The organism is Niabella sp. CPT15-335-S11 (assembly GCF_058792415.1).
On sequence record NZ_JBYTEI010000004.1, the window covers coordinates 115,343 to 168,026 of the forward strand.

The 52,684-nt window shown below is 43.7% G+C and carries 48 protein-coding genes (1 of these 48 only partly in view); 13 read left to right on the plus strand and 35 right to left on the minus strand.

Features of this window, described 5'->3' with window-relative positions; all coding sequences use genetic code 11:
- A protein-coding gene (dnaJ, locus tag AC3WS5_RS13240) for a molecular chaperone DnaJ (protein WP_492467872.1) crosses the window boundary here: on the plus strand, positions 1-462 show its 3' portion. 696 nt of this gene lie to the left of the window's left edge; only the last 462 of its 1,158 coding nucleotides appear in the window; the start codon falls outside the window, past its left edge; its stop codon occupies positions 460-462.
- A gap of 56 nt (positions 463-518) precedes the next feature.
- On the opposite strand, the gene AC3WS5_RS13245 is transcribed toward dnaJ, so the two are convergent.
- The 5 genes from AC3WS5_RS13245 to AC3WS5_RS13265 all read right to left on the minus strand — a co-directional run bounded on the left by AC3WS5_RS13245 (position 519) and on the right by AC3WS5_RS13265 (position 3,874).
- Positions 519-995, minus strand: coding sequence for an acyl-CoA thioesterase (locus AC3WS5_RS13245; RefSeq protein ID WP_492467873.1), 477 nt, complete (start codon positions 993-995; stop codon positions 519-521).
- Positions 996-1,188: 193 nt separating this feature from the next.
- Positions 1,189-2,034 carry a hypothetical protein gene (locus tag AC3WS5_RS13250; RefSeq protein ID WP_492467874.1) on the minus strand — a complete coding sequence of 282 codons (846 nt, stop codon included), beginning with the start codon at positions 2,032-2,034 and terminating at the stop codon, positions 1,189-1,191.
- A complete protein-coding gene (locus AC3WS5_RS13255; protein WP_492467875.1) occupies positions 2,018-2,611 on the minus strand; it encodes an RNA polymerase sigma factor in 594 nt (197 codons plus the stop codon). Before AC3WS5_RS13255 ends, AC3WS5_RS13250 begins: the two co-directional genes overlap by 17 nt.
- Before the next feature lie 103 nt (positions 2,612-2,714).
- The gene (gene rdgB / locus AC3WS5_RS13260; RefSeq protein WP_492467876.1) at positions 2,715-3,302 is read right to left on the minus strand and encodes an RdgB/HAM1 family non-canonical purine NTP pyrophosphatase; all 588 of its coding nucleotides are present in this window, start codon (positions 3,300-3,302) and stop codon (positions 2,715-2,717) included.
- Between the two features lie 38 nt (positions 3,303-3,340).
- A complete protein-coding gene (locus AC3WS5_RS13265; RefSeq protein ID WP_492467877.1) occupies positions 3,341-3,874 on the minus strand; it encodes a hypothetical protein in 534 nt (177 codons plus the stop codon).
- A gap of 127 nt (positions 3,875-4,001) precedes the next feature.
- Between AC3WS5_RS13265 and AC3WS5_RS13270 the strand changes: the two genes are divergently transcribed.
- The 4 genes from AC3WS5_RS13270 (at position 4,002) to AC3WS5_RS13285 (ending at position 6,929) form a co-directional block, all read left to right on the plus strand.
- Positions 4,002-5,066, plus strand: a complete 1,065-nt coding sequence (locus AC3WS5_RS13270) for a branched-chain amino acid aminotransferase (RefSeq protein WP_492467878.1) — start codon at positions 4,002-4,004, stop codon at positions 5,064-5,066.
- Positions 5,067-5,221: 155 nt separating this feature from the next.
- The gene (gene rpsL / locus AC3WS5_RS13275) at positions 5,222-5,596 is read left to right on the plus strand and encodes a 30S ribosomal protein S12 (protein ID WP_492467879.1); all 375 of its coding nucleotides are present in this window, start codon (positions 5,222-5,224) and stop codon (positions 5,594-5,596) included.
- Positions 5,597-5,636: 40 nt separating this feature from the next.
- Positions 5,637-6,104, plus strand: a complete 468-nt coding sequence (rpsG, locus tag AC3WS5_RS13280) for a 30S ribosomal protein S7 (protein WP_492467880.1) — start codon at positions 5,637-5,639, stop codon at positions 6,102-6,104.
- Between the two features lie 297 nt (positions 6,105-6,401).
- Complete coding sequence (locus AC3WS5_RS13285; protein WP_492467881.1) at positions 6,402-6,929, plus strand: DinB family protein; 528 nt, start codon at positions 6,402-6,404, stop codon at positions 6,927-6,929.
- A 29-nt stretch (positions 6,930-6,958) separates the two neighbouring features.
- On the opposite strand, the gene AC3WS5_RS13290 is transcribed toward AC3WS5_RS13285, so the two are convergent.
- Together AC3WS5_RS13290 and pafA are read right to left on the minus strand one after the other, a co-directional pair.
- Complete coding sequence (locus AC3WS5_RS13290) at positions 6,959-9,199, minus strand: GH92 family glycosyl hydrolase (RefSeq protein WP_492467882.1); 2,241 nt, start codon at positions 9,197-9,199, stop codon at positions 6,959-6,961.
- A 23-nt stretch (positions 9,200-9,222) separates the two neighbouring features.
- Positions 9,223-10,857 (minus strand): alkaline phosphatase PafA, encoded by a 1,635-nt coding sequence (pafA, locus tag AC3WS5_RS13295; RefSeq protein WP_492467883.1) that lies wholly within the window; start codon positions 10,855-10,857, stop codon positions 9,223-9,225.
- 224 nt (positions 10,858-11,081) lie between these two features.
- Between pafA and AC3WS5_RS13300 the strand changes: the two genes are divergently transcribed.
- From AC3WS5_RS13300 to rsmG, 3 genes are all read left to right on the plus strand, one after another.
- Positions 11,082-11,801, plus strand: a complete 720-nt coding sequence (locus AC3WS5_RS13300) for a pyridoxine 5'-phosphate synthase (protein WP_492467884.1) — start codon at positions 11,082-11,084, stop codon at positions 11,799-11,801.
- Positions 11,802-11,894: 93 nt separating this feature from the next.
- Positions 11,895-12,290 carry a hypothetical protein gene (locus AC3WS5_RS13305; protein ID WP_492467885.1) on the plus strand — a complete coding sequence of 132 codons (396 nt, stop codon included), beginning with the start codon at positions 11,895-11,897 and terminating at the stop codon, positions 12,288-12,290.
- A gap of 28 nt (positions 12,291-12,318) precedes the next feature.
- Positions 12,319-12,981, plus strand: coding sequence for a 16S rRNA (guanine(527)-N(7))-methyltransferase RsmG (rsmG, locus tag AC3WS5_RS13310; RefSeq protein ID WP_492467886.1), 663 nt, complete (start codon positions 12,319-12,321; stop codon positions 12,979-12,981).
- 288 nt (positions 12,982-13,269) lie between these two features.
- On the opposite strand, the gene AC3WS5_RS13315 is transcribed toward rsmG, so the two are convergent.
- The 15 genes from AC3WS5_RS13315 to AC3WS5_RS13385 form a co-directional block, all read right to left on the minus strand.
- Positions 13,270-14,001 (minus strand): hypothetical protein, encoded by a 732-nt coding sequence (locus tag AC3WS5_RS13315; protein WP_492467887.1) that lies wholly within the window; start codon positions 13,999-14,001, stop codon positions 13,270-13,272.
- Positions 14,002-14,256: 255 nt separating this feature from the next.
- A complete protein-coding gene (locus AC3WS5_RS13320; protein WP_492467888.1) occupies positions 14,257-15,783 on the minus strand; it encodes an Ig-like domain-containing protein in 1,527 nt (508 codons plus the stop codon).
- 24 nt (positions 15,784-15,807) lie between these two features.
- On the minus strand, positions 15,808-16,302 hold the full coding sequence (locus tag AC3WS5_RS13325; RefSeq protein ID WP_492467889.1) for a hypothetical protein: 495 nt from the start codon (positions 16,300-16,302) through the stop codon (positions 15,808-15,810).
- Positions 16,303-16,313: 11 nt separating this feature from the next.
- Positions 16,314-17,951, minus strand: coding sequence for a LamG-like jellyroll fold domain-containing protein (locus AC3WS5_RS13330; RefSeq protein ID WP_492467890.1), 1,638 nt, complete (start codon positions 17,949-17,951; stop codon positions 16,314-16,316).
- Positions 17,952-17,957: 6 nt separating this feature from the next.
- The gene (locus AC3WS5_RS13335) at positions 17,958-18,803 is read right to left on the minus strand and encodes a hypothetical protein (protein WP_492467891.1); all 846 of its coding nucleotides are present in this window, start codon (positions 18,801-18,803) and stop codon (positions 17,958-17,960) included.
- 19 nt (positions 18,804-18,822) lie between these two features.
- The gene (locus AC3WS5_RS13340) at positions 18,823-19,455 is read right to left on the minus strand and encodes a fasciclin domain-containing protein (RefSeq protein WP_492467892.1); all 633 of its coding nucleotides are present in this window, start codon (positions 19,453-19,455) and stop codon (positions 18,823-18,825) included.
- Positions 19,456-19,458: 3 nt separating this feature from the next.
- Positions 19,459-20,988, minus strand: a complete 1,530-nt coding sequence (locus AC3WS5_RS13345) for a RagB/SusD family nutrient uptake outer membrane protein (protein WP_492467893.1) — start codon at positions 20,986-20,988, stop codon at positions 19,459-19,461.
- A 57-nt stretch (positions 20,989-21,045) separates the two neighbouring features.
- The gene (locus AC3WS5_RS13350; RefSeq protein ID WP_492467894.1) at positions 21,046-24,117 is read right to left on the minus strand and encodes a SusC/RagA family TonB-linked outer membrane protein; all 3,072 of its coding nucleotides are present in this window, start codon (positions 24,115-24,117) and stop codon (positions 21,046-21,048) included.
- A 22-nt stretch (positions 24,118-24,139) separates the two neighbouring features.
- Positions 24,140-25,432, minus strand: a complete 1,293-nt coding sequence (locus AC3WS5_RS13355) for a RagB/SusD family nutrient uptake outer membrane protein (RefSeq protein ID WP_492467895.1) — start codon at positions 25,430-25,432, stop codon at positions 24,140-24,142.
- A gap of 25 nt (positions 25,433-25,457) precedes the next feature.
- Positions 25,458-27,812, minus strand: coding sequence for a TonB-dependent receptor plug domain-containing protein (locus tag AC3WS5_RS13360; RefSeq protein WP_492467896.1), 2,355 nt, complete (start codon positions 27,810-27,812; stop codon positions 25,458-25,460).
- 236 nt (positions 27,813-28,048) lie between these two features.
- Entirely contained in the window at positions 28,049-29,251 is a 1,203-nt protein-coding gene (locus AC3WS5_RS13365; RefSeq protein WP_492467897.1) for a TIGR03364 family FAD-dependent oxidoreductase, read from the minus strand.
- 269 nt (positions 29,252-29,520) lie between these two features.
- Positions 29,521-30,846: an aspartate aminotransferase family protein gene (locus AC3WS5_RS13370; RefSeq protein ID WP_492467898.1), complete on the minus strand. Its 1,326-nt coding sequence runs from the start codon at positions 30,844-30,846 to the stop codon at positions 29,521-29,523.
- Positions 30,836-31,933 carry a 2-aminoethylphosphonate--pyruvate transaminase gene (phnW, locus tag AC3WS5_RS13375; protein ID WP_492467899.1) on the minus strand — a complete coding sequence of 366 codons (1,098 nt, stop codon included), beginning with the start codon at positions 31,931-31,933 and terminating at the stop codon, positions 30,836-30,838. Before phnW ends, AC3WS5_RS13370 begins: the two co-directional genes overlap by 11 nt.
- A gap of 5 nt (positions 31,934-31,938) precedes the next feature.
- Positions 31,939-32,721, minus strand: a complete 783-nt coding sequence (phnX, locus tag AC3WS5_RS13380; protein WP_492467900.1) for a phosphonoacetaldehyde hydrolase — start codon at positions 32,719-32,721, stop codon at positions 31,939-31,941.
- Positions 32,700-34,013 carry a DUF5690 family protein gene (locus AC3WS5_RS13385; protein WP_492467901.1) on the minus strand — a complete coding sequence of 438 codons (1,314 nt, stop codon included), beginning with the start codon at positions 34,011-34,013 and terminating at the stop codon, positions 32,700-32,702. The genes phnX and AC3WS5_RS13385 overlap by 22 nt, the downstream gene beginning before the upstream one ends.
- 185 nt (positions 34,014-34,198) lie before the next feature.
- On the opposite strand from AC3WS5_RS13385, the gene AC3WS5_RS13390 reads away from it, so the two are divergent.
- From AC3WS5_RS13390 to AC3WS5_RS13400, 3 genes are all read left to right on the plus strand, one after another.
- A complete protein-coding gene (locus tag AC3WS5_RS13390; protein WP_492467902.1) occupies positions 34,199-35,077 on the plus strand; it encodes a hypothetical protein in 879 nt (292 codons plus the stop codon).
- Between the two features lie 91 nt (positions 35,078-35,168).
- Entirely contained in the window at positions 35,169-37,877 is a 2,709-nt protein-coding gene (locus tag AC3WS5_RS13395; RefSeq protein WP_492467903.1) for a bifunctional YncE family protein/alkaline phosphatase family protein, read from the plus strand.
- Positions 37,878-38,146: 269 nt separating this feature from the next.
- The gene (locus tag AC3WS5_RS13400; RefSeq protein ID WP_492467904.1) at positions 38,147-38,821 is read left to right on the plus strand and encodes a 16S rRNA (guanine(527)-N(7))-methyltransferase RsmG; all 675 of its coding nucleotides are present in this window, start codon (positions 38,147-38,149) and stop codon (positions 38,819-38,821) included.
- Between the two features lie 123 nt (positions 38,822-38,944).
- Here the strand turns inward: AC3WS5_RS13400 and AC3WS5_RS13405 are convergent, their stop codons facing one another.
- Positions 38,945-40,285, minus strand: a complete 1,341-nt coding sequence (locus AC3WS5_RS13405) for a dihydrolipoyl dehydrogenase family protein (protein ID WP_492467905.1) — start codon at positions 40,283-40,285, stop codon at positions 38,945-38,947.
- Positions 40,286-40,645: 360 nt separating this feature from the next.
- On the opposite strand from AC3WS5_RS13405, the gene AC3WS5_RS13410 reads away from it, so the two are divergent.
- Both AC3WS5_RS13410 and AC3WS5_RS13415 read left to right on the plus strand, forming a co-directional pair.
- Positions 40,646-40,957, plus strand: a complete 312-nt coding sequence (locus tag AC3WS5_RS13410) for a helix-turn-helix transcriptional regulator (protein WP_492467906.1) — start codon at positions 40,646-40,648, stop codon at positions 40,955-40,957.
- Between the two features lie 8 nt (positions 40,958-40,965).
- Positions 40,966-42,225 carry a type II toxin-antitoxin system HipA family toxin gene (locus AC3WS5_RS13415; protein ID WP_492467907.1) on the plus strand — a complete coding sequence of 420 codons (1,260 nt, stop codon included), beginning with the start codon at positions 40,966-40,968 and terminating at the stop codon, positions 42,223-42,225.
- Positions 42,226-42,621: 396 nt separating this feature from the next.
- On the opposite strand, the gene AC3WS5_RS13420 is transcribed toward AC3WS5_RS13415, so the two are convergent.
- The 12 genes from AC3WS5_RS13420 to AC3WS5_RS13475 form a co-directional block, all read right to left on the minus strand.
- Positions 42,622-43,137, minus strand: a complete 516-nt coding sequence (locus AC3WS5_RS13420; RefSeq protein ID WP_492467908.1) for a hypothetical protein — start codon at positions 43,135-43,137, stop codon at positions 42,622-42,624.
- Positions 43,134-43,631 carry a helix-turn-helix domain-containing protein gene (locus AC3WS5_RS13425; RefSeq protein ID WP_492467909.1) on the minus strand — a complete coding sequence of 166 codons (498 nt, stop codon included), beginning with the start codon at positions 43,629-43,631 and terminating at the stop codon, positions 43,134-43,136. Before AC3WS5_RS13425 ends, AC3WS5_RS13420 begins: the two co-directional genes overlap by 4 nt.
- Before the next feature lie 11 nt (positions 43,632-43,642).
- Positions 43,643-44,131 (minus strand): hypothetical protein, encoded by a 489-nt coding sequence (locus AC3WS5_RS13430; RefSeq protein WP_492467910.1) that lies wholly within the window; start codon positions 44,129-44,131, stop codon positions 43,643-43,645.
- A gap of 922 nt (positions 44,132-45,053) precedes the next feature.
- Positions 45,054-45,827, minus strand: a complete 774-nt coding sequence (locus tag AC3WS5_RS13435; RefSeq protein WP_492467911.1) for a nucleotidyl transferase AbiEii/AbiGii toxin family protein — start codon at positions 45,825-45,827, stop codon at positions 45,054-45,056.
- A 30-nt stretch (positions 45,828-45,857) separates the two neighbouring features.
- Complete coding sequence (locus AC3WS5_RS13440; RefSeq protein ID WP_492467912.1) at positions 45,858-46,685, minus strand: type IV toxin-antitoxin system AbiEi family antitoxin domain-containing protein; 828 nt, start codon at positions 46,683-46,685, stop codon at positions 45,858-45,860.
- A gap of 513 nt (positions 46,686-47,198) precedes the next feature.
- Complete coding sequence (locus AC3WS5_RS13445) at positions 47,199-47,447, minus strand: pPIWI-associating nuclease domain-containing protein (RefSeq protein ID WP_492467913.1); 249 nt, start codon at positions 47,445-47,447, stop codon at positions 47,199-47,201.
- A 7-nt stretch (positions 47,448-47,454) separates the two neighbouring features.
- Positions 47,455-47,916: a hypothetical protein gene (locus AC3WS5_RS13450; RefSeq protein WP_492467914.1), complete on the minus strand. Its 462-nt coding sequence runs from the start codon at positions 47,914-47,916 to the stop codon at positions 47,455-47,457.
- Positions 47,909-48,379 (minus strand): helix-turn-helix transcriptional regulator, encoded by a 471-nt coding sequence (locus AC3WS5_RS13455; RefSeq protein ID WP_492467915.1) that lies wholly within the window; start codon positions 48,377-48,379, stop codon positions 47,909-47,911. Before AC3WS5_RS13455 ends, AC3WS5_RS13450 begins: the two co-directional genes overlap by 8 nt.
- A gap of 1 nt (position 48,380) precedes the next feature.
- A complete protein-coding gene (locus AC3WS5_RS13460) occupies positions 48,381-48,935 on the minus strand; it encodes a hypothetical protein (protein WP_492467916.1) in 555 nt (184 codons plus the stop codon).
- A gap of 362 nt (positions 48,936-49,297) precedes the next feature.
- Complete coding sequence (locus AC3WS5_RS13465) at positions 49,298-50,548, minus strand: hypothetical protein (RefSeq protein WP_492467917.1); 1,251 nt, start codon at positions 50,546-50,548, stop codon at positions 49,298-49,300.
- Positions 50,549-50,644: 96 nt separating this feature from the next.
- Entirely contained in the window at positions 50,645-51,664 is a 1,020-nt protein-coding gene (locus AC3WS5_RS13470; protein WP_492467918.1) for a ComEC/Rec2 family competence protein, read from the minus strand.
- A 9-nt stretch (positions 51,665-51,673) separates the two neighbouring features.
- Positions 51,674-52,387 (minus strand): hypothetical protein, encoded by a 714-nt coding sequence (locus AC3WS5_RS13475; protein WP_492467919.1) that lies wholly within the window; start codon positions 52,385-52,387, stop codon positions 51,674-51,676.
- Positions 52,388-52,684 lie beyond the last annotated feature (297 nt).

Sequence of the window (52,684 nt, forward strand, 5' to 3'; positions counted from 1 at the left end):
GGCGTACAGGCCGGTATGCAGTTGAACGTAACCGGAAAAGGAAATGCCGGCGAGCGGGGCGGTATGCCTGGTGACCTGATCGTGTTGATTGAAGAAGAACAGCACAAAGACCTCCAACGCGAAGGACTGAATGTAGCCTACGACTTATATATTTCCTTTACTGATGCTGTATTTGGAACCAGTGTAGAGGTTCCCACGATTGATGGGCGGGCCAAGATCAAGATTCCACCGGGAACGCAAAGCGGAAAGATATTCAGATTGAAAGGTAAAGGATTCCCCAATGTGCATTCGCATTACGAAAAAGGCGATCAGCTCATACAGATCAATGTCTGGACACCGCAAACCGTCTCTGACGAGGAAAAAGACCTTCTCGAAAAATTATCCGACTCACCTAATATTAAACCAAGTCCCGAAAAAACCGAAAAAGGTTTCTTCGACAAGATCAGGGATATGTTTAATTAAGTCTTAAGTTTAGGCTGAGGTTAAGACATTTGATAAGCATGATGTGTTAAGTAAATCTAACGTCCCCGCCCGAACGTACCGTTCGGTACGGGCGGGTAATATCTAGCGTCTAAAGTCTCCACCACCTTTTCAGGCACGGCAACTACTTTTCGGAGGTTATAATCAAAGCAAACCAAACCCGTTTTGGCAAGTGCAACCAGGATTCTTTTTCCATCGGATTCTTTTTCCAGCCGGTAAAAAATATCAAAACTTACCTTTTGAAAATCGCCGGCGCCGGCAGCAGCAATGACGGTATCTCCGTAAAACAATTCATTTTTAAATTCGATGGCAACATCAGCCATGATCAGCCCCACTCCTTCCAGATCCATTTCGGTATAACCATGCTGTTTCAGGAACTGAACCCTGACCTCATGAATCAGGCTCAGCAGGGCATCATTGCCTACATGTCTTCCGTAATTAAGATCCGTGATCCGGACGGGAATCCGCGTCGTAAATTTCAAGTCCGGCGGAACAGGAATTTTCAATCTTGCCATCCTTCAAAGTTACGTGCAATCCGCTAACGCCGTGAAGGGAACCGGACTAAATCCGCTGAGGAATTGAATAAAATGAGGAAAATGGTGGTGGGGTAACTTGCTCGCCGATCCCGTAGTCGATGTTATTCATGGACAGTCGCACGGCGGCTGTCCCATCATTAAATTTTACAGAAATATTTAAACAGAAATCCTCTTAAAGCCCTTGTTCCCTGTTGGCCAGATCCAGGATGTCCAACAAGTTATCAGGCGTTGAACTGACCGGCGCACTGGCCAGTTCTTCCTGCCATTTGGCAATCTGATTGCTGCAATCAGCTCCCGGGTTTTCACCGGCTATGCAGTCGGCCATCGTTCCGAATTTTCTTGACATGCGAACCACGTCGCCGCCTTCTGTCATCAGCACAATATATCTGCCCTGTGTTTCGCGGTTCTTCTCAAAAGAGGGAGCATACACATTCCGATGACCCGTTTTCAGATTTTCCAGCCCGCTAATACCTCCGGTCTTCGCAATATTTTCACCAGATGGTGATTTCTGAGTAGCGCTTTGAGATTTAGTTTCCGGGATCCTGGCAGGTGGCGTTGATTGAAGCTCCTGAATGTTTTCTTTTTCCCAGTTAGCAATGATCACATCAGCATCTTTTGAAGTGCTTATAGAAAGATAATAAAAGAGAATCCCCACCAGACCGATCACCGCCGCTGCCACTGCATATTTAATATTCCGCCGCCTGATGGAATAAACAGGTGCAGGCCGCGTAGCGCGGTCTGTGGGGTTGATAGCTTTTTCGATTTCATTCCAGGCTCCCGCCGGCGGATCCATCTCCAGAGCCCGCAGTTTATTTGCGACAATATCAAAAGATTTATCTTCATGTAACTCCTGGCTTATTTTATCCCAGATCCCCGGGGGCGGATCCATTTCCGCGTTGGCAAGCTTTTTTGAGATTTCATGATAGGTATTGATACCCTCCAGTTCCGCGGCAATCCGATCCCATGCCTCAGCCGGAGGCGTAACCTCAAAATCATATAGTTTATGATGGCTGTTCATGGTCTGTTCTTATAGTTTTTTCTCTGTTTTCAATGTATTTTTTTACCAGATCCTGCAGGATAGCTTTTGCCCTCGATAATTGTGATTTACTGGTCCCCTCACTGATACCCAGCATATCCCCGATCTCTTTGTGCGAATAACCTTCTACCACATACATATTGAACACCGTTCTGTAACCGGGTGACAACTGCGTCACCAATTGAAGGATATCCTTTTCTGCGAGTTCGTCCAAAACCGAAATGTATTTACCCTCAATGGTATTTTCTTCTCTCTCGGTCACCGGCTGCATATATTTTTTCCGCCGGAAATGTTCAATGGCTGTATTTACAAATATCCGGCGTATCCAACCCTCAAACGAACCCTCGCCCCGGAAGCTCTCCAGTTTCTTGAACACTTTAATGAAGCCGTCCTGTAAAATATCCTGGGCTTCGTCAGCATTGGAGGCATATCTAAGGCAAACTGCATACATTTTTGGAGAAAATCGCCTGTACAATTCTTCCTGCATCCTGCGGTCTCCATCAATGCATCCTCTGATTAAGTCGCTTTCCGACACGGTATGGTTGCTTTCTAGATCCAAGTTTTTTAATTTTTGTTTGAAAGAAAATCCTTTCCGCAGGTATTTTCCCGTTTCCCCGCGATTGCTCCGATTCTGTGAACAAATTTAAAATCAATCTTCGGAATTATCTTCTAACTATTTGATTATTCAAATATAAGACCAGTTTTTGAACAGCCCGCGCCCGGTGGCTGTACCTGTTTTTTTCTTCGAGCGACATTTCCGCAAAAGTCCGGTCGGCTCCCTCCGGCATGAAAACCGGATCGTATCCAAAACCATCGGTTCCGCTGGGAGAATCCGTGATCGTGCCATCGCAAATGCCTTCAAACCTGGATTCCACACCATTGATGATCAATGATATAACTGTCCTGAACCGCGCCTTCCGGTTTGCCTGTCCCTTCATCTCCTTCAGTAATTTTTCCACATTATCAGCATAACTGGCATTCTCCCCAGCATACCTTGCACTTAATACTCCCGGCATTCCCTGCAACGCTTCGACTTCCAGCCCGGTATCCTCGCTGAAACAATTCAGACCCGTTAACGCATATATTGTTTCTGATTTCTCAGAGGCGTTGGCCTCAAGCGTGTCATGGGGCTCGGGAATTTCCTTGTCAATACCCGCTTCCTTGAGACTAATGATTTCAAAAGCGCCGCCAAGAGCCTCGCGGATCTCCCGCACCTTGTGTGGGTTATTCGTAGCAAATATCAATTTCATCTGTATATTTATTTATTAATTCAGGACGGCTAAACGGATCAAACCGAGAAGATAGTCCGCAACCCCGCCCAAAGTTTTGCCCTGGCATCATGGTCGGCAGGCAGTTCCGACAAAGCAGGACCATGGATCAACTGAACATCCGCGAACTGTTGTGGCTGGAAATGGGGAATCTCAAATGGGAAGCCAAACTGCCCCGGCGTGATCCCAAACAACAGAACTACCCGCGTTTTAAAATGCTCCATGATCTGGTTTCCGGATATGCCATCATAGTGTACGAGATTCACGATCGCCACATCTTCCAGTCCCAGCCGGCAGGCCTTCAGCATCTTTGTCAACAGTTCAAACTGGTCATCAGGCAAATGGGTTACTCCCGGAACCCGCACGGCCACGGTAACTAATTTTTTATTGGCTCCCAGGCAAATCCATGCAGGAACTTCAGATCTACCCTCATCAATACCCGTCAGACGCAGGCTACCATCCGAGGAATCCTGGTTTTCCGGTGACGAAACCAACACATCCGGGTACAACCGGCTGAGCAGAAAAGGGGTCAATTTTACTTCATTCAAATCCATAACTGATCTTGTACCGGAACAAAACAACGAGGGGGTCTTCAAAAATCCTGTCAATAAAATGACAGGACACCCCGGTTTTTTGCGCCTGTCTCCGTACCTTTATGCCCATTGACAGAAATAAGCACTTATGATAGAGACGACAGAAATACCGGTAGAAAAAGCAAAGATGAGTAAAATTACCCAGACAAATTTTGACAACCTGGGCTTTGGAAAGTATTTTACGGACCACATGCTGGAGGCCGATTGGTTCAATGGCGAATGGACAAATATCAGGATCAGACCTTACCAGGAACTGGGGTTCCTACCTGCACTTTCCGTTTTGCATTACTCGCAGACAATTTTTGAAGGCCTGAAGGCTCAAAAAGATCCGCAGGGGAATATCCATATATTCAGACCTGATGAAAACTTTAAACGGTTCAATAATTCCGCGGTCCGTTTGGCTATGCCCACAGTCCCCGAAGAACTTTTTATTGACGGGATGAAGCAATTAATCGCGCTCGACAGGGCCTGGGTGCCTTCGGGCTACGATGAATCGCTTTACATCCGGCCCTTTATGTTCGCCAGCGAAGAAACCCTGGGTGTAAAGGAAGCTAATCGCTATAAATTCCTGATCATTCTTGGGCCCGTAGGCTCCTATTTCGCTGCGCCTGCCAGGATCTATGTGGAAGAAAAATTCACGCGGGCAGCTCCGGGTGGCACCGGAATGGCTAAAACAGGTGGAAATTACGCTGCTTCGCTGGCTTCCTCGGCTGAGGCCCGGAAATCCGGCTACGATCAGGTCCTGTGGATGGATGCTTTTGAACACAAATATGTACAGGAAGTAGGCGCCATGAATATCTTTTTCATGATTGGCGATACCATATTGACCCCCGATCTGAATGACGGTACCATTTTAGGTGGAATTACCCGCTTAAGCCTGATCAGGTTGTTCAAAGACCAGGGCTACACCGTAGAGGAAAGACGGATATCCATCGATGAAATTATCAGTGCATACCATGATGGCAGCCTGAAAGAAGTATTTGGTGCTGGTACCGCGGCTACCATCTCCCATGTCCGGGAGCTGAAGTACCGGGACCAGGTAATGACCTTAGATGTGGATAAAATGACCGTTTCTGCAAAAATGAAAAAATACCTGCTGGATTACAAAGAAGGTAAAGTGGAAGACAAATACGACTGGCTGGTTCGCGTTTAGCAGCTCCAAATGCTCCCAGACCTTATCGTTTCCCCCTTCAGGAAGCCGGGGCAGTATGGCATTCCCGTAAAAAAATTTTTATAATTTGTTTAGTTGCGGCGTAAATCTTACCTTTGCCTCCCAAATTTTAAGGGGATAAAATTTAAAGCAAAAGAATGCCTACTATCAATCAATTAGTTCGTAAAGGGAGACAAATAATCCGGGCAAAGAGCAAATCAAGGGCACTAGATCAGTCGCCTCAGCGCAGGGGTGTTTGCACCCGTGTGTACACCACAACACCTAAAAAACCGAACTCTGCACTTCGTAAGGTTGCAAAAGTTCGTCTGACCAACAAGATCGAGGTTATCGCTTATATTCCGGGTGAAGGGCACAATCTGCAGGAACACTCCATCGTACTGATCCGCGGCGGAAGGGTGAAAGACCTGCCGGGTGTACGTTATCACATCGTACGTGGGAGCCTGGATACAGCAGGTGTAAAAGACCGCAAACAAAGCCGGTCCAAATATGGAACTAAAAAAGTAAAGAAATAAGGCTTCTTTAGAACTCTGATAATTAAAAAATTTTACTATAATGCGTAAAGCACAAGCCAAAAAATTACCTCTCGCTCCCGATCCAAGATATAATGACAAAATGGTTACCCGTTTTGTCAATAACCTCATGTGGGAAGGAAAGAAGAGCGGGGCCTATACTATATTTTACACAGCTTTGGAAAGAGTGAGCAAGCAGACTGGTGAAGATGGATACGAAGTGTGGAAAAAAGCGCTGGCAAACGTTACGCCTTCTGTAGAAGTACGCAGCCGCCGTATTGGAGGCGCCACGTTCCAGATACCTGCAGAAGTTCGGGCAGACAGGAAGGTCTCCCTCAGCATCAAATGGCTGATCCGCTACAGCCGCGACCGCAACGGGCGCAGCATGGCAGATAAACTGGCCAACGAGATCGTTGCAGCCAGCAAAGGCGAAGGTTCCGCCTACAAAAAGAAAGAAGATACACACCGGATGGCCGAAGCAAACAAGGCGTTTGCCCATTTCAGGATCTAGTATAAACTTGCTTTAAATCAGAGTCCCTGTTCAGCAATGAACAGGGATTTTGTTTTAATATCCTCCCCCGATTTGCGCCTAAGCTCTGAACATCGCACGATCAGAGTCTCTGTCCAGCAATGAACAGGGATTTTGTTTTTATATCCTCCCCGATTTGCCATTAAGCTCCAACCGACTCGTGATCAGAAAATCTCGTGATCAGACACAATTCGAGTACACGGTCCGAATCCGTTAATTTATTTTAATCGGATATTTTTATCTGATTAAAAGTCTTAACTTGCAATAAAGCAATGATCCATGGAAAAGAAAGAAGTCTGGCTTAGAGGCGAAACCACCAAAAACATCACTCCTTTACTCCAACCACCTGTAAACACCCTCCTGGAAGCCCGGGAAGAAATTGAGGGCCTCCTCAGCGATTTTAGCGACGACCTGTTATGGGAAAGGCCCGGAGGTGTGGCTTCAGTAGGCTTTCACCTGCTGCATATCCCCGGAGTGCTGGACCGGCTGTTGACTTATGCGGAAGGCAGGCAACTGAATGAGCAACAACTGGAATACCTCAGGCAGGAAAAGCTGACCAGCAGTGCATCCACCCACGTACTACGCCTTCGGGTGGAACAGGCCGTTGGAACAGCTATTGAACGGATGAAAAATTTTTCTGCAGAAAGCCTTCTTGAACACAGGGGAGTTGGCCGCATGGAACTGCCCTCAACCGTCATTGGCCTCTGTTTTCATGCAGCTGAACATACTATGCGACATACCGGACAGCTTCTGGTGACCTCAAGGGTGTTGAAGGCAAAGGCATCAGAACAAAACCTAAAAGCCTGAAGCCAACCTTTACATTCGTTTATAAATGATCATTCTCTACCCCAGTTTTTATTCGGCAGCGGACCCATCGACAATGACAAGGTCCCGCCCTGCGTCAGTTCCGTGTGCGTAAACCAGGGCCTGTTCAGGGTTTTGCCATTTAATGTGGCGTGCTGGATATATTTATTAACCGGCGAACTGTTTTTAGCGATGATGGTAAATGATTTTCCGTTGGGTAATCTAATCGCCGATTTTTCAAAAACCGGACTTCCGATCGTATACACAGGCAACCCGGGTGTTACCGGATAAAATCCAAGCGAAGAGAACACGACAAATGCCGACATCCCGCCGCCGTCTTCATCTCCGGGGATACCGAAAATATTATCCTTGAACCAGGTATCTAACAGGAATCTGATCCACTTTTGTGTTTTCCACGAAGCGCCCGCGTAATTGAACAGGTAGGGAATATGAAAACTGGGCTCATTCCCCATGGAGAACTGCCCAACCATCCCCGTCCCATCGGGAAATTTATTCCACCATTCGCATTTGCTCCTGCCCAGAGGTTCGCGGAACAACTGATCCAGCTTCTGCTCAAAGCCGGTCTTCCCGCCCATTAATCCGATCAGCCCATCGATATCCTGCTGGACCTGCCACATATAGGTCCAGCCGTTATTTTCATCGTAATAATCCCTTCCGCCCGGGCCACCATCAAACTTGGGATCGATCCTGATCCAGGCGCCCTCCTCATCTTTGGGTATAAACATCCCATACTCTTTATTCCATAAGTTTTTATAGTTATATCTTCTGTTAAACAAAGCCTTGTAATCACTTTGCAATCCAAGTTCCTTCGCCAATTCACCCACTGCCCAATCGTCGTAGCTGCCTCCCAGGGTGACAGCAACAGCCTGTCTCTTTTCGAACGGATCAACGGTTTTATTTGTCTCAGGCTGCCCGGGTCTGAGCGCCGGGAAATATCCTTTGGTCAGATATACATCGTCCAGCGGCGTTTTCGGTCCGTTTCTCCAGGGTATCATTGTGGCCTGAGTAGCGTTCTTATACATGCCCTCGTAGGCTGTTTTAAAGTCAATATTTCTCAGTCCTTTGCGATAGGCGTCCAGGAAGACAACCGAAGAGTGAAAGCCGTTCATACAGGCATGATCGCCGTAAAGCACCGGGAACGTAGGCATCCAGCCGCTTTGCTGATACATAGCCACGTAGGAATTCAGCATATCTGTTTCGGCGGCGGGGTTCAGGATCATCCGCAACGGGTGATGGGCGAGGTAGGTGTCCCAGGCCCAGTCATCCACATAAAATGGTTTGCCGGACTGATGGATTTGCTTATCAAAACCGCTGTAATACTTACCGTCTTCACTGATGTTCACCATGCGCTCATAGCATCTGTAAAGCGCGGTGTAGAAAGATCTTTTTTGTTGCAGCGTCCCGCCATCAACCGTTATTTGCCCGATCACTTTTCTCCATGCTGCTCCTGCACTGGCTTTGAAGTCATTGAAATCAGCGTTTTCAAATTCTTTATTATAGCTCAGCCTGGCCTGCTCCGGGCTCACATAGGAAATGGCATACCTGAATTCGATCGATTTATTCTTGCCTTCCGGAAATTCCAGGTATGCCATGAAGTTGTTACCCTTCGTTTCATTTCCCCTCACGATCGTTCCATCTTCCAAAAAACCTGTCACGGCCTTTTCGCTGGTTCTTGCATACAGGTACACGTTTATATCGCCATGATATGTTTCTGTTGCTTCGATTTCGTTGGGGGAGATTGAACGAAACGATGATGCACCCCTGTTCATATTATTCAGTAGCAAATAGTTTTTATTCGCAGCATTCAAAAAATCAAACCTGAAGATGCCTGTCTTTTTCCCCGGGACAAACTCCGCCTTCATACCATTTTCAATAAAGCTGGATGTGTGATACCAGGGTCTGTTTACCTCCAGATCGTGGTCGTAGGTGAGTCGTTTAGACCAGCTTTCTTTGGTCAGCGGGCCGTTCCAGGGCTTGATCCTGAAAGCCCCGCCCTGTCTGTGCGAGACAACAATCAGCGGATAGCCTGAAATCTGGTCGTCGAGGTAATCAGCTCTTAACGGATAAACCCGGATCATTTGATTGGGCAATTGAACGGTAGGCCTGGTAGGTTCAAGCAGGCGACCTACATTGCCAATGGTCGGGTCTACAAATGATAAGACATCATTATTGGTCGCATTCTTTTGCTGGGCAGATAAAACGCCAGGAGCAACAAACAAAAGAAGTATCAGCAGATAATTACGGCTAGGCATTGTCGTTATTTTATGATTTTATGTTATTTAACCATGACTTCACCGATCACTTTTCCTACATTACCGTTTGGTTCCTGAATCTTCAGCAACGCTGCAATGGTAGGAGCGATATCGGTCATATACACCTCCCTATAAGTACGGCCGGGTTTGATGCCCCACCCGTAAAACAGCAAAGGTATATGACTATCGTAAGGATTCCATAATCCATGTGTGGTTCCTTTCGATCCCCCATGAAACCACTGCGGCTTGAAAATGTACTGCAGGTCTCCGCTTAGTGCCGCGTTATATCCATTCGTCAACCGTTCTTTGAGGGTGGCTTGCAGGTTCGACTCACCCAGTTCCTCCAGATCCACGGTGGAGGCGATCGCAGGATTTTTCATCAGTTGCTCCTGAAGAAAAGCGATCACTTTTTCCCGGTCCAGTTCTTTTTCTTTGAGCAATGCCAGGTTCAAATACACCTGGTAGTTGATGATGGTTGTGACCAGATCCTTTGCCCCAAACTTTTTCTCAGCCTGACCATTCAATTCGGCCTTTAGTCCTGATTCACTTACCGTGCCGCCAGGAATCTTATGTTCTTTCAGAAACCCCGGGACATGCGCCACACCGTGGTCCGCAGAAAGGAAAACCAGGTATTCGCCTTTGCCGATCTTCGTATCCAGATAAGTCAGAAAGGAAGCCAGGTCGCGGTCCAGTCTCAGGTAGCAGTCTTCCGCTTCAATGGAATTGGGACCAAATGCGTGCCCGATATAATCCGGCGACGAAAAACTCAACGCCAGAAAATCTGTGCTTGCGCATTGTCCCAGCTTCTCCCCTTCTATGGCAGCCTTTGCCATATCAAACGTGTAAGTGTTGGCGAACGGTGTTGTACGGAAGGCCTCATATTTATTGTCGCGCCCGATTGTTGAAGTTTGGTGAGGAAAACTGTTTGATCCTCCCAATTCATTTTCATAATCCTTTTGATCGGCCGTACTCTGAGTATAAGTATTTATTGGATAAAGGGTGTTCCAGTTTGCCGCCATGTATTTGTCGGGCAGACTCTTGTCATTCAGTTCCTTCACCCATCGCGGGAGCTCTTTCATGTAGTGGGTGCTGGTAATCCAGCTACCGGATGCGTTATCAAACCAGTAGGCTGCATCGGCTGCATGACCTGCAGGCAGGATGGCTCCGCGGTCTTTAAGCGCAATGCCTACGACTTTACTTTTGAAATTGGTGGCCAGCCGGAGTTCATCAGTAACGGTTGAGGTCCAGAGATTCTTTGGAGACATCAATCCGGCTTTAGAGTTGCTACCGACGGTTTGCACGCCATCGTCATCTGTACAATAAACGGATTTATTATTTTGGCGGCTGTACCAGTTGTTGCCGACGATCCCGTTGATAGCGGGCACCGAACCGGTATAGATGCTGGCATGTCCTGCGGCTGTATAGGTGGGTGTATAGGGGATATACGTGTTCTCGCAACTGAATCCTTTTTCCAGCAACCGGTTAAATCCGCCTGTGCCATAGCGATCGGCGTAACGATACAGGAAATCCCATCGCATCTGATCCACTACCAGGCCGATGACCAATTTTGGCCTCTTCGGTTTTTCGGGCGACTGGGACTGGGCAAAAGCGGGTAGTAATAACATCAAAGGGGCTAGCAGCAAATACAACTTCTTCATCAGTATGTTTTCGCCAAAAATAAGGAATACCTGATGATAAAAGGGAGACAATGAGCCAGCGAAACTACATGTTCCTATTAAGAAACTGTTACCAATGAGCGAAGAGGCTATATCAGGTCAGCATCCCGCGGAAAATGGCTCCTGATCCACATTTCCTGTGTGATTCCACGGGATCAATACCTTTGTAGTTTTCCTGATGTAAATTATATTCAAACTATTTAACTATGACCAGACTGTCGGTAAATATCAACAAAATAGCGACGCTCAGAAACTCGCGCGGCGGGAACGTTCCCGACCTCATTCAAATGGCTATCGATGCACAGCGCTTTGGCGCCGATGGAATTACCGTGCATCCTCGCCCCGATGAAAGACATATCCGTTACGCGGACGTCAGAGAGCTGAAAAAAATTATTACTACAGAATTTAATATTGAAGGGAATTGTACGGAAGATAAATTTGTACAACTGGTGCTGGAGACCAAACCCGACCAGGTGACACTGGTACCTGATGCCCTGGGACAACTCACCTCGGACCATGGCTGGGATACCATCAAAAACCAAAAATATTTGCAGGAGATCATCCGGGTATTTAAAGAAGCCGGGATCCGGGTTTCTATTTTTGTCGATCCCGAAATACGGATGGTTGAAGGCGCTGGGGAAACCGGCACCGATCGGATTGAGCTGTACACCGAAGGTTATGCGCGCCATTTCCACGAGGGAAAAGAAGCTGCTATCGCGCCTTACCGGCGAGCGGCCGAAAAAGCGAGAGAATTGGGCCTGGGGCTGAATGCGGGTCACGATCTTGATTTGAAGAACCTCCAGTTCTTCAGCCAAAATATCCCCTGGCTGGATGAGGTCAGTATCGGCCACGCGCTGATCAGCGACGCCCTCTACCTCGGTTTTGAAAATACAATCCAGCTCTACAAACGGCAGTTAATGGGCTGAGAACTATAACGCAATAGCCCGGCTATACTGAACAGTAGCGGGCGACCAACTTTTTAATTGGGCGGATCGTCTATGAATTGACAATCCACCATGATGATGAAGTTCATATTGACGACTTTAATATGTTGCGCCGCATTTAGCGCCGGCGCGCAATCGATTGAGAGTATTCATATCAATCTTTACACCGACAGCCTGAAAAAAGGCACGTACAATTATATCAATGTTGATGGGAAGCTGAGCAACGGGCGCTGGAAACCGCTTACTGATAAAGAGCTTGTTTTCTCAACCGATTACGGACGTTTTGAAGGCAATAGCCTGGTGCTGCCGGCAGAACCAGCCGTTAGTAAAGTGACTGTTTCGGTTTCTTTAAAAGATAATCCCAAGACTACTCGCCAGACCACCATCTGGATCAAACAAAAACCTGATCCGCCGCTGCCCACCAGCGACCCCGACTCCGACAGGTACCAGCGCCGGAGAGGGAGGAGGTGATTCAGTGGCGAAGGCTATCTTTGCCCTGATGGAAATTATCGAAAAATATTTCACCGATCTTAACGATACGCAAATTAGTCGGTTCCGGGCGTTAGAGGGCCTGTACCGTGACTGGAATGAGAAGATCAATGTTGTGAGTCGCAAGGATATCGACAGCCTATATGAACGGCACGTCCTGCACTCATTGGCTATTGCCGCAGTTATTCCCTTCAGTCCCGGTGAACAAATCCTGGACCTCGGGACGGGAGGCGGATTCCCCGGAATACCACTAGCCATTTTTTCGCCCGAAGTGCAGTTCACCCTCGTCGACAGCATCGGCAAGAAAATAAAAGTAGCCGAAGCCGTTGCAAAGGAAATCGGACTGACCAATGTCCGTACCCTGCACAGCCGGGTGGAAGATATCCATCATCAAAAATTTGATTATGTGGTCTCCAGGGCGGTAGCGCCACTGAAAGATCTGATGTCCTGGAGCAAACCGCTTCTCCGTATTGGAAAGGCGAAAATCAACATAAAAAACACCGCCTTAACTCCGGGCGCTCAATTCCCGCCAGGCCTTATATGCCTCAAAGGCGGCGACCTGAAGCAGGAGATCGGGGAAAGCAATGCCGATCCGTTCGTCCTGCCTTTAAACGTACTTTATGACGAGCCTTTTTTCAATGAAAAATACCTGCTTTATGTCCAGCGCCGATGATTTGCTTTTTAAATTACACAACAAATCACATATTACAATACACTACTATCCGTTATAATACACTATCATGCGATCATTACATTTATTTTCTTATGGCTGCTTATAGGTTCTGATCAGGGATCTGGCATCCTTGCCTGCTTACCTTCGGCAAGCCTGCCCGCCGGAGGAGGGCAAACCGATAGGCGGGTAACATTTAGCGTTCCCGCCCCCGTCGGCCGCGGCGAACCTATCGTCCGGGCGGGCGTCCTGAAAGATACGTTCAGGCGGCGGGTAAAGTCAAGCGCCTCCCTACTTCGGAATATTCAAAGCATTGCAAAGCTCGCTATAACTCAGGCTGCTGAGCGGTCCGTTGGTCACCGCCACTCTCACTGAGCCCGGAATAATTACATACCGGAAAGAATGGCTGTGATTGATGGCTCCATCATTTGAATACGCATTGGTACTGCTAACTAAATTTATTTTAATATTTCCGAGTGTTGCATCCGCCGACCAGGTGTCAATATTTGTGGAAGTACCACTCATGTAATAGACGTGGATGGGAAGCACCGCCGTCTGGTCTGTCGGCCACAGGGTAGCATTGTAACCGTTCAGCTTCCCATATACCAGAACAGTTCCCTTATCCAGGATTTCCTGAGTGATCGCAGACGCTGCTTTGTTATAGTCAAAATTAATCACACCAAACTTTGTGGACACCGTAAGGGCGGCGGGTGTAAACCAATCAGAATACTGGACATTGGCCGTACCAGCGGGACCAGCAGGTCCCTGTGCTCCTGTAGCGCCTGCGGGTCCTGTAGCGCCTGTTGCTCCCGGCGTCCCCGCGGTTCCCTGCGGACCGGTTGCACCCGGAGTTCCTGCCGGACCCTGGGTTCCGGTCGCACCGGGAGTTCCGGCGGGACCCTGCGTTCCAGTAGCGCCTTGCGGACCAGTCGCCCCCGGAGGACCCTGATCACCTTTCTTACAACTAATAAATAGACCAAATACTGCTATAAAAAGCAAGAGGCTTAGTTTAGTGAGTTTCATAATGTATGTTTAGACTTTAATAATCGAACAAAATTAAAGCCCGACCTACAGGTTGGCAATACCTAATTCAGGCTATCCTGGTCGGCTGACTAAAGAAAAGAAAAGCCATCTTATTGAATAAGCTGCTCAATGGTCTTGATGGAAAGAATCATTTTTCCAGATGTGGGAAGCAGGATGAAGCCATATTTTTTATAAAAATGTACGCATTTTCACCGTACAATCAAAATGGATACTTTATCCCCTATTGACTATCCGTTATTTCTGGTCAGCTATGTATAGACTACTCACTTCATCCGGCCGTAAAACTTTTGTGTAGATCCTGAAGTCATCCATGAGCCCACTGAGCGCTTTTCTTGTGGCATCACTAGCATTATAAGCACCTGTTCCATCTTCCCAAATCGTGAAAGGATAATCATTTACGCTATCCCAAAGTGGCCCTTTCAACAAATTAAGGTCATAGGGCGTTGCTTTCGAATATTCTATACCATCAATGTACACGTGCAGAAGTTTTGCCGTCTGATCAATAACGGTGGTTACCATGTGCCATTGATTATTTGCCAACGCGGGGGCTTGCGGGGTCATTTCACGAGCCCTCCAATCCATACGATTACTATTGCCGGGTGAATAGCCAGCCAGTTTAAACAACCAGCCTCTGCCGGGTGATCCGGGGCCGGTATATGTAAGCGCCCCGTCTGTCGCCAATACAAATCCCGGATTACTGCCACTATCCCAATCCGAGTTGGAAAACAACACTGGATCAGATCCTACTGCCGCAAGCTTAACCCAAAAATTAAAACTATAACTTTGGCTCAGCACAGGCCTCAATAAATTGTGTTTGGGAAGTACGGCATATGAGCCCGAAACAAATGACGCAACTCTCCCCCTTACCGGGTCAGTAATAAAACTCACTTTAGCAGAAGCCTTTTCTCCCTGCATGGCATCAAACCTGTTACCACTAACGTCTGCAAAACTATTATCTAATGGGAGGTACACAAGCAGACTGTTTCCGCTACCCGCGGTTGTGGTAAAATTCCATTGCTGAGGCGTCAAAAAACCTTCAAAGGATTTACCCTGACCATCTGTTATGGAACCGGCATCAGCAAGCACATAATAGCCAGTGGCAAATTTAAGTGGAGTTCCAAGCTTAATAGTAACCTGCCTTCCTTCCACCACAACTGATTGGCTGGTCACCGCAACCTCTGCCACCTTTACACCACCGGTAGTTTCAAAAACGGAAATATTTCCCGCCCCCTTTTTTACATCAGTGGCAAAATTCAGTTCCAGTTTAAATAACGAACCATCGGCACTTCCGGGAAGCGGGTTCATTGAGCTGATGGCGAGACCGCTCTTTCCCACGGTCTTAAATTTCCACGAAAATCCGTCCGGCACTCCCATATAAGGATTCTTCAGTAAGTCCGTAACTAATCCTCTATTCAAAATGACGGTGTAGAACTCATCTGCTTTGAGATCACGAGCAGGTTTAATAGTAAGAACACGTTTGTCCTGCCCGATAACGACAGCGTCCGATTTTATATCGATGCGTTGTGTATCCGACTTACTGGCAATAATAATTTCCCCTATCCCCTTTTGAACAAACTTATCAAAAGTTAATACCAGGTTGCTGTTTACAGAAATGCCTTCCACTGCCGAAGCGGGGCTGTAGCTGACGATGGTCGGGTTTGCGGTGTCAATGGTATGGTCAAATTCCTGTTTGCATGATGAAAGGAAGACCATAACATATACTCCAATGACACCAGTTACCAATATTAATTTATTTTTCATACCTTGTTTTTAAAATACTTTAGATTATTGACGACGGCTAAGCGTTACTTTAAAATTTCCCTTTCCGGTTTCTTTTGTTTCGGTATTTTCCCATCCCATAAAAAAAGATAGCGTGAGAGTAGTGGACGTAACTTTAACATCAAAGTCGTCAACCGGACCAACACCCGTGAGATTGACCTTTGCGCTGTCCTCCGTTCCTGAAACCTTCCATGCCCCCGCACCCCCGTTACTAAATATGATCGGGCAATCCTGCGCCATAAACTGAAGCGGATTACCAGCTCCATCTGTGGTAAAGACCAGTCTCATCGTCCCAAAAATTTCCGGCGGTACATTGCCCGGTGTGACAATATTATAAGGAGCCCCCCAGGTACCATGCAACCTGCCTGCAACAAGTTGTTCCTTTACGGCCACATCCCTCTGTGGTATTTTATCTTTTTTGCAGGAACTAAATCCCATAACAATACCAAACACAGTAGATACCACAACGATGGCAATCTTAATATTTCTGCTCTTTATCATAATCCTTTGTGTTAGTTTTTCACTTTAAATAGTCTGAACGGGACATTTGATTTTAGTATGTTTCCTTCCATTCCCCAGGCAGCGTCCGGGCGTATTCCCAGGTGACTCAAAACATTTACCGCCACGTCTGTGAGACTGATAGGATAATAAGGATGCCGCTCACTTGCAGGGCCCACTATCTCGCCATTATTCCCTTTACCGCTAAAGTCCCTTACCACGTTTCCGGTAACTTCATCCATTTTCAAATAAAGCGCCAACGAGTTCCTATTGGGATGATTACCATTCTCAATATTGCGTAGGTACATATACTTTTTGATTGTTTCTCCCGATAGCACATCAGTCCATATTCTGACTTCATTAAAGGAACCTGCCCAGTTAGGTCCGCCATCTCTGTAGGTCTGCGTTCCCTCCTGCGCCAGACAGAGATAGTCATAAGGCGAAGCCATATTATCGGCATCCTTATAGGTCAGTGTGGATTGCGCCACTTGTTCCCCGTCCTGATAAACGGTACATAACCTTGTCTTATCAAATGCTACAGCCAGATGATGCCAATTCCCGTCTTCAAGCGGTCTCCCTGAACCGATATCATACCGCTCCGATTTCTGATTCGCAAAATTGATCTTCCATGAAGCCCCGCTTCTGCATATCGTAAAGCCCGAATTACCGCCTGAATTCCAGTTCTTATCCCCCATGATCGATGGGTCACTTGTATTAGCGCCGGCTTTGACCCAAAATTCGATCGTATATCTATTCATTCCCTGTAAAGCAGTTCCTTTAATTGGAATACGAACATAAGTGACGGCGCCTGTAGGCGCTTTGTTAATAGTGAGTATATTATCCGTGTTTTCCCGGGGCGCCATAGAAGTTCCCACGAGTTCTTTTTTATCTAATTCGGCTCCGGATAAAATAATTGGCACGTTAATCTCTTCAGCTGAGGTGCTTTGAGCTATCGCACTCTCTGTTCCGCCATGCGTAGAAACCAGAAAAATATTCCAATCCTCGCTACTGTAACTTGCACGTGCCTGAATGGCCGTCTGTAACCCCACTACATATTCATCAATCTTCTGAATAGATAATACATACCGGGCCTGCCGAAGCTGGTAACCCACTTCTTTACCGGCATCAGCAGGTCCGCTGAACTGAACGAACACAGCTCCCATATCAGCCTGTTTTACGAGATCTAATGACTTATTGTAAACTTCCTGATCCGTGCCGTACTGAAATTTGTAGTTAGCTGCCTGATTCAACAGGTTATTTATTTCAGCAGTTCGCACAACAGAAGCAACCGTTGTAGAAGGCGCGGCAGATTTGATATGCGTGACAACGGACGTGTATTTAGCAAAGTTGTTCCCGGTAAATGATTCAGCAACTGTTACACCATGTTTTTCGGAAGAGACACCCGTAAGTAGTGTTGCCCAGCCGGAACTTGCATAAGCCGGGACTCCGGAGAACCCGTTCATACTGAACGAACCATTGGACCTGAGCCTCCCAATACCAGGAGTGGCTGCGTAGTCAACGGCCGTACTGATAATACCGTCCACCCCAATCACCAGTATTTTTTTGCTTTTAGCCGCTTGGGCATCAGCATGCTGACAGAAAAAGAAACTAACCGCCAAAAGCAGACTATAACATTTAATAAAAACTTTCATTATCTATTATTTATATAATTTGATCACGTAGCTGCCAGGAGTTCCAATGACAAAATTGAAATTGAGTGACTGATAACTGACAACACCAGCGGCATCTACGATCCTCCAGGTACAGTAAGTATTTGATTCCTTCACCGGGAAATTTACACTCCACACTTCTCCTTCATTGGTGTCGTTCACAAACTTACCTTTGAAGCCGGCCGCGCGATTTTTAGTAAAATCAATATCCTCGCCGGAAAGCTGTTTCCCATTTAAGTATCCCATAAACCGAATCTGGTTGGGAGTATCCCCCACCTTTTCTATTTCTGGTTTTCGGGCCATTCCAGATGACCAGGATATTATATCAAACTCCTTAAATTCCACTACAAGGGCATCTTTCAGCAACCTGCTTCCGGAAGTATTGGAAACGCTTATATCAAAATGATACTCTCCGGCTGGGATCCGGTTTCCTTCCTGAAATTCCAGAACACCGGTATATTCGTTGATACCTGCAGCAGGCACCATAACGGTATCTGATTTTATTGCCAGTTCTGCAGGAGTTTCGTTGCCAACAACAGCGCTTTTATAATTTATGACCGGTACTTTATCAGTCAGCGCACTGATACTTTTACCACTGAGTTCACGAACAGATTCAATTTCGAATTTTAGCGGCAGAGAGGATTTACTGGCCTGAAATGTCCCAATATTCTGACGCAAGCCGGAAATCGCATTTTGCTTTCTGTTCTTATAGCTGATGTCGGGTGCAATGCTTCCCTCCGGTGGAATTTTAGTGCAGGAGGAAATGAGCAAGATTCCGCATCCAAGCAACACTGCTATCTTTTGAGAAATTTTTTTAGATAATATCGCGGGCATTTTTTTTATCACTTTAAGATTAATTGAATCCGAAAATATGTGAGCTTGAGATTAGCAGATGGACCACACCGTTGGTGGAATGCAGATCTGAAGTGGCAACCTGTACCGACTGGTATCTTTCTTTTTGTCCGGGCGCAGCAGTATTCAATGAAAAAACGATAAATTTTGCACCCATTTTTACATTACCTAAATAATCATCCTGAACCAGGTTAAAACGAGCCTTTTTTTCTCCATAAGTCGTGAAATAGCTGTACGTGGTCGCTAATTTATCCCGAACTACTTCCTGATTCGGAATAATGTAATTCTTCAGAATCCCGGTAATCTTATTCATTTCTTCCTGCGGGATGGCCCGCAATGATGCAGGTCTTTTTTGAGGATCCGGAAATACCAGGTTCAAATAATTGTATATAGAATAATCACTGGGAGCCAAAAATGTATTCCCTTTTGCATTAACAGCGGCTTCCAACCCACTCATCTCAATCAACGTAACCAGGGTATCAAATAATGTTCCCTGAGTTCTCAGGTAATCAGTTGTGGATACACCCAACGTTGCCGTCTTCTCTAAAGAAAGACTTCCTCCGTCCGTAAAATAATCCCGGCTGCATCCTGCAGTAAGAAGAATAAGGATCGCTCCGGTTAGAAAAATTTTCATACTTTATTGATTGAATTGCCAATAATAAGTTTGTTCCATCTTAGGATTGTTCGCGAAAGCTTCCTGACTCACGGGGCAAAATCCCGCCCCCTCTTTTTCTGCCTGTTCCGTAATATTTTTATTAAATTCATGAAGGCGCCCGAGACGTACCAGGTCATACACCCTATGATATTCTCCGATCAGTTCCCTACGGCGTTCTTCAAGTACCTCTTCAATCACTACAGGTTGATCGTCCCTTGTAAATGCCGGGATGCCGGCCCGCGAACGTACGGCGTTAAGATTTTGAAGCGCCTCAGGAATCTTTCCAAGCCTTGCATCTGCTTCTGCTTTCAAGAGCAGCACATCCGCGTATCTGAAAATAGGAACCGGGCCTTCCATGATATTATAGCTACGATCCTTTGCCTTCCTGAATTTGGCAAACATGATGTTTCTTTCTCCGTTTTGTAAAGGATCCGTAAAAATGGGGCGCAATTCGCTGGCGCTCACAGAAAAATCAATGCTCTGAAAAAACTCGGGCACCCGTTTGTCGGATTTATCTCTGGTATAGTCCGGGAAAATCTCTAATATTTTAGATTTTGGTACGGCTAATGACAAATTTCCCCTCGAGGTATAAGGGTTCGTAAGATAATAAGTAAGAATATGCCCGTAATAATCTGAGAACTCTCCCAGTTTTGTATCATAGAACATTTCAAATATTATTTCCTGGGATTCGCCCTTATCAAATAGATCGCGAAACCCTTCAATCGGCACCAGCTGAAAAGTGTTGGAGCTGATGATTTCTTTAATGGCATCTGATGCCCCCTGATAGTCTTTCAACCACATGCAAGCATGAGCTTTCAGGGCCAGGGCTGCGCCTTTTGTACCTCTGGACATTGATTGTTTTATTGAACCACTGTATTGCCAGGGTAATTCGGGTATTGCCTCTGACACTTCATCCACCACCATTTTCATTACCTTATTAAGCGGCTCCCTGCCCAATGGTTCCACGTTCCGTGCCTTCAGATTGATAGGAATATCTCCCCAAATACGAGCGGTATAGAAATGTGACATAGCCCGAAGAAAACGGGCCTCCGCCAACAACTGTTTTTTTCTTGTTTCGGTAAACCCTTCTTTGATGTCGGGGATTTTTTCCAGCACAAGATTGCACTGTTCAATCGTTCTGTAAAAAAGCCGCCAGTTCGTTAAAGGCTCCAATTCTGTCCTTCGGATCAGGTGGTTTTCAAAAGAAGCCTGCCAGTCTCCATCGTTATTAGGCGTGATCCAGTCTCCCGAGCGTCCATCGCCCCAGAAATAATAATCTCCCCAGGATCCCCAACGGGTGGTTGCAGGCGTATCTGCCTTGGTGAGTCCGGATAGCGCTCTCCGAAAAATTGCGAAGGCTGCAGCTACGGCTCCCTCAGCATCACTGCCCGTGCGCCAGGCCTGGTCTTCGGTTACCGTAGTGATCGGTAATTCATCCAGCCATTTCTTACATGATGCCACCGTAAAGACTAAAGCCACAACGTATATGATAAATATAAATTTATTTTTCATGTGTTAATTTTCATGTTTATGGACGTTTCATGGTTCAATAACCTGCAGTTTTTGAAATTATAATGCGATGGAAATTCCGAATAATAGCATCTTTCTCATCGGGTATCCGCCAGACTTGTCAAAACCATCAATGGTCGTTAATTCTGCATCCGGTCCGCTGTATTTTTGAAACGTGATTACATTATCGAGTGTACAATAGACCCTCATCCTCTCAAAAGGAAAAAACCTCGTTGCCGAACGCTTATTAATGATGTAAGAAAGTGTGGCTGATTTAATTTTAAAATATGATCCATCCTCAATATATTCCGAATCGTAATCCACAATCTGTGATGCGTCACCCCACGGGTTCAAGGTGGGATACCTGGCATTATCGCCGCTCTTTTCCCAAATTGAATAGTGGTCAAAATTGGGCAGGGAGGTAGCCCCGGCAAATTCTTTACCCATCCTGAGTCGACTCAGCAGCGCTGTATTTACAATACTTCTCCCGGAAACAAATGTTGAGACCACATTAAAGCTGAATTTTTTGTATGAGAAATCATTTGTCCAGCCACCGGACCATTTTGGATTTGGGTCGCCGGCATATACGCGATCAGCAACGTTTATACGATAATCCCCGTTCTGATCTTTGAATTTACGATCGCCGACCGCCAACGGTTTGTTCTGTAATCCAATTAATGGTTTCCCGGTCGCGGGGTTTATCGGAATTTCTTTTTCTGATTGATAAACGCCTTCCGACTGGTAGAAGAAAAATCCATTTAGCGGGGCTCCCGTGCGAACAATCGACCCGAAATCCTGCCCCGACGTACTTATTTTAATGATGTCTGCATTACCATCAGGGAGCCGTACTACCCTATTTTTATTATAGGCAAAATTCAGGTTACTGGTCCAGGAGAAATTTTTACCGCGACGAACATCTGTATTCAAAGTAAATTCCAATCCCCGGTTGAGTACATCCGCTGCGTTGCGATATACTTCGTTATACCCGGAAGTTGTTGGCAGCGAAGTGGTCAATAACAATCCGTTAGTCAACTTCTCGTAAGCATCGAAAATAAACTCCACCTTACCCTTAAAAAAAGATAAATCCATCCCAACGTTTGCCATTTTGGTTTTTACCCAGGTAAGGTTATCATTCTTGAATCCATCAAACCAGGTAGGCGTAAATCCTGATACACCACCGTAAGAAATTTCGAGCAATGAGTTATATCGATCTAATGAACCCCCGTCCATTATACCCAAGGCGAGATAGTTGTTATCCCAGGTTGTACCCGACAAGCCAAAACTTCCGCGCAATTTTCCGTTCGACAGCCATCCCAACTGAGATAGCGCTGATTCTTTATAGAAATTCCAGCCTGCAGAAATAGACGGAAATACACCCCATCGGTTATCTTTTCCAAATTTCGAAGACCCATCCGTTCTTATCGATCCTCCCAATAAATATTTTTGTTTGTATGAATAATCCACACGGCTGAAATAGGACAGCAATGTACTGGCAGTATAATTGCTGGATCCGATACTACCTCCTTTTGGCCAATGAACAGATTGAGATAAAGACGGCGCACTCGTGACACTGCTTACATTGGTTAGTTTCGATTCATTTTTTTCTAAGCTTTGCCCGCCGAGAATACTCAAACTATGCCCATTACCAAACTTCGGTGTATAAGTTAGCGTATGCTGGAAAAGTAAATTGCGGTTTTCGCCAACGCCGCTGCTATTCGACACTCGCAGGGTTCGTCTGGATTCGGAATATGAATCCCGCATAGCCCGCAAGTATTCAAGGCTAACGGTGGCCCTGTAGGTGAAATTCCGGAAGGGGTTTAGCGCAGCTTCTGTACTAAAACGTATCCGATCATTCAGATTGGAATTCTTGCCCGGCAAATACACTTCCGTACCTTTTACGATCGGATTGTTCGGAAGTGGCAGCAATGATGAGTAATTCGTGGAGAGCGCATCTGGATTTCTGCTCTGATCAGTGCGGGAAATAGCCAGCGCATTATTGATGACCAGGACATTCTTCAACGCGTTAAAACTAGTGTTGACCATCGTACTATAACGCTTAAAGCCAGTATTGAACAATATCCCCTTACTATTCATGTAGCCCATGCTAATATCATACTGACCGAAATCACCTGCACCTCTTACAGAGCCGCCATAATCCTGCGTGATTGAAGTTCTGTACAGGTAGCGCTGCCAGTCGGATGAATTATTATAGAATGGATTGGTGACATCTGTGTACATCGCAGGCATGTAAACTCCATAAGGTGCATAGAGATCATAAAGATGCTGCACCTGTTCCCGCTCTTTTAACCCACCTGCAATATCCAACAACGGCGGCACAAAATTGATCCCTGTGCGAATACTAAGATTGATTTGAGACCTACCTCTTTTTCCCTTTTTAGTGGTGATCAAAATCACGCCATTGGCAGCTCTTGAACCATAAATCGCCGCAGCAGAAGCGTCTTTCAATACGGTAATATCTTCAATATCGCTTGGATTCAGATCCGCCAGCACATTTGTACTGGTAATTGCAAACTCACTGCTTGTTCTTGAAATGATCGGTATGCCATTTACCACGTATAACGGTTCCGATATAGCGGAAGCATCACCGCGTGTGACGGCAGCCAGCCCCCGGATAATTACTGCCGGGGAGGCGCCTGGTTCTCCTGAATTCAGTTGAATATTAACGCCAGCTATTTTCCCCTGTAATAAAGAACTGAATGATTCGGCTGCTTGTACCTCCGTTACCTGATCCATCTTTAAAGTAGCCACAGAGCCGGTAATCTCCGCCTTGGCCTGCGATTTATATCCTGTAACAACGACCTGATCCAGGTTCTGATTATCCTCTGACAATTGGATCACCAGATCAGCGGCCTTATTAAACACAACGCGGCGAGGACTATAACCTATAAAAGAACAGAATAATGTATCTCCATGGTGCAGCCTTAACTGAAACCTTCCCAGCGTGTCGGTACTCGTTCCGGCGTTGCGTCCCGCAATATTAACGGAAGCTCCTACCAGGGGGACTCCGTGCGTGTCTGTCACTTTACCGTTCATCACTGACTGTGCGCTGACATTCACGGCAATGATCAATACCACACAAAGAAAACCAACTACTTTTATTAATGCCTTCATTGAATTTGCTTTTTAAATCCGCTTAACGATTTAACCAATACCTGTTTTGATCCCATGAGTTATCTTTTCTGCTTTTTTCAGCCACCGGCCAGTACGCAGCTCCGTTGCTCACATCAGCTTCGGTAAATAAAGAAATATAGTTGCTGACTTTACCAAATCTGATCAAATCAAAAACACGCTGGCCGGTACCAACAAGCATGCGTTGCCGCTCCAGCAAGAGTGCATCACCGAATGTTTGCTCAGTTAGAACATTGTAGTCTTCAACAGCACCGGTAGCAGCACTGATCAGATAATTTTTCGCTTCAGATAAGTGACCGGATCGCCATGCCGCCTCCGAAAAAAGAAGCTTGATTTCCCTTACAGGAAGTATCTCTAATTCACTTGCGTTTCTGACGATTAGCTTCGCTATATTTTCCTTTGGTAAAACAGTAAACATGGTGGTCCGACGTTTGTCTGCATTTGGATAAATCGCATTTAATCTGTTAAGCGGCATTTGTACAACGTTGCCATTCAGGGGGACAGCCGGTATGACTACCCGGTTGTCTGTGCCCATAGAAAGGTTGAAAGTTGACAGGCTGTCTGCCGTTTGTGGAGTAAAAGTATTATTGAGCAGATCATACGCTTTTTGTGAATTACCCAGCCAAAGCTCCTGGTGAGCAAGCAATGAAACAATGGCCGTCTTATTGAACCGTACTGCTGTCAGCGCTGTGCTCCCAATCCCATCGTTGTTGATCAATAACCAGGGTAACAGGTTTTTAGCTTCGGTTGCCCATGCTGCTGCCCGGGTTACGGCTTCCTTATTGGTCAATCGCTTTCCCATATTTTCTTTCTCAGCCGAAGGGATATCTCCCCAAACCCGGGCGAGATAGAAATAGGCCATTGACTTTAATGCCAGCGCCTCACCCCTGAAGAGATTTTGTTCATACTTGCTAAGAATATCTCCGTTCGACCGAGCTACAATATCCAGCACATCGTTTGCATTTTTAATGACATCGTAGAAATATTCCCAGTTAGTGAGTTGCATTACGTTACGATCGTTTAAAGTCAGGTTCTGGGCAGCGACATCCTTTTGATAGGCGACTGCTACATTCAGATCGCCGACCCTTGCTTCCCCATACATGATCCAGGCATAATTGGCCAGCAGTGCCCTTCTCAGATCAACGTAACCTCCAATAACGGCTTGTTCAACCCGCTGCGGTGTATTGTAATAGTCCTGAGCCACTGTCCTGTTTTCCAACTCCTTAATCGTTAGTGCTTTCTGACACGAAAAAAGAATGGTTACAAGTGCGAAAAGGACAAATATTCTATATTTCATATTATCTATTCTTTTATGTAACATCTTAGAGAATCAGTTTTAATCCAACTGCGATGGAAGACGGTAAAGGTGTTCCGGTAGCGCTCAAGTCCGTTTTGCGAACATTAGCAACATTCTCCTCGGGATTTAATCCACTGTATCTGGAAATCGTAATCAGATTATCTCCACGTACAAATATCTCCATGTCGGTCAGTTTTTCTTTGAATAAAGAACCCGTGTGATAGGAAATAGCCGCCCTGCTGAGCCTGAGGAAACTACCATTTTCAACCGTTCTGACACCCTGATAAATGGTTCGGTTGTCTAAGTCTGCCGTCACCAGATAATAAGGCGTTTCAGATGCTTTAGTAGGAAAATCATATTGTACCCTATCAGCATAATACCTGCTGTTAAACGACTCTGTAATTATATGCCCGCCTAATGCATAGCTCATTACAAGGCTGGCTGAGATATTTCCAACTTTAAACGTATTAGTCAATCCCCCAAAAGCTTTGGGCTCACTTTGCCCGATGATCTTCTGCCGCCCTGCTTCATAAGCAATCAGCGACGTGACCGCATCTCCCTTTGAAAGGGCCGAGAGGTAGGCCAGACTGGTATTTTCAATTTCGGCGGGCAGCGCTCGAACATTATTATGGTAAGCAGCTACATTAAAATTACCAGCCCAAAGAAAACGACGTGTTTGTATCCATGTTGCATCGAGGTTAAGCTCTACACCCTGCAGCCCGATAGATCCTCCCGTTTCATACTTATAATCAGTACCGCTGATGTTAGGCAATGTTCGCTGAAAAGTAAAATCGCGATAGACTTTATTAAAATAATCGACAGAAAGGTTAAGAGAGGGAAGAATGGCGACAGCCAACCCAACATTGAAATGCGTTATCCTAACGCTTTTTGCGTCTGCGAACGAGGGATATAGCTCGCCAATCCCCAGGTAATTGCCTCCATAATAATTTCCATAGCCCGTTAATTCGCCGCGATAAACCTCCGGTCTGCTTAGTATTCCCGTCTGGCCAACGGCTACTTTGGCTTGTACCGGCAGCCTTAAGGTATTTTTAAAATCATAATGCATGCCCAATGCCGGATAAAGCGACCATTTATTATTATATAGCGAACTTCCGTCAGCGCGCAGTACCATGTTTAGTTTGATATCTTCCTTATAATTCCACTTCCAGTTACCATAAAATGATACAGCCTTTTCCACTTCATGGTCAGACAGCGCGTTGACCTGACTGGCATTATAGCCCGTAACTACTTTGACAAAATCAGACCCACCGCTTGCCATTTTACGCCGCCCGTTTACGGAAGTCAGTCTGTTATCAATGTTCCTTATTTCATTGCCAAGTATCATGTCCATTTTCAACGCCTCCGATATCTTGTACAGGTAGTTTAGCGTGGTATTTACCGTTATCAACTGCCTTTTATAAGCAGCGCTTGAGGCGTAAATATTTCCAGCCTGAAGATTAGAAGGTATGTACAAATCACGGCTTGCACCTTCGTAAGACAGGCCGGCAACCGACTTGATCTCCAGACCGCGGCCCAGCGTGTAAGCTATCCCCATCGATGAAACGAGACCTATATTTCTGTTTTTGTCCATATAGAACTTCTCATCGTCAATTACGGGGAGAGTCAGTTCGCGGGTATAATCTCCCGCGTAGCGCCCGTTACGATTTGCCAGCGCCAGGTTATTATAAAAGCGCACCGTCAGCCGGTCCGAGATGTTATATCGTGCATTCAGAAACAGGGACTGGGCGCCAAACCCGGTGTTTTTTATGACACCCTTATCCTGAAAATTTGATAATCCAAATAAGTAAGAGCCGTAAGTACCGGCGCCATCAACCAATACGTTCTGACCGCTCAGCACCCCTCCGTCTCCATACACCTGCCTGCGGGCAATCGTATTAAAATCGTAAAAAGCATCCTTGTGATAACTGCTCCTTTGAAGAAAATTTGAACCGGCAAAAGCATTACCCCTGACACGAATCTGCCCCGACTCGCCCTCTTTCATCACGATATTTAAAGCTCCGTTAGGGGCCTGCACACCATAAGCTGCCAATTGATCAATATCCCTGATAATTTCAATGCGTTCTATTTGTTCTGGTGCGTAATAACTGAGGGGATTGATGCCCGTTATATTTGAAGGACTGGCAATGACAGGCACCCCGTTTACCAGGATGAGCGGCATAATCGATTGATCGGTAGGGTCGAGGCTTAATCCACGCAAATTGATGGTAGCCTGAGCCCCAGGTGTTCCCGACCAGCTCTTCACCCTAAGCCCGGCAACACTGCCTTGCAAAATATTTTCAATGCCGATGTGGTTGGACAAGACGACACTATCCACCCTAAGTGTGTCTTTACTCTGGGCACTCAAATCCGTTACAATCATCAAGAACAAGATTATAAAAAGCGAAAATTTTCCACTAGGTCCAGGTGCTAATTCCATGTTTAAAATTTCAGTTTATTAAGCCAGTTGAAATGGTCTCATTATAGATATGCCTCTTTACAAAAACCAGAAAACCGTAAATCTTCAAGACTTCCCGCTCTTCATTAGGAAGCGCTTAACGCCGGTTGTTCCTACCTGATCATCGACCAATATTTTAGTTTTCCCAGCCATCAATAGTTTCAGTTAAGTAGTTGTTTAATATTTTCTTTTGAAAAACCGGCTGAAGCAGTCATTCCTTTTCCCCCGATGCCGGTTACCACATGTATGTTCTCATCAATATCCCGCTGAAAGATATCCTGATGCCTGGCCTGGGAATAAATCCCATACCAGCGATTTCGGATCTTATATGATGGTAGATCAAATATTTTCTTTGCTTCCTGAAGGATATATTCATCAATTTCTTCCTTAAGATCAAAACCTAGAGCGTCAATATCCGAAGCGGCAGCATACTCATGCGAGTCGCCAATAATAACCGAACCGTCAACTGCCTGTTTGAAGAGAATATGTATGCCCCATTTTTTCTCGAACGAACCGGGATCTTCCTTCGACTTGATTGCAGAGAATGAAGGGCACTCCCTAAACGCTTCGTAGCGTCTTATCGAAAGCCCGGTTAAAACCGATCCGTTAAGCATGTAATTACTTTGCGGTATTGTCTGAAGCATCTGAATTTTTACGGCTTCCAGATCCCCGGATGCAAATAATTCCGGATAAAGCAGTTTGAATTCGGCGCCAGAGCAAATAATGACCTTCGATGCTTTCAAACGCTGACCAGCGGCGGTAATTACTTCTACTCCACCTGAACCGCCCGACACAGCATTACAAGCGGATGCGGTTGTATTACCAAAATAGTGGAGGTTTTTTTCGACAATAAGATATTGCAATAGCCGGCTGATCATTACTCTCGGTTCAACGGTAACTTCTTCGGGAAAAAACAGACCGGCTTTTACATAATCCGCCTGAAGACCCGGATACTTACTAAGGCAGGCTCCTTTATCAAGCAAGTGAGACTCATACCCGTTACTTTGATTAATTTGCCCAAGCTCCTCAATAAGTGCAACCTCGTCGCTATCTGAGGCGATGTAGATCGAACCATTTTGCCGAACTGAGATGTCAAACTTTGCCTGGATCTCTTTATAGATCTGCAGACTCTCCCGACCAAATTGCTGCCACTTCCCATTCATACCAGATGGTATAACTTGTCCAAAATTGGATACAGTCGCGCCTAAGGGTTGTGTGTTTCTTTCCAAAAGCGCCACTTTCAGTCCCATCTCAAGCGCATGATAAGCATGAAATGTACCCAGTACACCGCCACCTACAACGATTAGGTCGAATGACTGATCTATTTTATTTGTTGTTTTTTGCAATTTAGTCGACTGATTCATCAATAGATTAATAAGTGCACTGTCTTGAAATATACCTCACAAAGCGTTTATTTTCGGGCTCAAAAATAGGGTGCAGGTCCTGCAAAAAATATGAATTAAGTAGTCTCATTTATTTATAAATCGCCTGTGCCGTATGAATTAAGATTCAGGTAATATTAATTTGATTATCCCTTAACAGGAAAGCAAGAACAAACTCCCTTGAATCCATTTTACTTCCCGAAAATCCATGAAACAATTACCCATGTTACAAATCGCCATAATATACGATGCTAAACTTCGCAGAGGCTTTGATCAATTATTAAAAAGGCCTGTTTAAGCTCCTCTTCAGAAATTATTAAAGGGGGACATAACTGAATCGTGTTTCCGTTTGCGATTTTAAAACTCAGCCCCTTGTTGAGACATTTATACAATACAGATTCTGCGAGGGAAGTTTCTCCCGACAAATCATTATCAAACTCTATCGCACCTAATAAGCCGATACACCTTACATCTTCAATTACGGGGTGTTTACTTCGCAATTCAAACAACTTATCCCTGAACAGGCTGTGCAAATCATTAACCCTCCCAAGAATGGCGTTTTGCTGTATAAACTCAATAGCCGCAATGGTTGCAGCGCTACCAACCGGGCTTTTCTCATAAGTAAAATGTCCCAAAGAAAGTTCAGCGCCGATATTGTAGGAGCCCTTGGTAGCTATAGCGGCCATGGGGTAGACTCCTGCACCCAGCCCCTTTCCCAAACACAAAATATCCGGAACGATTCCAAAATTCTCAAACGCAAACATAGTTCCTGTGCGCCCCATGGATATGGGGATTTCATCAAGAATGAGAATGATATCATTTCTGTCACATATTTCCCTGATAGCCTTCCAGTAACTCTCTGATGGAATCTGAACATCCGTATTTCTAATGGTCTCTATCAGCAAAACGCCTATTTCTTTTTCTTTATCTATTACGTACTCCAGGTATTCCAGATATTTTTGTTCATCACCGTCAAATATTCCCCCCCGCTGCATGAAAGGCGGGATATTAATAACTCCCGGCATCAGGGGGCCCATTGATTTTTTAAACTGTGCCTCACCGCCCGCAGCAATGGTATCAAGCGTAGCCCCATGAAACGAATCCCAGGTGGATATTATTTTATATCGCCCCGAAATCAGCCTACCCAGTTTTAGCGCCATACTCACAGCCAACGCACCCGAAGGCGCAAACAGTACTCTATTAAAATCCGGGGGCAGAAGTTGCGATATCAATTCTGCGCATTCGATTGCTGTCCTGTTTGTGTACCTTCTGGGGCAAAAATGCAAATTGTTTAACTGGTCAATAACCCTTTCAATAATAAACCTGTTATTGTAACCCAACTGGTGAACATTATTACCATGGAAATCCATATATGACTTCCCGCTTTCTAAATAAAGAAATATGCCGTCGGCACGCTCAATGCTATCCAGACAGGGCGTAGAAAGCGACTGATGTAAAAAACAATTCCGGTCTCTTACCAACGATTCCGCGGATGCAGTTTTTGCCATTTGCTGATCCCAATCTCTCCTTAAAACTGAATTGTTGATATCTCCCTCCGTCAAGTATCTATCTTCCATTGTAATCAAAACCTTTTATTATTTCGGTAAGATTTTTAAAATTCCCTGGAAATACATTACCTATGGTACCCACCCTGAATGTATCCGCAGTTGAAATCTTTCCAGGATAAATAACAAACCCCTCACCTTTCAAAAAATTGTAAAAGTCCCTGAAATCAAATTCCTTTCCGGGATACAAAAACGACGTGATCACCGGGGATTGAACATCGCTGTCTAACAAAGTCGTGTAGCCAATATTCTTCATGCCCTCGATCAGCGTATCCCGGTTCTCACTGTACCTCCTGTTTCTTGCTGTTATACCACCCTCTTCATCAAGTTCCCAAAGCGCCTGCTTAAAAGCCCTGACAACATGTGTCGGCGAGGTGAATCGCCACTTTCCTTTTTGGCTTTCCATCGTGTACCACTGGTCATACAAATCCAGGGACAAGCTGCTAGATTTGCCGCGGCAGGTCTCCATCATTTCTTTTTTTGCTATTGCAAAACCAAAACCAGGTACGCCCTGAATACATTTGTTGGCACTGCTAACCAAAAAATCAATATTTAGTGCTGCCACATCCATGGGAATGCCACCAAAACTGCTCATAGCATCCACTATAATGCGTTTGTCAAACGACGAGGCGATTTTACAGAGCTTCTCTATCGGGTTTAGAATACCGGTTGTTGTCTCGCAATGCACAAAAGCAACATGCGTGATGTCTTTATCCTCTTCCAACGCGCTTTGCAGCGTCTGTTCGTTTAAGATCTCTGTTTCAGGAAAAGAAAGTTTTGTAAAATTGATGCCTGCACACTTTGCAATAACCTCTATTCGCTCTCCGTATGCACCATTTGATAATATAAGCAGTTTATCTTTCCCGCCAATGGCGCTAATTATAACACTTTCCACACAATAGGTCCCGCTGCCCTGCAGCAGTACGGAAGTATATTCGTCGTCTTCAGATGTCGCCAGCTTTACCAAATCTTTTCTAATCTCCTGAACAATATTCACATTATAATCATCGTCCCAGGTACACCAATCATGCAACATCACTTCTTTCACTGTCTTAGTCGTAGAAAGAGGACCGGGCGTAAGCAATAAATAGTCTGTCATTATTCTTAATCTTTTTCTATAATTTCAATTAACCGGGGCAATTCCAATATATTGTCCAACACGTAATCGGCACCTGCTTCTCGCATCTTCGTTTCAATGCCGGTTACTGTTTCATTAAGTTCATCAGGATTTGCTGTGTCCAGCTCCTCCTTTGTCATCCCCAATTCATTCCCGCCCTTGATTACGCCAACCGATATTACCTTGGCATTCACGCCTTCTTTAATATCGGCAATGGTATCTCCAATCTTTATTACAGCATCCAGGCTATCCACCTTCAGCTCGATCATATTTTCAAATATCATATAGGGTGCGGGTCTTCCGGCGGGCACTAAATCTGAAGCGATACAACAATCAACAGAAAGTCCTTTTTCTTCCGCAATTGGCCTCACGATCTCCATCATTTCAGAAGTGTAGCCCGTGGTGGATCCGATCAGGATATTTTTTGATCTCAAACTATTTATCATTGCTGCGACTCCGTCGATAGGTTCCGCGTATTCCTTCAATGATACCAAAAGCTCATTTTTAAACTTGTCATACACTTTCTCCACATCATCTCCGTTCCACTTCCTTCCATATTTTTCAAGAAACTGATTTTCAATTTCAGTCATTCCAAAAATTGCTTTCACGTGGTCTATCTTATTGAGCCCCATCGGTAATCTTGCCTGCTTAACCGATATATCAATATCAGCTTCTCTGAAGGCGTTTATGAAAGAATTAACCGGAGCAAAACTGCCGAAATCAACCATTGTTCCCGCCCAATCAAAAATTATACACTTGATCTTCTCCATGCTTGTTTACTTTTGATATTATAAATTACTTTTTTGTTTAGAAAGATGAAGGCTAAAATTATTGCCAGGGCACAGACCACACTCACCGTAACAGCCAACTTGTTATAGTATTGCAACCAGTTAATATTTACATGAAAGAAGGATTTTAATAGCAAAAAAACACAGGAGGCCAGATAGCCCAAAAAATCCGATAGGTAAATGAAAAAACCCACGTTACCGGCGATTTTGAACAATGAAATGAACCGGTCAAAAAAGATCGTCTGAAACGCCAGGTATGCGGTATATATTCCCAGCGACTGTAAAAAAAGCCAGAGAATCGGGATATTTTGAAAACTTTCAAATCCGGTGCTGGTAAAAAATATCAATCCCGAACCGGCCAGCATCAACACGAAAAGAATATGGATCACCAATCTATGCTGCTTTATCAAAAACATCGAACCCAATAACACCAGCAAAATGACTGTCACCAAACTATCAATCTTTACAAACAGAAAAGGCTCAAGCCTGATAGAAGTGCTTTTGACGATATCTACCAAAAAATCTTCTTTAATATCCCGCAGTACGGTATATAATATATTGACGATAAACAAGGGTAATAGTATTGATACATACCGTCTGAAAAGTTCTTTTCGCTCTGCTTTGTTTAAAGGTTTCCGAATTGAACGTTCCTGAATATCTGACGGAGAGGGGTCCGGCATTCGGTCCAGACCAAATGAAATCATTATAAGGCCCAGACAGGCAAACGCGCCCAAAACAGCCGGCATCCAAAACTGATCTATTCCCAGAGACATCACAAATAACCCTAGCGACTTCGCTGCCCCCGAACTAATCACTATACTGACTCCTAAAAAACTGGCCAGTACATCCGTAAAATATCTCCCTTCAATATAGCTAAACAGGAAACCCCACATACATCCCAAGAACAATCCGTTAATAAAAAGACACCAGAAATTATAGGGATATGGAATCAATGCAAATAACAGCAAGGCTATCTCCGCCCCGAGAGCAGAAATAACAATTGCGGGAAATCGCTGTCGTCTTTTCAATTCCGAAATAAGTTTTATTCCGATAAATTTGGACAACAGATATCCTAAAATTTGTGAAACGCTTATAATAATTTTGAAACTGAAACTACCCCACCCCAGCCCATCATAGGTAGATGCCGTAAAAGACTTTCGCAAAATGTAAACAAACAAATAGGCAATTAAAACGCCAAAGCCTGTCAGCAGCACAAATTTCAAACGGCAAGGGGACTTTGTCGCAAATTGACCAACACTAATACTCTCAGACATTCAATAATATTGTAGTTGCCAAAAATAGAGGCAGCGCCAATACATAAAAATTAATTCCGATAATTTATAAATTCATGCCCCGCAGTAATGTATTATTTAATATTTATGTCACATTATCATAACAAAGTCTTAATGTAGCGATCGCTGAAAATTTCCAATCTTGCCGCCATTAAATCTGTCGAAACATGGATGTTCTGGTCAATATTTATGAGCGCTTGAACCTCTTACGAAGCAAAGGGATGAAGATGAAAGATATTGCGAACCGCACGCCATTTTCGCCCAGTATCCTGTCGGCCCTCTATGCAACGGTGTTACCGACTTACATTCAATCCGTTAAAGAAAGCAACAAACCAGAAGAGGCACTTGATTATGCGCTGTCGAAAGTCAATAATATTTCCAGAAAAAGACTGGTAAATAGTGCGGCTGACATGAATGAAAAACTGACAGATATTGAAAACGAGCTAAAAAAAATAGAAGAATCCTCTTTTCTAACTCAAATAGATTCTTTCGCTTTGGAAACGTTTCCCAATTCCGTGGGATATCTCGGATTATATTTAAGCTATAGCATGTCGTCTTCAATTGATGCCCTCAAAATTGAGCCGTATTTACTGTTTAAGTCGGCCAATGATCACGGCATAAAAATATACAGGAAAAATGCCTATAACTCCATAAACAAGGGAATGGCTTTACTGAATCTGGACCAAAGCCTGTATATCAGTCTCAACGAATCTACGAATAACCAGTTGGCTCTCGTTACCATATACTTACAATTACCGTTTTTTGAAAACCCCCGGCTACTCAGAGGTATTTACTTAAGCCTTGATTACAATAGAAATCCTATAGCCAGGAGGATTATTTTCACCAAGGTAAAAGATTCGGGTACAATTCAGGATTTGGAAGACATTCCGTCAAAAATTGTTCTGAAGCAGGAATTTTCAGAAATTGAACAGGCTTATTATGACTATACTTGTCAGAAAACAGATTATATTCGGATGTGTTCTATCCCGTCTCCAAAAGTCAATGAACAAGATTTGATCGTAGAAAAGCAAATTCTATTTTCTTAGGGCCGGCTTCGTTCTTTTCGACAGGAGAAGGACGCAATGACTAAGAACAGACCAAAATCAAGTGCAAGCATTCACATTATAAATCGCATTTATGAAAAAACTTACTATACTTCTGATTACGCTCGTCTGCGCGAATCATTTCGCTTTTACTCAAACCGGGCATACCATTTTAACGGTCCCCGGTTACAATGAGTATTGTAAAATTGACACCGCAGGATATTCCGTATTGCCCAGCGGGAGATACGTAACACCTGCCGGAGAAACGATCCGTATTACCCATGATCCTTTTGGGTTGGCAGTCGCGCCCGGCGGGGATGTCGCCATCACGCTACACAATGGAGTGATCACGATGATTAACCTGAAAACGATGAAGGCGAAGCGAATTCCTGATTATGAAAAGACCGTTGAATCCCCACTTAAAAACGGTTCATTTTTAGGCGTGGTTTTTCACCCCACCTTAAAACAGGTGTATTTGAGCGGCGGCGACAACGGAAGCGTGATCGTATATGATTATATCAATTTAAGAATGATCGATTCTATTTCCTTGAATGGCGTCGTTGGAGGTAAAAATTTTGAACACAGTTTTACAAGTGATCTGGTCTATAATGATGCCAGGGATGAGTTACTGGTACTCGATCGCGGCAATTTTCGAATGGTTCGTATCGACCTAAAAACAAAAAAGATCACAGCATCGATACCTACGGGCCGTCAGCCTTTTGGTATAGCACTCACCCCTGGAAGGAATATCGCGCTGGTTGCAAGTGTGGGTGTGTACAGTTACCCGTTGGTAAAAGGAGCAACCCCTGAAAACGCCGGTAAGATGATGATCGATCGACATCCTTACGGAGATAACAGCAAAGAATCGATAGAAGGGACGGTGATTGATGGAAAAGAAATTCCGGGTGTGGGAAGTCCTAATGCTCCTGAAGCGATGAGTGTTTACGGTATCGATTTAAAAACAAATAAAATACTGTATCGGCTTAAGACAGGACTCTTGGTTGGCGAGATGATCGAAGATGCCAGGGTGGTGGGTGGGGCCAGTCCCAACTCGATAGCTGTAGGAAAAAAGTATGCCTACGTGACGAATGCCACAAACGACAATATTGCAATCATTGATCATCAGCTAGGGAAGGTCATTGGCAAAATACCCATCACGACTGACAAGAGCATTGACAAACACAGGGGCTTACTCCCGTTTGGTATTGCCTTAAGTAAAGATGACCGAACCATCTATACAGCCCTCCTGGGCTTCAATGCAGTGGGGGTCATTGATGTCGCTACTAAAAAAACGAAAGGACTTATTCCCACGGGCTGGGGCCCGACGCGGGTTGCACTGTCTGGTGATGAAAAAGAAATGTATATTATATCCTGTCGCGGCTATGGCGCAGGGCCAAATGGGGGCAAAAACTTTGTTGCGCCCATTCAGGGGACCTATGTGGGCGATATTCAGTTAGCAACTTTTCAAAAACTCAGTACTCCCAATGAATCCAAGTTAAAAGAGTTTACGCAACAGAGTTTAAGAAACACTTTCACAACACTAAAACTAAACGATGATGACAACCCATTGCCTGCAGTTCCGGGTCTGAAGCAGCCACCCATTAAACACATTGTTTATATTACCAAAGAGAACAGAACCTTTGATGAGGTGCTTGGGCAACACGCCAATGCGGTTGCCGATCATACGCTCGCCCGCTATGGAAATGGTGTTGATATTTATTATAAACAAGATACATTGAGAAATGTGAATATATCACCCAATCATACCAAAGCTGCGAAGCAGTTTGCCTTCAGCGATAATTTTTATTGTGATAGCGATGCATCCATTCATGGTCATCACTGGATGATGGGCGTAATACCCAATGAGTGGGTGGAGGCCAATTCAAGTGTGAGTAAAACTGCAAGACTGTTTTCGTCGGCTCCCGGCAGGCGTTTTCCGGGCTCTACAGGAAGTATGGATCCTGAAGACTACGCGGAGACCGGTGGGTTATGGGAGGCGTTGGAAAGGAACCGTATCTCGTTCTACAATTTCGGGCAGGCCAATGAAACAGCGCACGTCCGGGAAGAATGGGCGGATACGGCAACAGGCGCCGCACACCTGGTAATGGTTCCCATGCAAAAGGCCTTGTATAGCCGCACCTCGCACAACTTTGCGGGGTACAATACTAATATCCCCGACCAGTTCAGGATGACCCAATTTGAAGAAGAGTTTACAAAAAAATGGTTAAAAGGTAAAGAGAAGATGCCGCAATTAATAACAGTGATGTTGCCCAATGACCATGGCGCTTCACCGAGACCGGAAGATGGGTATCCTTATCTACATTCTTACATGGCAGATAACGACCTGGCACTCGGGCGTATGCTTCATTTCCTTAGCCGCACGCCTTATTGGAAAGATATGCTGGTGATTGTAACCGAGGATGACCCGCAGGGTGGTGTTGATCATATTGACGGGCACCGGAGTATTTTAATGATGGCAGGGCCTCATGTGAAGAAAGGTTATGTATCAAAAACGCATGCTAATTTTGGTTCTATATTGAAAGTGATTTACAATATTCTGGGTGTTAGGTATGTCAATCAATACGACATTACTGCTTCATATCTGGGCGATTTCTTTACGGGAAGCCCTGATTACACGCCTTATACGCTTACCTATCCTGACAAAAAGGTTTTCGATTGGGACAAGGCCATGGAGAAATTCAACCGGCCCATCGACTGGAGAAAAATTGAGCAGGGTCCGGAGATGGACGAGACGAATCATCAGAGAACCGAACATTACAAACAAAAGAGTGCTGGGAATTAAATATAGATGTGTCGTTTCCCGCCGTTTCGTATAGCCTATCGTAAAACGCCATTTCATTTTGGTATACCTACGGGTGAACGAACACATTATGATTAGCTCCAACAATATTCGAATTCTTCAATTTCTTATTGTACAACCAGAATTTTTAGTGTTTAAGAAGCCGTAAGCCAGCTTGTTATACCAGAGTCACGTATCAAAACAATTGCAACTATAATATTTTGTCTTCAGAAATATTGCACTTCAATAAAGAATACCTTATATTTGTCTTTATGGAAATAATAAATAAATATTTTTCCCATTCTAACGATCAGCAAATTAGCCAGCTTCAATCATTAGAAGCCCTCTACCGCGAGTGGAATGAGAAAAACAACACCATCAGCCCGAAAGACATTAACAGTATCAGCGAGAAACATGTGCCGCATTCCCTGGCAATCGCAACAGTTGTCCCTCTTAGCTCAGGTGAACAGATCCTGGATCTGGGATTCAGCGAGGGATTCCCGGGAATTCCCCTGGCCATCATGTACCCTGACGCTCAATTCACACTGCTGAGTAGCAATGCCAACAAATTAAAAGTAGCTGAGTCAATCGCACAGGAACTTGGACTGACCAATGTCCGAACCCTCAACGGCAAAGTCGACGACATCCGAAATCAAAAATTTCACTATGTCCTCTCGGGCGACGAGGCGTCATTGAAAGATCTGATGTCTCTGACCGAACCAGTTCTCCAGATTAAAAAAGCGAAAGTAACCGTCAAAAAAACGGGCATAGCGCCGGGTATCTATTTTGCTCCGGGTCTTATTTGCCTCAAAAGCGGAAATTTGGAACAGGAAATAAAGGAAAGTAATACGCTCCCATTTGTTTTGCCACTAAAGGACTTTTTTGAGGAGCCCTTTTTCAAGGAACAACACCTGGTTTATATCAGCCGCCAGTCATTCGCAAATTAAACGAGCGGGAATTTATCTCACCGCTGCTATTTAGTTGCAGCTAATGATACCGAGGTCGCCTATCTTAGACAAAAGGTGGCGCCTGTCTTGACGGTAATTCTAATAGCATTTACACAATTAATTTTATAACATGTACACGACGTCAGAAGCATTAGTGGGATAAGAAAAAATTGTTTTTTGCAAATCGCTTGCTTTTACTCCTGCATTCATTGCCACGGCAAAAATGTTGATCGTCTCTTCGACATGAGGCCCTAAAAGATGCGCTCCAATGATCTGATCCGATTCTTTATCTTTCAAAATTTTAAAGGCTGAAACCGGTTCATTCAGCCGTCTGGAAGCATACCAACCGGTGGTCTCTTCGAAATGTAGGCTGTAGTCTATATTTTGCTTTTTTGCCTCCTCTTCTGTTAAGCCAACAGACGCAAGAGCAGGAACGGTAAACACATTGGAAGGAATATGGCCATAGTCAATCTTCAAATGATTTCCTTTTAACAAATTGCTCGACAGCACGATGCCTTCTTTGGCGCCAACGGGCGTCAACGGTAAACCTCGATCATTGGCATCACCACAGGAATATACGTTCGGGTTGGACACACTTTGCATATAATCATTTACAGCTACTCCTCTTCTATTGACCGTCACGCCTGCCTTTTCCAATCCCATATCTTCGATATCCGCGGTTCTGCCTGCAGCATGCACAGCCAGGGCAGTAGGAAATTTTACTTCCCTTCCATGCTGCACTGCACTAACTATAAGACGGTTATTTTCTTTAGTTATACTTTTCACTTCAGCATTTAATTTGATCTGAATACCCAGCTTTTCACTTGCTGTCATTAATAGTTTAACCAAGTCGGCATCAAAGTTTTCCAGGGGCCTTTCACCGCGGTGAACAATCGTTGCTTTTACTCCAAACCGCGAAACGATATGTGCAAACTCAAAAGCAATATAGCCACCACCGACAAACAGCATTTCCTCTGGTAATTCTTCCAGCTCTAAAAAATCGGTACTGGTAATCAACAAATCTTCTCCCGGAATATTGAGCCCGCGTGGTCTGGCGCCATTAGCAATGACAAATTTTTCGGCTTGCAAAACTTCTTCATTTATCTGCAAGGTGTTTTCATTAATAAATGCGGCTCTCCCATGATAGGTAGTAACGCCGGTCTTTTCTAAACCTGCTTCAATGTTAAGTGGTTTGGAATCAGTAAACGTTTTTTTAAATCGCATCAATTCACCCCACGAAGATGTGGCAGGAGTGCTTATCCCTTTTCCCAGCAACTGCTGATTCAGCGCTAACGTATGAGATAGGCCGACGAGTACTTTTTTAGGATCGCAACCTCTTAAAATACATGTGCCGCCAAAGGGATTAGAATCAATAATGGCCGTTTTTTTGCCGGCTGAGGCGCAACGTTGTGCCACCGTATTTCCCGATCCGGTCCCAACAACAATAACATCAAAGTTTTTCATTGTTTTGAATTTAATTTTAAAGAATGCCATTTTGGTTTGCCCTGATAAAATTAATTCATTTGAGATCGATAAACGTTTGGGGAATTATAATAAAATAAGATAGCCGACAGCTCGCACCCTTCTCGCTAAATCTTCTCGGCAACAACACCCGTGTTTTATCGAAACTTCTGCTTGCCAACTCCGGCACACAAATGATCGTCTCTCCCAACGCCGCTTCCAGCTTTGACATGGAGCGCAGGGTAAGGTTGTGCATCCCACTCAATATTTTATGTTACAATATGGATGATTTACTCTATTCCATTTAACAATGTAAAAAATATTCTACAAAATGCGTTATATTTGTAAAATATAATTATCATTATGAAACATAAGAAATCTCAAATATTGCCGAGCACAGCTAAAATTCTTTCAGAGCTTGGCGAAAATATTAAGCTGGCCCGGTTGCGCCGCAAACTGAGTGCAGAGCAGGTGGCAGAAAGAGCGAACATTAGCCGGCCGACCCTACTTTCCATAGAAAAAGGCATGCCTGGGGTTGCTATGGGTTCTTATGCTCAGGTACTTTTTGTATTGAACCTGGAAAAGGATTTATTAAAAGTAGCAGTAGATGATACACTTGGCAGAAAACTACAGGATGCAGCGTTAACAGTAAAAGAAAGGGCGCCTAAAAAATAAATACAGTAATGGCAGCAACAAACACAAAAAAAGAAATACAGGTATATGCGCACTGGCAGGGTTTACAGGAACCTTCGCCAATGGGTGTGCTGTCGGTATCACCGGCAAAAGGGAAGGAATCTTTTTCATTTCAATATGCAGATGCTTGGTTAAAATCTGGCTTTTCTCAAATGATTGACCCCGATTTGCAGTTGTATTCCGGGTCATATTATCCACGAGATGATAAACCCAACTTCGGTGTTTTTTTGGATTCATGCCCAGACAGGTGGGGAAGAGTGCTGATGCAGCGCAGGGAAGCCGCCATAGCAAAACAGGAGGGTAGAGCGTTCAGAAAATTATTGGAATCAGATTTTTTATTGGGAGTATATGACGGACACAGGATGGGTGCATTGCGGTTTAAATTAGATGATAATGGCCCCTTCTTAAATGACAATAAAGGAATGGCTGCGCCACACTGGACATCGCTGAGGGAATTGGAACAAGCAAGTTTAAAGTTTGAAGAAGACAATACAGACGACCCGGAATATTTTAAATGGGTAACGATGTTGATAGCCCCGGGCTCCTCATTGGGTGGCGCCAGGCCAAAAGCAAGTGTAATAGATGCACATAATAATTTATGGATTGCCAAATTTCCTAGCAGAAACGATGATAAAGATGTGGCGGCCTGGGAAATGGTTGCCAACCAACTGGCAATAAGAGCAGGAATAAGCGTTGCTGAAGGGACGATACTGCAGTTTAACAATAAATATCACACCTATCTTACAAAGCGTTTTGACAGGACGACAACCGGCGAACGAATTCATTTTGCATCAGCAATGACTTTACTTGGCCACATAGATGGTGAGAATGCTTCCGGTGCAAGCTATTTGGAATTAATGGAATTTATATCACGGCATGGAGCAGCAGTAGAAAAAGATTTAGAGGAATTATGGCGAAGAATTGTATTTAGCATATGCGTAAAAAATACTGACGATCACTTACGTAATCATGGCTTTCTGCTTACGGAAAAGGGATGGTTACTTTCACCTGCTTACGATATTAACCCCAATGAATACGGAAAAGGGTTAAGCCTTAACATTACTAATGCAGACAACTCGCTCGATCTGGATTTAGCAATGGAAGTAGCTGATTATTTTCGTCTATCGGATGATAAAGCTTCGCAGATAATACAAGAAATTTCCAATGTTGTTAAGGATTGGAGAAAAGTCGCAGCTAAATATAAAATTTCAAATGCAGAACAAGAGAGAATTTCAGCAGCGTTTTATTAATTTTCGACCCGCAAGCGGGTGGGTCAAACCTCCAGAACAGTGGATCAACTTCACAGAATTTACAAATTGGCTCCCATTTTACTTACTCCGTCAGAACGGAATAGTTTCTTACGCTCTCACTCAGCCCAATCAACAATCAAGCAAACCCATAGTCAGACAAATACCTCAAATCTTCGGCATAATTCACCAATCGCTATTTCATATTTGGTGGCATAAATATAAAAACAAAACAAATACGAAACGTTTATATCTTTAAAATCGGCTGGTGATTTAATGTGAAAAAAGTAGTAATAATCGTGCTGGCGGCCTTGACTGTTTGTACGTTTGGCTCCCAGCCTGACCGAGAAGTGTGGATCCGCAAGAACCCTGAAAACGAGGTACGAAAAGATTAGATTCTTACAGTTTACTTGTGTCTCGCTTTTCTTCGTTAGCTTTATTTTCTCCTGATTCCTCCCGCCCTTCTGGCGTCTCCTCCATACCCATAAGGCGTAGCGGGGGTATAATTGGCAATATCACTGTATTTAATGGAGTTCCCTGCGTGCGAGTAAAAATTATTCCTCGTATTGTCGAATATACAATACCAACCAATACACTAGCCATATCTGCGCGCAACAATTTTTCTTCAGCTGAGGTAAAATCGGCAATATTATCTACCTTGAAAACTATTTCATGTGTGTACGAACCTTTCGCCGGTAATTGTTTATTCGTTTTGCTGAATGCCTGGATCTCCACTTTTAGTTTGAAAGCTACCATCAGTCTATCAATATCAACTGCATTTTCCATTTGGAAACTAAACCCATGAGTTGCTACATCGCTGCTGTCTATGGCATCATCACAATCAATACTCCCCTGTAATGTTCTTACAGTAAGAATATGAATTTGATCCGCATCTATTCTTATCTCTTTGTTCATGACGCTAATGCCTCCTCAGAAAAGGTTTTGGACGACTGTTCCTGATTTGTCATATTTTTCCATGCCATTTTGATCTTTGTCCGGTCATTATATTCCATCTTTATTACTTTGTTATGAAGCGATGGGCTAGGTCCTGTAGAAATCATATACTTACTGTAGAAGGTGACAGGACCTGTATTTTTACTAAAACTTCTGTTTAACAATTCGGGCACACAAATAATGGTCTCTCCCAATGCTGCTTCCAGCTTTGACATGGAGCGCAAGGTAAGGTTGTGCATGCCACTTAATATCTTACTAAGCTCTGCTTCTGTTTTTCCCATCTTCGCTGCAAGGTCTTTCTGCCTCATTTCTTTTAACTCCATCACCTTATGTATATAATTCACTATTTCCAACGATTTCTCCACAAATATTTTGCTATCTGCTGGCATTGAATCGATGGACTGCTGAAACTCCGGAATTTCTATCTCTTCTATTTTCTTCTTTTTCTTTATCATGAATTGGACATTTAAATGGTAAATACAAAATCGTCTTCTGCCAAAATTTCCATGTTCTCAATATCAAGTTCTATATCACCGTCCTGAATTGCCTGATCAATCCTTCGGGAGAGCCTTCGTGCAAAATCAAAGTGACGATAACATTTTTTACAATCCTGTACTTTCAGTGACGTTTTTCTGTCTCCATTTAATAAAATAACAATTGTTGGACTTAGCCTTATACAGTATAAACGCATACCAAAATCGTCTGGTATATCCGAACTTATAAATGCATGGTACGGAGGCGGTAATCTTTCTGCAGCATCTTCTACTTTAAAATGTTCGGGCGATGCGCCGTACCGCTCGCCGATCAGCTCAATGTACTTATTAATTTCCGACAGTTCAGTTTGATCCTGCTCAGTTGTACCCATTCGTTTCAAAAAATCACTGAACTCCGTGATTAACGGTTTTTCATTACGAATTTTCCGAACGGTGTAATATTGAACCCGTGAAAAGCGCATCGTCGTTATTTTTATAAGAGCTATCTCCAACTTACCTTATAAGTTAAGACAAATATAGTATGGTATTTAATGCTTTCCAAATTTGCCTGGTTAAAAATTAAAACCGACCGGTTAAAATGATATTATTCATTGACTATCAATCAATTTGCTTTTAAAATAAAATCTAATCGAGTTTGCTAATCCGTTATTGTAACAATAAGTTCAACTACTTTGAGACCGATTATTCACATTTTAGATGACTATGGTTTAGCGCTTCGGGCATAAATCGTTATTTTTCTTTGATGCACCAAAATACGCTAAAACCCAACAACAACCGCCTGGCGGCGCAATTTATGCGAAATACGCATTGTGTTACGGCTTCTGATTCATGATGAATCGCCATTCTTATTTATTTACTCAAATTATAAGGCTTACTTGGCCGCGGGCAAGCGAATTGGTCGATCACATTAAGCTCTTACATTTCCTACGCCGAAACCGGGTGGGTCAAACCTCCAGAACAGTCAACCGACTTCGCCTGGGTTCTGAATCACAGAAAACAATATTGTGCCTTGCGTCCCCCTGCCGAAAACCTTTTCAAGGAACCTTTTTTCTGGGGCAAATACCAGGAATATATCAGCCACCACCTGGTCGAGAAGCAACTCCGAAACCGGGTGGGTCAAACATAACCAGAATTTACAGTTAAATTACGCTAATACTATGAAAAACAGCCAATAATTAGATTTTTCGAGTGCATGCTAGTAATATCGCCTATCGTTGGTGGCAGGCAAAAAAAATTTCGCACGCGGGGGCCATTGTTAGAGAGCACCAGTGTTTACTTTGTATGCTGCCTCGTCAGCTGCTCAATTATGAATCCCAATCTTCCCAAAAGATCATCATATGTGATGATGTCTAACACATTCTGATTCTGCTTGACTCTCGAAAACTACAATTTAAAATTCCGTTTTGCTTTCCTGAATACATCGTCAAAGTCCGGTATATCGTGTACCTGGTTGTTCAACTTCTTTTCCCAGCCTTGCTTCAAGTTTTTTTCTTTCGCCAAAACCCTTTCCTCAAATAGCCTGGGATCATGATTTTTATTTCTCGCCTTGCGTTCGAATTCAGTTTTTCGGTACCGGGTACCCATCTTTTCGTGTTCGGTCAGATACCAAAAGTCAAATAGGTCCCGCGGTTCGGTTCGTCCCATCAAGGCGGTCATTTTTTCAATCAATACTTCAGATAAGGAATAGCATTGAAGTTCAAAGGATCGTTCAGGCAAGTCCGAATACAGGATAAAAACAGCCCGGTGCTCAACCGGGTATTCCAGTATTTCTCCTCTTGAAATATCAATCTTTACATTTCTGCTCTTGATATTTCCCTGCAATGGGCCAATGTAGTTGATGTAAAATGCGAGGCTGCCGCTGATATGCGTGTTGGCGTCGTCAAACTGCAAAGTGATATTAGCTTCTTCTTTTACAAACGCATATACCTTTTCAAACTCGCGCAGCAATTCTTCGTTAGTAATTTTTTCGTCCAGTAAAGTAAAGTCAAGGTCCTCCGAAAAACGGTAATCCGGGAAATATGTTTTTTTGAGCACCGTCCCCCCCTTGAATACAAGTTGTTTCAACAACAGCTCATTGCACGACATACCATACAATATCCAGCTTAATATATAGTCCTTTTCAATTTGGGTATCTTTAAGCCTATTTTTTGCAGCCACTGAATTTATTTCTTTGGCGTGTATCATGACCTAAGTAAAAACTGATGATGTAATGTCTTCCGTATCTATGTTCTGCCGAACGCTCCACTTGCTTATAAATGGCCCCTTGTTTTCATAAGAAGGTTCGAGAAGTGTGAAGGAGCTTGTTTTAATTTGCTGCAACCTGCCTAATATAGGATTATCTATTTGCAAAATTTCCAAAAGGAAACCCAACCGTTTGATTACAGCCTGCGCGTTGAATATTTTGCAATACAAGTATAGTTTCTCGTAGTTTATCTTTTCTCTCACTTTGTAAAGGGCTTTGTATATTTCTGTAATTCCGCCGCCATAGTCGGGCTTATAGAGGCAATCGATAAATGTTTTTTCCAGCTCGCTGCAAGGAACTTTATTATAATTGTCAACCCAGATATTTTTTGCGCCAAAAAAATGCGTTTTGTTATGGTAGATAAATTGGTACTGTCGTTCCCTTATTTTTAGTATTGCCGGTTTTATTTGTCGGTTCACTACGATCTGTCCAACCATGGACGGCTGTGTTATTAATCCGTGCAATTCCAGGGCACTGTAATAACCTATATAATAATTTGCCTTCCCGACAAGATGCCCGGCTACCAGACGCCAGTCGGGAAAATAATTGGAAGCATCCTGCTCATACGGGATCATCCAGTAAACTCCGTCCTTTAACCGCAACAGCAATCCTCTGTTAACCATATCGCGCATGAGCTTTCTGACTGCATCTCCGGATGAATGATTTAGGAAAGTTGTTACTTCGGCCAGGGTAAAACCAGACTGACTCAGACTTGTAAAATGTCTGATCACTTCGGCAGACTGACTCGACAGGGTTTTATGTTTTGTATCCATTTCGCTACTTTGCAGGTCTCGGTAAAGATACGAAACATAATGCGAATTATTGATCATATCTATTTTGGGACTTTGAAAGTCTCATTTAGGATATGAAACATGATTGTTTTTAATTATCATCTTTGACTGCTCACAGTCCGGAAAAGTTTCGGTATCCGGCCGGTTCTTGCAGATATGCAAAGTATCTACTGCGACCGACACGCCTTAACTTTTTTTTAAATTCATTATATGGAGCGCACTTACAGCATGTTTCATTAATCGTTATTTTTCATTGACACGCCAAAATAAGGAAAAACCTGATAACATTTACCTAGTGGCACAATTAATGCGAAATACGCATTACGACGCGGCTTCTCATTCATAATGCGCCGCCATGTTCTTCCATTTACTCAAATTATTCTGACTTGCGTGGCCGCGGGCAAGCGAAATTGACTATCTCATTAAGTTCTTATATTTTTTTACTTGCGCGCGAGTGCGTCAGACTGTAAGCCCCCCAATATCCGACCAGGGAAATCACAGGAATTCCTGGCCGATTTTATACCGTATCTTGGTCTCAAAAGGAAAGTTCCTGTCTACGTCCTGACCATCGTCTTCAGGTCGCTCCTGCTTCGAGCCAGAATCTAACTTAACATGAAGATGACCAGAAACAGTAACAATTATTTCCTGATCATTAATTTCAGATACGCGGTATCCGGAAACTTCTGCAAAATAGAGCGAATAGTGAGGAGCGAGTAGAGCGATATTATCAAAAGATTTTGACACAATTAAGTTAAGTCCTGGGATTAATTTGTTCAGCATCAGAAAGATCGAAAACGATATCTTCTTTCAAAGCCTCCTGTAGATTGACAGCCGGCAGGATGAACTTATTATAAATTGTATCCTCCGTTTTTGTATGGAGTATTCCACGGGCTGTTCCAACCGTAATAACGCCCAAGTGCTGAGCGAATTCAACAGGTAAAATAAATTGCAATTCCTTTTTCATTTTTCCAAATGAATCATCCTCGATTAGAAATTGACAATTAACTGTCAACCGTATGAAAAGCTTTTCATTGGTGTTAAATGAAACCATAAACTGACATTCAACGCCTTCCACGTCCATATTAATCCCAAAGCCAATTCTTGTTTCCAGAGCGATGTTCGTTTCGTCGATCTCAACTTCATCCACCAGAGCAAACTCACTTGTATGAATGCCAGAAAGCATGAAGCTTACTTGTTTTGCGTTTTTATCCATAGCTAGATAGTGATGTATCGGATGATACTGTTCTACTAATATTTATTGGAATAACCTTTGTCTCCCCTAAAGTTTTGAAGCGCCTCAATTTAACAATCTCGTAGTTCAGATTCTTTTCATACTCTTTTAGGACTGGTATCTTTCTACTCTTTGGAGTACCTGTTATTTGAACTAACTCAAGATTCAATGCGCTTTCCAGCTTAGAAATTGTTTCCAGCGTAAAGTTCCCGTTGCCTTTTAGCCATTTGTTTACTTGCTGAGGCGTAACACCTAACATAGCGGCAAGTTGTACCTGTGTAATTTGTTGAGCTCTTATTGAGCGAAGTACAGCAACAGCGATTTTCCGTGAATGTTTGAGCCATGCTTTATTCCTTTGCCGTTGCAGGGCCTTTTCTCTCCAATTGCTTTCAGCTAAATGACCAAAGGCTTGCTCCAGTTTTTCATGTATTTCTTCTTTGTTCATATTATTCCGTTATTAAAACACCAATGTCAAACGAATCGTACATATTATGATCTCTTAAAAAGCGTGCAACAGATTTTAGTCTTTCCAACTCTTCATTTGTATGTGGTCTTTCCTGCATAGTCCGGGTTAATTTTATTGTGCCACCGGTTACCAGGTAACAATCGGGTTCCAATCTGATAGCATAAAGACGTAACAGGCATTTCCCTCTTCCCGTCCCATAAGCCTTGGATTGTTGTAGCGGGACGTCATAGTTGTCACTTTCATGAAGAGGTACGAAAATATAACCGTCTAAATTTTCCCCCGGAATCTCACCCCCAGCATAAGCCAGAATATCTGCTTCAAATCCGTCCGCTTCATCCTGGGCTTGTTCAATTGCCTCTTCAACATTAATTTTTAAATCCGCTCCGTTGTTCTCAAAAAATTCTTCCAGATATGTAGAGTTATTCCAGTTTTCAAAGCATTGATCGAAACAATTTAATTCATCATTATCATATTGTACCGCATATAAATTGCCTTTATTGATTGTTTGGACTGCAAATTTAGACCATTTTTTCATAAAATCAACTTATAGGCTTATTTTTTTAGAATATTGCAGATCTGGCCAATGCAGCGCTCCTTACCGTTTTAAGTAAAAATTATCCTAAATCACAGATTTCCCATTTTAGTCCAGACTTTTAGGGGGCTAAGACAATATGGCTTCTCATATGAATCGTCATTTTTCCATTGACACCCTAAAATAAGGAAAAACGCAATTACAACCGCTTTGTGGCGCATTTTATGCGAAATACGCATTCTGATGCGGATTCCGATCATGAATAGTTCATCGGCAAAAGCGGTCGGCGCATTTCTGGGAGAAATCCCCGTGAACTTGAACCAAAAGCAAGGGTATGTTCACTTTAAGCACACGCAAACTTTTTGTTAGTTTATCCCCGGAATTTTTTCTTTTACTCTGCCTATTAAGTCAAATGCTTTATCAAAATTGCTAACTACCTCGTCGTTTGACCGCTTACGTAAAGGGTCCTGATGTATTTCACTCAACACTTTCCCAAGATACTCCGCCACTTTAGTCTCGTCCCTTTTTCTAATTTCCTCCGTAAAGGCAACTATCGATTTTGCTAGCACCGCCTTATAAGCGTAATCTTCGGAAATATTTTTCTGCTTTGTGTATTGCTTTGCGCAAAAAGTGGCTCCAGTTACGGCAATACCGACGGAGACGATTCTGCCACTAATCGAGCCGATTGAATAAGGATCTATAACACCCCAACCGGCAACTATCCAAATAGTCAGTCCAATCGCGATCAAAATGCAAAAAACCGCGCCGACTACCCAGGGCCAAAATCTCCTGCTTTTGCTGGCATTATGGTATTGGGCAGAGAATGCCGCGCTAATTCCTTCGGTCGTTTTTAAGTTCAATGCTCTTTCTGCCTGGAAGACGAGTTCCTCGATTACCTTCTCTTTTGAGATAACCTCTTTTGCTTGTAATTCCAGTTCTCCAATTGATTTCTTATAATCTTCAATATTTTCAGCAAACGTTAACACCGAAAGCTTCTTAGCCTCAACCGTCACTTCGCTCTCCGACACGTTCGCTAACCCCGTCTTTGCACTCGCCAACGTAGCACTAATTTGTTCCTGCTTTTCCAGACTGCTACTCTTTAACATTTCAACTTCCTTCAAGACATCCGTCGATTTCCGCCTAATATCCTCTACAGTAGACGCATCTTTTCTGATGCTAGCAAGCCTCGAATTATTATCATCAATTTCTTTTATGAGCTGCAGAAACCTGTCCCTCAATTCCGCGATATTCTTGAACTCATTAATGTAATCTCTTTTATTTACTTGCTGGCTCAGAAGTTCATTTCCCAAAATAGAATCATACAAGTTGTCGATGTATAATATAGCCGATGAAGGATTTAAAATGTTTCCCTTGAGAGAAGTAAGGATATTCAAAATCGCGTTCCTTCTATTTATAGGTAATGTATCAAAATGCGCACCTTTAACAGAAGCGTTTATTGTTTCGCGAATAAGAATGAATTTCTTGCCAGCTTCCACCATATTTGTATCACCGTATTCTAATGACGGATTAGACGACACATAGCCTTGTAGAGTTGAATAAATATTCTCATCATTGAGTATAGAAACAATTTGTTGCGTTGTCGGTTTCATTTGCATCGTAAAACTATTTTAATATTCGAACTTGAATAATTGCACGTTAGTATTATCGACCAGGTTAGACCAACGTCTAATCAATTCCAACGGGAAGAACAGTCAAAATATTTTGATCAGTTCATAAGACCGAAACCTTCCATTATAAGTGGGCATAGGCAATTTTTTCTTTGCTGCAAAATCTCGTGCAAATTCAAAATTCTTCACGGAAACTATTATCGAGTCTCCCGTAATTTCTAACACTACATATCCCGCTTGATTGTTAGTTATTCGAATTGGCTTGTACCTATCATAGGCTAAATGTTCAGAGCTTGCGTTTCCGAATAACGTAACTTTGGGTTTTAGTGTATCTAAGAAGTCGTAGCTTCTACCCGAATCTCGACCATGATGTGGAGCAAATAGGATGTCAATATCAGTCACCAAATTCTTATGATTTGAAAGAATATAGTTCCATGAGTTGTCATGACTATCACCTGCGAAAACAATTTTCCAATGACCGCCATTTTTCTTCGGCGGTGTATAAAGCAGAACGTAACACAAATCATGGATATCACCGCCGTCCATATTGGCAGTTCTCACCAACTCGGGACAGGGAGCCAGAATTTCTAAATTGTCTTGCTTCCAGAAATCAGTTTCGTCATTCGCATATAGTGTCAGTCGCTTTGTCCGCGAGATTTTCCCGTCCCTAAGCTCTTTATAAAATTTCCAGTCCTCTTTATTGTACCCGGCAAAGTCTGTTGCCAGGTCGAGTTCTTTAATATTATCGGTATCCCAGGTATTCGCAATTGAAAATTCAGAATATAAATCCCGAATTCCATCCAAATGGTCCATATCGGGATGAGTAATAATAAAACGGAAAATCGCTGGAACTTTCAAACCATCCCTTAGGTATTCAATTGGATTGTCCGAACTTAGCTTCTGACGGTAGTCCTTTTTATCCGAAGGAACTTGTGTTCTTCCGAGCATCTCCTTTCTTTCCTGAGAATTTTTAACTGCCTTTTCCTCAGGAGTGTCTTCCATATTATAAGCATTACTAACATCGATAACAGTAACCCTTTCGGACTCATGTTGAATGATGTTACAATCCCCTTCAAGTACGTTTAAAAAATGAATGACAGACATATTATCAGTTTACATATTTTCGAGTGATTCATACAATCTTTCTGCGTAAGAAAATGCTGGAATTTTTATCCATTCTGATGTTACGGTTACAATCCAGAAAATCAACACAATTGATAAGGCTCCCTCGGAATACATAAAGCTTTTAGGATAAGAAAGGGGATTATATACATGTGTATGCGCTGCCCAGAATATGTAATTTGCACCAAGAACGGTTCCTGTCAAAAGAATCCCGTAACGTTTCAATCCCCATAAATTCCGCCTAAACCCATAACTGATATTATCTTTTAGCAGCAGACCGTACTTTTTCCCGTCCCGCGTTTTAGCAATGAGGTAATTCGTCCATGCTTTATAAGCCTCATCTGCTGCATCGCCATTTGTGTGCTCTAACAGTGCGTCAGGAACAGATGGCAGCGGGCATAATGTCTGGAGCTTTTGGCGGTACCTCTCTTTTGTATGAGCATCAATAAGCCTGTTGGATATTCGTATTATTTGAGTTGTGGGTGCCCCTCCCCACATTTTCCACAACTCCGGCTCTTTTGATTTTCCCCGATCACGGCCGATCTGGGAAAGCAGATACTTGATTGCCCCTACAATTCCCAAGGAGGAAAGTAGCCACATTAAGGCTTGAAAATGGATCGAATAGAAAACTCCAATGACAATTATGGGAAAAAGCATAATTACCATTGGATAAAATCGAGCTTTGAGCGCATAATTATCTATCATAGTAACATAACATTTAACTCGTTATCTCTATAATCACAAGTTAGTAAGTGACCAAGTGTAAGGACATTTAACAAAACGGGTATGTTGGAATGATTGCGGCATCTTAACTTGCTATCGAAGAGAAGTGGTTTCTAACGGACAACTTTCCTAAATAATCGAAAGGAGGACTGTGCGCAGTTATGGTCTGTTTCATCAATCGTCATTTTCTGTTTGGTGGCATTGTAAGCTCCCCCGATGTTCGGCCAAAGAAATTAGAGTTATCAATTGTATGAATTGTTAACTTTAAATTTTGAAAAT

What these genes read in the sequence shown, in the direction of transcription:
- AC3WS5_RS13385 (WP_492467901.1), bottom strand. Translation starts at nt 34,013, where the DNA reads ATGTCTGAGAGTATTAGTGTTGGTCAATTTGCGACAAAGTCCCCTTGC.
- AC3WS5_RS13355 (WP_492467895.1), bottom strand. Translation starts at nt 25,432, where the DNA reads ATGAAATATAGAATATTTGTCCTTTTCGCACTTGTAACCATTCTTTTT.
- AC3WS5_RS13285 (WP_492467881.1), top strand. Translation starts at nt 6,402, where the DNA reads ATGGAAAAGAAAGAAGTCTGGCTTAGAGGCGAAACCACCAAAAACATC.
- AC3WS5_RS13320 (WP_492467888.1), bottom strand. Translation starts at nt 15,783, where the DNA reads ATGAAAAATAAATTAATATTGGTAACTGGTGTCATTGGAGTATATGTT.
- AC3WS5_RS13350 (WP_492467894.1), bottom strand. Translation starts at nt 24,117, where the DNA reads ATGAAGGCATTAATAAAAGTAGTTGGTTTTCTTTGTGTGGTATTGATC.
- AC3WS5_RS13330 (WP_492467890.1), bottom strand. Translation starts at nt 17,951, where the DNA reads ATGAAAGTTTTTATTAAATGTTATAGTCTGCTTTTGGCGGTTAGTTTC.
- AC3WS5_RS13245 (WP_492467873.1), bottom strand. Translation starts at nt 995, where the DNA reads ATGGCAAGATTGAAAATTCCTGTTCCGCCGGACTTGAAATTTACGACG.
- AC3WS5_RS13340 (WP_492467892.1), bottom strand. Translation starts at nt 19,455, where the DNA reads ATGAAAATTTTTCTAACCGGAGCGATCCTTATTCTTCTTACTGCAGGA.
- AC3WS5_RS13470 (WP_492467918.1), bottom strand. Translation starts at nt 51,664, where the DNA reads ATGTCTGTCATTCATTTTTTAAACGTACTTGAAGGGGATTGTAACATC.
- AC3WS5_RS13270 (WP_492467878.1), top strand. Translation starts at nt 4,002, where the DNA reads ATGATAGAGACGACAGAAATACCGGTAGAAAAAGCAAAGATGAGTAAA.
- phnW (WP_492467899.1), bottom strand. Translation starts at nt 31,933, where the DNA reads ATGACAGACTATTTATTGCTTACGCCCGGTCCTCTTTCTACGACTAAG.
- rpsG (WP_492467880.1), top strand. Translation starts at nt 5,637, where the DNA reads ATGCGTAAAGCACAAGCCAAAAAATTACCTCTCGCTCCCGATCCAAGA.
- AC3WS5_RS13335 (WP_492467891.1), bottom strand. Translation starts at nt 18,803, where the DNA reads ATGCCCGCGATATTATCTAAAAAAATTTCTCAAAAGATAGCAGTGTTG.
- AC3WS5_RS13300 (WP_492467884.1), top strand. Translation starts at nt 11,082, where the DNA reads ATGACCAGACTGTCGGTAAATATCAACAAAATAGCGACGCTCAGAAAC.
- AC3WS5_RS13400 (WP_492467904.1), top strand. Translation starts at nt 38,147, where the DNA reads ATGGAAATAATAAATAAATATTTTTCCCATTCTAACGATCAGCAAATT.
- AC3WS5_RS13305 (WP_492467885.1), top strand. Translation starts at nt 11,895, where the DNA reads ATGATGAAGTTCATATTGACGACTTTAATATGTTGCGCCGCATTTAGC.
- AC3WS5_RS13475 (WP_492467919.1), bottom strand. Translation starts at nt 52,387, where the DNA reads ATGATAGATAATTATGCGCTCAAAGCTCGATTTTATCCAATGGTAATT.
- AC3WS5_RS13405 (WP_492467905.1), bottom strand. Translation starts at nt 40,285, where the DNA reads ATGAAAAACTTTGATGTTATTGTTGTTGGGACCGGATCGGGAAATACG.
- rpsL (WP_492467879.1), top strand. Translation starts at nt 5,222, where the DNA reads ATGCCTACTATCAATCAATTAGTTCGTAAAGGGAGACAAATAATCCGG.
- AC3WS5_RS13410 (WP_492467906.1), top strand. Translation starts at nt 40,646, where the DNA reads ATGAAACATAAGAAATCTCAAATATTGCCGAGCACAGCTAAAATTCTT.
- AC3WS5_RS13430 (WP_492467910.1), bottom strand. Translation starts at nt 44,131, where the DNA reads ATGCGCTTTTCACGGGTTCAATATTACACCGTTCGGAAAATTCGTAAT.
- AC3WS5_RS13390 (WP_492467902.1), top strand. Translation starts at nt 34,199, where the DNA reads ATGGATGTTCTGGTCAATATTTATGAGCGCTTGAACCTCTTACGAAGC.
- AC3WS5_RS13420 (WP_492467908.1), bottom strand. Translation starts at nt 43,137, where the DNA reads ATGAACAAAGAGATAAGAATAGATGCGGATCAAATTCATATTCTTACT.
- AC3WS5_RS13290 (WP_492467882.1), bottom strand. Translation starts at nt 9,199, where the DNA reads ATGCCTAGCCGTAATTATCTGCTGATACTTCTTTTGTTTGTTGCTCCT.
- AC3WS5_RS13345 (WP_492467893.1), bottom strand. Translation starts at nt 20,988, where the DNA reads ATGAAAAATAAATTTATATTTATCATATACGTTGTGGCTTTAGTCTTT.
- AC3WS5_RS13460 (WP_492467916.1), bottom strand. Translation starts at nt 48,935, where the DNA reads ATGAAAAAATGGTCTAAATTTGCAGTCCAAACAATCAATAAAGGCAAT.
- rdgB (WP_492467876.1), bottom strand. Translation starts at nt 3,302, where the DNA reads ATGAAATTGATATTTGCTACGAATAACCCACACAAGGTGCGGGAGATC.
- AC3WS5_RS13415 (WP_492467907.1), top strand. Translation starts at nt 40,966, where the DNA reads ATGGCAGCAACAAACACAAAAAAAGAAATACAGGTATATGCGCACTGG.
- AC3WS5_RS13325 (WP_492467889.1), bottom strand. Translation starts at nt 16,302, where the DNA reads ATGATAAAGAGCAGAAATATTAAGATTGCCATCGTTGTGGTATCTACT.
- pafA (WP_492467883.1), bottom strand. Translation starts at nt 10,857, where the DNA reads ATGAAGAAGTTGTATTTGCTGCTAGCCCCTTTGATGTTATTACTACCC.
- AC3WS5_RS13250 (WP_492467874.1), bottom strand. Translation starts at nt 2,034, where the DNA reads ATGAACAGCCATCATAAACTATATGATTTTGAGGTTACGCCTCCGGCT.
- AC3WS5_RS13365 (WP_492467897.1), bottom strand. Translation starts at nt 29,251, where the DNA reads ATGAATCAGTCGACTAAATTGCAAAAAACAACAAATAAAATAGATCAG.
- rsmG (WP_492467886.1), top strand. Translation starts at nt 12,319, where the DNA reads ATGGAAATTATCGAAAAATATTTCACCGATCTTAACGATACGCAAATT.
- AC3WS5_RS13315 (WP_492467887.1), bottom strand. Translation starts at nt 14,001, where the DNA reads ATGAAACTCACTAAACTAAGCCTCTTGCTTTTTATAGCAGTATTTGGT.
- AC3WS5_RS13395 (WP_492467903.1), top strand. Translation starts at nt 35,169, where the DNA reads ATGAAAAAACTTACTATACTTCTGATTACGCTCGTCTGCGCGAATCAT.
- AC3WS5_RS13360 (WP_492467896.1), bottom strand. Translation starts at nt 27,812, where the DNA reads ATGATTGTAACGGATTTGAGTGCCCAGAGTAAAGACACACTTAGGGTG.
- AC3WS5_RS13425 (WP_492467909.1), bottom strand. Translation starts at nt 43,631, where the DNA reads ATGATAAAGAAAAAGAAGAAAATAGAAGAGATAGAAATTCCGGAGTTT.
- AC3WS5_RS13450 (WP_492467914.1), bottom strand. Translation starts at nt 47,916, where the DNA reads ATGGATAAAAACGCAAAACAAGTAAGCTTCATGCTTTCTGGCATTCAT.
- AC3WS5_RS13465 (WP_492467917.1), bottom strand. Translation starts at nt 50,548, where the DNA reads ATGCAAATGAAACCGACAACGCAACAAATTGTTTCTATACTCAATGAT.
- AC3WS5_RS13440 (WP_492467912.1), bottom strand. Translation starts at nt 46,685, where the DNA reads ATGGATACAAAACATAAAACCCTGTCGAGTCAGTCTGCCGAAGTGATC.
- AC3WS5_RS13370 (WP_492467898.1), bottom strand. Translation starts at nt 30,846, where the DNA reads ATGGAAGATAGATACTTGACGGAGGGAGATATCAACAATTCAGTTTTA.
- AC3WS5_RS13455 (WP_492467915.1), bottom strand. Translation starts at nt 48,379, where the DNA reads ATGAACAAAGAAGAAATACATGAAAAACTGGAGCAAGCCTTTGGTCAT.
- phnX (WP_492467900.1), bottom strand. Translation starts at nt 32,721, where the DNA reads ATGGAGAAGATCAAGTGTATAATTTTTGATTGGGCGGGAACAATGGTT.
- AC3WS5_RS13265 (WP_492467877.1), bottom strand. Translation starts at nt 3,874, where the DNA reads ATGGATTTGAATGAAGTAAAATTGACCCCTTTTCTGCTCAGCCGGTTG.